A 54682-nucleotide genomic window follows, 5' to 3' on the forward strand; every position below is an offset into this window, starting at 1 on the left:
AAATCAGTTGCTCTACCAGCTGAGCTATAGGGGCACTGGGCGACCGTTTAAGCGACGTTTTCGCGCGGCGCAAGACCCAGATCGCCCCCTTTTTGCAGCAAAATGGTTTCGTCAGTCGACAATCGCGCCTATGTTGGCGCAAAGACTAGATAACATACCCAAAACAGGCACATTTTATGCAGATCGTCTTTCACATCGGCGCGAATTGCACGGATCAAGATCGGCTGCTTAAATCCCTCCTCAAGAATGCAGAAAGCTTTGCAAAACAGGGCGTTAAGGTTCCCGGCCCTGGGAAATATCGCCGTCTGATCCGCGAGACGATACAGGCCCTCAACGGGGCTCAACCTGCGGGCGATGCGCGTGAGATCATGCTCGATGCGATCTTGGACGACGAACAATGCAACCGTCTGGTCATGAGCCATTCGAAATTTATGTGCGTGCAGCGCCGCATTTTCGAAAACCGCGTCTTTTATGAACTGGCCGAACAAAAGCTTTTGGGACTGGCGAGCCTGTTTGCCGAAGATGAGCTTGAGATTTGTTTGGGGATTCGCAACCCCGCGACATTCCTGCCCGCCATCCACGATGGCAGCGGGATCGAACAATTCGATGATTTCATGCGCGGTATCAGCCCGGCGGAGGTCCGTTGGTCCGATCTGGTCGCGCGCATCCGCACGATCCTGCCCAACGCCGCCCTCACCGTGTGGTGCAACGAGGACACGCCGTTGATCTGGGCGCAACTGATCCGCGAACTGGCGGGCGTGGACCCATTAACCAAGATCACCGGCGGCTTTGATCTTCTCAGCACGATCATGTCGCCCGAGGGGATGAAACGGTTTGTGGCCTACCTCAAGGCCAATCCGCCCCAGACAGAACAGCAGAAACGTCGCATCATCGCAGCCTTTCTGGAACGCTATGCGCTGGATGATGAGGTCGAGGATGAAATCGATATTCCAGGTTGGACCGATGACACCGTGGCCTATTTGACGGCCCTTTACGAAGACGACATCGACCGCATCGCGCGGATGCCGGGGGTGAATTTCATTGCCCCCTAGATCACGTTCCTTCATGCAATGCGACGTCTTCAGCACCCGACCGACCGGGGGCAACGGGCTTGCGGTGGTGCTGGATGGGACGGATTTGACCGACGGTCAGATGCAGGCCTTTGCACGTTGGACGAATCTGGCGGAAACGACCTTTGTTTTGCCCCCCACGGACCCTGCAGCGGATTATGACATCCGCATTTTCACCGCATCACGCGAACTGCCGTTTGCGGGCCATCCGACCCTTGGCACCGCGACCTGTTGGTTGGCGGCGGGCAATACGCCAAAGGAGGCAGGCACCCTGCGTCAGAACTGCGGCGTGGGGCTGGTGGATGTGGACCTGACCGGCGACACACCGGCCTTTGTCGCCCCGCCTACCAAAATCATCCCCCTGCCCGATGGTCGTTTGGATCAGATCGCCCATGGTCTGGGCCTTGATCCTGCCCGCATCTTGGGCCACGCGCTGTTGAACAATGGCCCCGAATGGCACGCCATTGAAATGGCCAGTGCGGACGATATTCTGGCCCTGTCTCCCCGTGATTTCACCCCAATTTCGGGCATTGCCGTGGGCCTGATCGCGCCCCATCCGGCGGGTCCTGTTGCCTTTGAAGTGCGGATGTTTTCCATGTGGTCGGGATTGATTGAGGACCCGATCACAGGGTCCCTGAACGCGGCCCTTGCCCATTGGATGCAATCCCAAGGCCGCGCGAAACAGCCCTACACCGTGGCCCAAGGCACCCAGATCGGACGCGAGGGCCGTGTCCATGTCATTCCAGACAAAAACGCACCGGACGAAGGCCCGATGCGCATTGGTGGTCATACAAATATCCTGATCGAAGGGCACGTGACCCTTTAAGCTGCGCTGGGATTACATCCCACGACGGCAAAGGGAATTACATTCCCAGCGCTTCTTTATACATGTCCAAAATCGCCTCTTCTTCGGCGATGTCGTTGCTGTCGCGTTTGCGCAGCGCGACCAGCTTGCGCATGACTTTGGTGTCGTAACCACGGCCCTTTGCCTCGGCCATCACTTCTTTTTGCTGCTCCGCGATGTCCTTTTTCTCTGCATCCAGACGTTCGATGCGTTCGATAAATTGGCGCAGTTCGTCTGCGGTCACACGGTAGCTGCTGTCGGATCCAAGATCGGTGCTGTCGGACATTGAGAAGCCTCACTCATAGGGTCAAATCGGGTTTCCCCTTCCCTATCGCCACCACTTGGCTGGGGCAAGCGGTTGCGTGCGCGGCGGCGTCAGGTTACGGGACGGTCAAGCAACTGAAAGGCGCAGATATGGAACTTTTGATTGGCATCGGCGCGGTCATTTCCCTTCTCGGGATCGCGGGCATCATCGTCAGCATCGTGCAAGTGCGACGTGCCAAAAAGACCGCCACCGACGACGCCGACCTAAAGGCGCGCATCCAAAAGGTGCTGCCGCTGAACCTTGGCGCGTTTCTGGTGTCTGTCATCGGGTTGATGTGCGTGGTCGTGGGCGTGTTGCTGGCGCCCTAATTCAAGGCGTCAAATCCGGACGCCTGTTTGATCGCCTCATCCAGCACCTCAGGCACGGCCCAAAGGTCGTTGTCTTCGGCCCAGCCGCGCATGTCGCGCCGCAGGGCGATCAGCCCGTCCGTTTGGGCCGCCCGCATAGGCCCGCCTTTGCGGCGTGGAAAGCCCAAGCCATGCACGGCCAGAACGTCCACATCTGCAGGGCGTTGCACCGCCCCTTGGGCCACGCAGGCCCCGCCTTCAGACACCATGGCCGCCACGATCCGGCGCGCGATATCTGATGTGTCCGGCCCCGCGTCGCGGCCACCAAAGGGGCCCTTGCGAAACCCGTAGCTGACCATCGCGCCATCGACCTCTGCCTCGCTTATCCCATCTGCCACAAGGCTTTGTGCAGCCCCGTGCATGGCCTTTTGCAGACGTGCGACCGCCGCCTTGCCCATGGGGGCCACCGTGCGGAAGCTGCCGTCCTTGCGTTCAATCAAGGCGTCATCGGTGCGCCGTTCTGCGGTGAACATATGGCGCAGCGCCACCGATTGGGGATGCGCCAGACACCTCTCAAAGGCGTCCGCTTCGAATGCAAGGCCCGCGTCAAACGGCAGCAGTGCTGCCGCCTCGACGCAATCAATCACCCGTTGCGGCGCATGAAGCGGGTTTTGCGCCAAAGCGGCGCGCGCCGATGCCACAGCGTCAAAATGGGCCTTGGCATCCGCCATATGCCCCCGTTCCAGCCGCGTCGGGCGCGGCCCCTTGCCCTGCGCCACCAAGCCTTGCGCAAATCGAACAGCACCGGAGGCCAGATCGCCCTCAACCACACCATCCAACAGGCCGACCCGCCGCGCCACATCGGCCTCAATCGCGCTGGTCGACACCATCAACTGCATGGCCTTTTCGGCCCCGATCAGACGCGGCAGCCGTTGCGTGCCGCCCGCACCAGGAACCAGGCCCAAAGCCACTTCGGGCAGGCCCATGCGCGTTTTGGCAGCCGCCAGCCGGTAATGGCCGGCCAACATAACCTCAAACCCGCCACCCAAGGCCTGGCCTTGTGCGGCCACCACCACAGGTTTGGTCAGATCCTCAATCAGGGTGCACAGCTGCGGCAGACTGGGCTGGCCCATGTCGCCGCCAAATTCGGAAATATCTGCACCTGCGGAAAAAATCGCCCCCGCGCCCAGCAAGACGGCTGCGTTGATATGGTCTTCTTTAGCGATTTTCTGAAAGGCCGTCCAAAGGCCCGCACGCATGTCTTGCGACAACGCATTAACGGGCGGCGCATCCAAGGTGACCACTGCCACACCGTCCAAAACCCGAAACCGCACCCGCCGCGCCATGTCGTCACCCTTTGGTCGAACGCCGGAGGGCGGCGTTCATCTTAAGCGCTACAATGGCGTCCACGCGCCGAAAGGGAAAGGCAAAGTTGACGTGAGGGTCGTGGATCAGGCGCAAAACACCTCATAGAGGCGTTCCAAGATCGGCGTGACCCGCGGATCAGACAGTTTGTACCGGACCGACCGGCCGTGCCGTGTGGCCTCGACCAGACCATCGGCGCGCAGTCTGGCCAGCTGGCTGGACACATAGGCCTGCGACGCGCCCACGGCCTGTTCCGACTCGCCCACGCTGCGCTCGCCCTCAAGAAGGATGCACAACAGACGCAAACGCTGCGGGTTCGCCATGATCTTCAGCAGATCGGCGGCCTCTTGCGCGGCGGCATCCAGCGCCTCGGCGGCTTCGGCCGGTGTAAGGCCTTTTTTGGTAAACATGCTGTCCATATGCAGCCCCTAACGGGAAGGTGAAAGGTGTTCAAGATCAAGCACTGGACCCTTACGCCACATCCCCCTAAAACCCGTGGCATGGATATTCGCCCCCTCACCGACCGCTACACCGTGTCCCCGCAAATCAATCCCGAAGACGTGGCCACGATTGCGGCTGCGGGATATACGACACTGATCAACAACCGCCCCTGCGAAGAAATCCCGCCGTCCCATCAAGCCGATGTGATGGCCGAGGCCGCAAAAGCCGCAGGGTTGGACTACGTGGTTTTGCCCATCACCCATGCGACCTTGGGGCCTGATCTGGCCGCCGAACAAAAGGCCGTTTGCGATACGGCAACAGGTCCCGTCTTTGCCTATTGCGCATCGGGCACCCGCTGCACCTTGGTGTGGGCGCTGGGTCAGGCCGGGGAAAGACCGGTTGAGGACATCATAAGCGCGGCCGCCGCACAGGGCTATGACATCGCCATGATGCGCAGCCAGCTTCGCGCCTTGGCTGAAGGCTAAACCACCCCGTCTTGCACTGTTGCGTCGTCCGGCGGGACAGGGTCTGACGCGCCTCCAATGCCGGATGTGCCTTCAATGACGGCTGGGCCAGCCGTTTGCACCGGTGCCGCGCGGACACCCATGTCATCCTCCATTGCCAAGGTCGGTTGTTCCAGACGCACCGCACGTTTGCCCGCCGTTTGGCCCAGCCGCGCCATGGCCAACACGCCCCCATCGGGGCCTGTCAGCATCACCGACCCCACGGTCGTGCCTGCCATGGGGACCACTTGGCCCACCTCAAACGCCTCAATCTGTTCGATCGGCATCCGCATGTGGCACAGGACGGCGTCCAACTCAGCCTCCGCCTCACTCACCGAGGCGTGGAGTGCGCGCCGCCAGCCTTCCTGCCCCTCACCCGAGCCGTCGATCTCCACCTTGGGCAGGCGCATGGTAAAGATAATCTCCCCCGCGATATCATCACCGCCAAGGTGCAAGGCCACCCGCCAGCGCAGATAGCTGCCCTGCACCATGACCAGGCCGGCGGTGCGCAGATCATCAATCGGCGCCACGTCGTATTCCGCCGGATCAACCCGCCCCGCACCAAAGCCGACCTCGGCCATTTGGGCCAGCAACGTGTCCGCAAAGGGCACCATCAGGGCCGCATCCGTGCGGGTCACGCGGCGTTGGTCTGCGGCGACGGGCAGCAACATGCCCGTGGTCTGCATGTCCACCAAGGCTTGGCGCACCACCGGATCAATCAGCATCAATCCCGACAGACCCGCCGTGGCACCATCGCGCAGGCCCAGCACGACCCAACCGTCGGGGCCGTCTTCGATCATCGCCTCAACCTCACAGCGGTCCTCGGCGATGTCCTGCACTGTGGCCGACAAAGACAAAGCCCGATCCGCCGCCCGCGACAGCGCGCGTCGCATCAGCCGCAAGGGCGACGCAGGATCAGCGACAGCCACGGCGGGCGGTGCCTCAAGTCCCATTTTCTTGGCTAAAACAGGGTTCATCGCAATCATCTGTGGGGGTCCGGAACACAGCTCATGCGCCGTGCATAAATCCGACACCTTACAAACCCATTAACGATGCTACTGCGCGGCCATGGTTTGCGCCTGCGGCAAAGTCACCCGAAACGCGGCCCCGCCTTGGGCGGGCACATAGGTTACATCCCCCCCCAAAGTGCCCATAATCTGGCGGCAAATCGCAAGGCCCAGCCCCGCGCCCCCCGCCTTACCTTCATCTTCAAGCCTCGAGAATTTCTCAAAAATCATCGACTGGCTTTCCGCAGGAATCCCAGGACCGTTGTCGACGAAATCCACCACACAACGCCCGCCAAGCTGGCGCACAATGATCTTAAGCATCGGGGCCTCTGCCACGGCATATTTCGCCGCATTGCTGATCAGGTTGATGAACACCTGCGCCAGCCGTTCGGTATCGGTATAAACCTCAACCACCTCATTGGGCCGCCTGCGCGAAATCGTCAGCGCGTCCTGATCTACGCCGGATGCCATCACGGCGCGGTCCAGAATATCCTCAAGCGTGCCGCTGCCCATGTTCAACTGCACCTGCCCGCTTTCAAGCACACCAAGGTCCAGCAAGTCATCCAGCAGCCGCGTCAGACGGTTCGTTTCGTCATGAATGATGCCTGCAAAGCGTTTGCGGGCATCGTCCTCAACCTCCCGATCGCGCAAAATGTCGGAGAACGACCGGATCGACGTCATGGGCGTGCGCAATTCGTGACTGATCTGGCTGAGGAACGCGTCCTTTTGAATGGACACCGCTGTCAGCTTGTCGTTGGCCTCACGCAGGGCGCGGGCGGTGCGGTCCTGTTCGGCGGACTTCGCCTCAAGCCGGTTGGAATATTCCATGATCTGTGCGGTTTCATCGGCCACCGCGATCAGGTCATCAACGCTGACCATCTGCCCTTCGGTCAGCTGGCCGATCATAGCATGGGCCGTGGCGGCGCCCACGGACCCCGACAATTCGCGTTCCAGCTTGCCGATAAATTCCGGCGTCACATCGGGCAAAAAACCGGCCTTGCCTTGCGCCTGCGCTTCGGCCTGAAACAGCCCCTGCGCCTCGGCGCCGCCCAAGATGCGCTGCGCCATGACCAGCAGGTCTTCGGCCTGGGCAGCCGATTGCGACCACGTGCGCGCACCGCTGGAATAGTCGAACACATTGACAAATTGCGCCCCCTGAAGCCGTTCGAGAGGATTGGGGAAGGTCAGGATCGACACCACCACAAAGGCGCCGGTGTTCAAAAACATCGACCAGAAGGCCGCATGGACCAGCGGGTCCATCCCTTCGATCCCGAAAAGCGCTTGGGGCCGCAGCCAGCCAATCCCGAAGGGGCCGATTTCAAACACCGCACGGCTGAGGGCGGCGTCCACGCCGAAGCTGGGCAGAAACTGCGTCCAGCCCCAGACCAAAAACCCCACCGACAGACCCGCCCCCGCGCCCCAGCGGTTGGCCCCGCGCCAAACCACGCCACCTATCATGGCAGGCAACACCTGAATAACCCCTGCAAAAGATACCAAACCAATGGCCGCCAACGCGGTCCCGCCGCCCGACAGGCGGAAATAGATATAGCCAAGCGTCATGATCACCGCGATGGACACCCGCCGCGACACGACGACCACGTCGCGCACATCGCCAGACACCATCGCCCCCGGCGTGCGGGAATTGAGCCAGCTGGGCACCACAATGTGGTTGCTGACCATCGTGGCCAACGCCAGCGTCGCCACGATCACCATGGATGTCGCCGATGAAAAGCCCCCCAGAAACGCCAAGATCGCCAGCCCCTCACGGCCCTGCATCAAGGGCACAGTCACCACGAACAAATCGGGGTTGGCCCCCGCCGGCATCATATCAAGACCCACGACGGCAATGGGCACGACAAAAAGGCTCATCAGCAGCAGGTAGGCCGGAAAGGCCCAGCCTGCCGTGCTCAGATGCCGTTCGTCCGAGTTCTCGACGACCAGCACCTGAAACATCCGTGGCAGACACAAGAACGCCGCACCCGACACAAAGATCAGCCCGACCCAGCGGCTGGGCTCTGGCGCCCACGTGGCCTGTGGGGAGGCGTCGATCAGCGCCAGCGTCGGGCCAATGCCCCCCGCGACACCCCAGACGACGAAGACGCCCACGGCCAGCAAGGCCACCAGTTTGACCACCGATTCCACCGCAATGGCCAGCACGATCCCGTGGTGACGTTCGTTGGCGTCCAGATTGCGCGTGCCGAACAGCACCGTGAACACCGCCAACCCGATGGCCACCCACATGGCGGCCCCGTTGAAATCGCTGGCCTCCCACACCTCACCGGACCCGGCGGCGAAGACGCCGATGGATTGGGTGACAGATTGCAGCTGCAGGGCGATGTAGGGCGTGGTGCCGACGATGGCCAAAACCGTGACCATGCCGCCCAGCACCGTGGATTTACCAAACCGTGAGGAAATCAAATCCGCAATGGATGTCAGACGTTGAGACCGCCCGATCCGCACCAGTTTGCGCAACAGCCACCACCAGCCGATCATCACCAGCGTCGGCCCCAGATAGATCGTCAGAAATTCCAACCCTGACCGCGCGGCATAGCCCACCGCGCCATAGAACGTCCAAGCGGTGCAATAGATGCTCAGCGACAGCGTGTAGATTGACGACGACCGCAGCCAGCCCGATTGCCCCCGCGCGGCGCGACGTTCTGCATAGAACGCCACCAGAAACAGGAACACCACATACCCAAGCGAGACGAGGATCAGCAGATTGAACGAGATCATTCGCGCACCTGCCCTGTGCCGTCCTCCGCCTCACCCAGACGCAACACGCGATTGATGGCAAAGGCCAGCACCACAAGGACAAACCACAGCCCGAACAGATACAGCATGCCGCTGCTGGTCAGGCTTTGCCCCTCCGCGCCGCGTGGCCACATCAAAGGCAGCGCCATCATGATGGCGGCAAAGACCGGCAGGATACGGGCGCCGTCGCGGATGCGCCTTTGGCGGTAGCTGGATTTGTCCAGAAATTCGACCCGTTTACCGGGCAGCGCGACGGCCTGGGTCGGCTGGGGGTCTGTGTCCTGTGGGGTCACGTGGCCTGCGTGGCCAGCGCGCGCACGCTGTCCAGCACCTCGGCATTGGAAAAGGGTTTGGTCATGAACTGGGTCGCCCCAAGGCTTGTGGCCATTTCACGATCACGGGCCTGACCGCGTGCGGTCAACATCATGACCGGCACCTCGGCGGTTTCAGGGTCTGCCCGCAAGTCCCTCAGAATGTCATAGCCCGACCGTCCGGGCAGCATCACATCCAGTATAATCAGTTCAGGCACGCCTTGGCGCACCTTATCCATAGCGGTTTCCCCGTTGGAATGGGTGTGAACGGTCCATCCATCGCGCGACAGCAGATAGCTGATCGCCTCGATGATATTCGGTTCATCCTCAATCAAAAGGACACGTCTGCCCATTGCCCCTGATCCTCCCCCGCGTGTGGTGATCCGCAGCCCTCTCCCAAAGGCGCGGTCGACGAAGTATCGCCAAACTCACCCCCCAAGTCAAAGCCTGCCTTCAGCCTCCCCCAACAAGCTTGGATGGCGGCGGCTGTCACAGCGGTCAACCGGACACAAACGGCAGCCGGGGCCGACGGGCTCGGCCTCTTGCGTGCCCTTGGCCGGACGCACCAGCATGGTCGCGGCCACACGTGGCTCGCCCCCAAATGACACAGGGCCCACGGGCCCCGCGATGGCGAAACATTCAAAGGCCGTGCGCGCAGCGCCGGGCATCCGGACAACGCGCGCAATGGCGCGCCCCGGCTGGGTCAACGCCTGATAAAGCGGCCAGAGCGGACAACCCGCACCGGCCCGTGGCAGACGGAAATCCAAGACCGGCTTTTGAAACGTCACCACCCCCGCCGCATCGCAAACCGCCAGCCCCATGGGCGGAGGGCTGTCGTTGCCAGCGTCGGGCGGCAAATGGGCCAGACGGCGCAACACGACCTCAAGCGGGACACCAAAGCGCGCCGCCAGCCGTGCCGGATCATAGGCCAAGGCCCGTGCGGCCTGCATAAAAGGCCCCAGCGGCAAAAGAGCGGCATCTGCGCCCGCCTGCGTCACCCAACCCGTCAAAATACCACGCACTGGTTCTTCTAGGTCTGACAAATCCGGCAGGCTCTGTGCCTCGGCCTCGGCCACGTAGTGCCCCCAGCCCGCCATCACCGCATCTGCGACCTCAACCGCGGTGGGCTGCGCATCGCCTCCGGCCTCGATTTCCATATCCAGAAACCCCAACAAGGCTTGCGAACTTTCGGCCAGACGCGCGGAATCCGTGTCGATGTTGGCGTGAAACCGCGCCTGCCAATCATTGTCCAGATCAGGCGTTTCGGCCAGAATGGACGCGGTGGAGCGGATCGCCGTCGCCGTTGAGATCACCTCATGAAGGGAGCCCGCGATCTGGGTGTCATGGGCCAATCGATCGCTCAGCGCTTGGGTTCGCGCTTCAAGCTGGGCGATCCGTGTGGCCTGTGCCGCGATCAGCTGCGCCCAATCGGGAAAGCGCGCGACCAAGGCGTCGGCTGTGGCCCCGTCGGCGCTGGCCTGCGGAAAGGCCGCAGCGGCAGCACGCAGGGGGGCCAAAACGGCCTCGTTTCCGTCTTCAAGCAAAGCGGCTGCATCCACCTGCAACACCTGCGCCAAGACTGCCGTCAGTTGCGACCCGATTCTGCGGCGGTTGTGTTCAATGAGGTTCAGATAGGATGCGGAAATCCCCGCCTCGCGCGCCACATCCGCCTGCCGCAGCCCCAAATCCATCCGTCTGCTGCGCAGCCGCGCGCCTGTTGTTCCCTGCCCTGACATTCACTTTTCCTTAATGAAACGACCCGCTGCTGCAGTGCGGTGTAAACTTCTTTACAAATTTCCGCACCGCGCTGTCTACAAATTTACCAAAATACATTTGGAACCTTCCGCACCGTTGGAAAGTTGCGCCAGCCCCCCTTTACTGCGCTCACGCTACCAAAAGCGTACGCGCACCACGGGCCAGGGAGGCCCCGCGCACAATCTATAGGGAGGACTATATGTCTAAATCTAACTTCACACGCCGCGGTGTCATCAAAACCGGTGCCGTTGGTGGTGCAGCCCTCGCGCTGCCACAGTACCTGCGCGCCGACGGCGACGCTGGTTTCACCAACGCCCCAGGCGACTCTGAGGTTGTTCTGGGCTTCAACGTGCCACAGACCGGCCCCTACGCGGACGAAGGCGCGGACGAACTGCGCGCCTATGAGCTGGCTGTTGAGCACCTGAACGGTGGCGGCGACGGCGGCATGCTGAACACGTTCAGCTCCAAAGTTCTGGACGGTACAGGTATTCTGGGCCGTGAGGTCAAGTATGTGACCGGCGACACACAGACAAAATCTGACGCAGCGCGCGCCTCTGCCCGCTCCATGATCGAAAAAGACGGTGCCATCATGATCACTGGTGGTTCGTCCTCCGGTGTGGCTGTGGCTGTTCAGGCCCTGTGTCAGGAAGCCGGCGTCATCTTTATGGCTGGCCTCACACACTCCAACGACACAACCGGTAAGGACCGCAAGGCCAACGGTTTCCGTCACTTCTTCAACTCCTACATGACCGGTGCGGCCCTGGCGCCTGTGCTGGCTGCTCAGTATGGTACAGACCGTAAGGCCTATCACCTGACAGCTGACTACAACTGGGGTTACACCACAGAAGAAGCCATCGTGTCCTCCACCGAGGCCATGGGTTGGGAAACTGTCAACACAGTGAAAACACCACTGACACAGACAGACTTCTCCTCCTACATCGCACCTGTTCTGAACTCCGGTGCCGACGTTCTGGTTCTGAACCACTACGGCGGAAACATGGTCAACTCTCTGACCAACGCCGTTCAGTTCGGTCTGCGCGAAGCCCAGGCCAACGGCCATAACTTCGAAATCGTTGTTCCACTGTACTCGCGCCTGATGGCACGTGGTGCGGGCGAAAACGTGAAGGGCATCTTCGGTTCCACCAACTGGCACTGGTCCCTGCAGGACGAAGGCTCTCAGGCGTTCGTGCGCTCCTTCGGCACCAAGTACGGCTTCCCGCCCTCTCAGGCGGCGCACACGACCTACGTGCAGACGCTGCTTTATGCGGATGCGGTCACCCGTGCAGGCTCCTTCGCACCATGTGCGGTGGCAGAAGCCCTCGAAGGGTACGAGTTCGACGGTCTGGGCAACGGCAAAACGCTGTACCGCGCCGACGACCACCAGTGCTTCAAGGACGTTCTCGTCGTGAAGGGTAAAGAAAACCCAACATCCGAGTTCGACCTTCTCGAGATCGTGGAAGTCACACCTGTCGATCAGGTCATGTATTCCCCAGATCATCCCCAGATGGGCGGCGCAGAAGCCTCCTTGGGCGAGTGCAACAACGGCGCATAAGCGCATGTTACCCGGGCGCGGCGGTTCGCCGCCGCGCCCACCCGATCATCCCTACATTTCATCGCAATTGAACCGAGGCCACGTCCATGGACCAGATCATCGTTCAAATTCTAAACGGGCTTGATAAAGGCTCTGCCTATGCGCTGATCGCGCTTGGCCTCACTCTCATTTTCGGAACGCTTGGCGTTGTGAACTTCGCGCATGGTGCGCTGTTCATGATGGGTGCGTTTTGTGCCGTGATCCTGTCGCGCATCCTGTCTTCCTCCTACAAGGTGGTGGATGACACGCAGACGGATTTCTTGGGTAACCCGCTGCAAGTGGACGTCTTTTATGTGCAGGACTGGTTCGGTGAAGCCGCAGGCGCCACCATCATGGACTGGGCCGTGCCGCTGGCGATCCTGTTCTCAATTCCGGTGATGATCGCGATTGGCTTCGCGATGGAACGCGGGTTGATCAAGCATTTCTACAAACGACCCCACGCCGACCAGATCCTTGTGACCTTTGGTTTGGCCATCGTTTTGCAGGAAATCATCAAGTATTTCTTCGGCGCCAACCCGATCCAGACCCCTGCCCCCGAGGCTTTCAAAGGCTCGCTCGATTTTGGTGTCTGGCTTGGATACGAAGCCAACGCGATCATGTATCCCTACTGGCGTCTGGTCTATTTCTTCTTCTCAGCGCTAATCATCGCCGGTGTGTTTGCCTTCTTGCAGTTCACCACCTTCGGGATGGTCGTGCGCGCCGGTATGGCGGACCGTGAAACCGTGGGCCTGCTGGGCATCGACATCGACAAACGCTTCACCTTCATGTTCGGCCTTGCTGCCGCCGTGGCCGGTGTCGCCGGTGTCATGTACGCGCCGATTGTGGCCCCGAACTACCACATGGGCATGGACTTTCTGGTCCTGAGCTTCGTGGTGGTCGTTGTGGGCGGCATGGGTTCCCTGCCCGGTGCTGTCGCTGCGGGCTTCCTTCTGGGGATCCTTGAAAGCTTTGCGTCGATGCCCGCTGTGGTCGACGTGCTGCCCGGCATCAACCAGATCATCATCTACCTTGTCGCAATCGTCATTTTGCTGACCCGCCCCCGTGGCCTGATGGGTCGCAAAGGCGTGATGGAGGACTAATCCAATGACCGACCAAACCAACCCATCCGTCACCACAGCCGCCCCCACCGCGCGTCCGCGCGCGGCCTCGGGGGGGATGCTGGGCCTCACCAAGAAAGACAGCACCTTGATGCTGATCGTCTTTGCACTGGTGATGCTGGCGCCCTTCATCCTCAACCCCTTCCCCGAAGGGTCAGCGATGGCGCAGTTCAACGCGGGCTACCCCGATTTGATGCAGCGTTTCGTGATCTTCGGCATCTTCGCCATCGGGTTTAACATCCTCTTTGGCCTGACCGGCTACCTCAGCTTCGGCCACGCCGCTTTCTTGGGTGTGGGCAGCTATGCGGCGATCTGGTCGATGAAGCTGGTGACCCTCAACGTGATCCCCGGCATCGTTATGGCGATTGTCATCGCAGGGGCATTCTCGCTGGTGGTGGGCTTTATCTCGCTCCGCCGCTCGGGCATCTACTTTTCGATCCTGACACTGGCCTTTGCGCAGATGTCCTACGCGCTGGCCTATTCCGTGCTGACCCCGATTACCGGTGGTGAGACGGGCCTGCAGATCAAGAACACCGACAGCCCGCTTTTTGGTGGCCCAACCGATGGCAGCATCGGGCGTGCCAACCTCTTTGGCGCCGAAATGGGCAACTCTTACGAATTGGCTGTGGGCAGCTGGCTGTTCACCTTTAACCTTGGCTACTACATCGCAGGGGCCGCATTGTTGCTGGCCTTCTATCTGTCGATCCGCATTTTCCGCAGCCCCTTCGGGATCATGCTGCGTGCGGTGAAATCGAACCAGCAACGCATGAACTACACCGGCCTCACACCCAAGCGCTACACCCTGTCGGCCTTCGTGATCTCCGGCATGTATGCAGGTCTGGCGGGCGGTCTGATGGTCGCCATGGACACCCAAGTGGGACCGGAACGCATGTTCTGGACCGCCTCCGGTGAGGTCGTGATTATGACAATCCTCGGCGGGGCCGGCACCCTGATGGGTCCGATCCTTGGCGCGGGTTTCATCAAATACATGGAAAACATCGTCTCCAAGATCAACAAGGACATCCTGTACGAATGGTTCGCCGTCCTGCCGGACGGGGCCGAGGACATCATGGTGTCCATCGTCTACCCGTTCATCGGCAAAGGCTGGCACCTGACTTTGGGCATCTTGTTCATGCTGGTCGTGATCTTCCTGCCCGGTGGCCTCGTTGAAGGTGGCCAGCGCATCGCCAACAAATTCCGCCGCAACAAGACCGACGGATAAGGAGAAACATCATGGGAATCCTCACAGTAAAAGGCGTCAACAAGCGCTTCGGCGGTCTGCAGGCCTTGGGCGACGTGAACCTCGATGTGGCAGAAAACACCTGCCACGCCATCATCGGCCCCAACGGGGCAGGTAAATCCACCCTGCTGAACGTGCTGGTGGGCAAACTGATCCCCGATAGCGGATCGGTGGTCTTTGACGGACAATCCGTGCTGGGCCGTCAGCCCCACGAGATCAACCAGATGGGCATCAGCCGCGTGTTCCAGACACCGGAAATCTTCGCTGATCTGACGGTCATCGAAAACATGCTGATCCCGTGTTTTGCCAAACGCGACGGCGCCTTCCGGATGCACGCGATCCAGTCGACCCGACATGAGGGCGACATGATCGAAAAGGCGGAAAGCATGCTCGATGAGGTGGGCATGTTGGACAAACGGGAAATGACAGCGTCGTCCATGTCGCGCGGCGACAAACGGCGTCTGGAAATGGCCATGTGTCTGGTCCAAGACCCGCGCCTGTTGCTTTTGGATGAACCGACCGCCGGTATGGCCCGCGCGGATACGGAAAACACCATTGAGCTGCTCAAAACCATCCGCCGTGAGCGGGGCATCACCATGGCGATCATCGAACACGACATGAACGTCGTGTTCTCCTTGGCCGAACGCATCACCGTTCTGGCCCAAGGCACGCCGCTGGTGGAAGACATCCCCGACAACATCAAAGGCCACCCCAAAGTGCGCGAAGCCTACTTGGGCGAAGCACAGGTCTAACCGGGCAGAGTTTCGAAAGAAACTCTGTCCCCACAAAGCCTCCTTGAGGCTTTGGCCCCCGATCAAGGAACCGACATGACACACGTTGAAGAACTCCGCCCCGAAGGCAAATTCGACAAAAACCGCAACATGGCAGGCACCTCCGCCAAATTCCTCTCTGTCTGGGATATTGAGGCCTATTACGGCGAAAGCTACATCGTCCAAGGCGTCAGCTTTGACATCCATGAGGGCGAAATCCTTGCCCTTTTGGGGCGCAACGGGGCGGGCAAAACCTCGACCCTGCGCACGATCGCGCGGATGGATGACCCCGAACTCAAGCACGGTGAAATCTGGCTGGATCACCAGCCTTTGCACGACATGCGCGCCCATCAGGCCGCACAGGCGGGCATTCAACTGGTGCCCGAGGACCGTTCGATCATTCCTGGATTGACGGTTGAGGAAAACCTGAAACTCGCCCAGATCGCCCCACCCAAAGGCTGGTCCATCGACCGCGTTTATGACCTCTTCCCGCGTCTGCGCGAACGGCGCAATCAGGAAGGTGTGACGCTATCGGGGGGCGAACAGCAGATGTTGTCCATCGCCCGTGCGCTGTGCCGCGACATCAAGGTTCTGTTGCTTGATGAACCTTACGAGGGTCTGGCCCCTGTCATCGTGCAGGAAATCGCCAAAACTTTGGAACTGATCCGCGAACAGGGCATCACCACGGTGATCGTCGAACAAAACGCTGTGGCCGCGTTGAAGCTGGCCGACCGCGCTGTGATCCTCGACATTGGTAAGGTGGTCTACGACGGCTCCGCGCAAGAGGTCCTCGAAGACGAGGCCCTGCGCGCCAAATATCTGGCGATCTGATCCGGCCATAAGACTGCGCCATCATATCTGATCATGGGCGGCCCGCCATGGGCCGCCCCCTGCCCCAAGTCTAAGCACGAGGACCCCATGTCCAACACATACCCCCCCACCGCCGAACAAGCCAAACGCGCCCACGCGGATGCCGAAACCTATGCCGAAATGTACGCCCATTCGATCAGTGACCCCGATGGGTTCTGGGCCGAACAGGGCAAACGCGTTGACTGGATCAGGCCCTACACCAAGGTCAAGAACACCTCATTCCAACCGGGCAACATCGACATCAAATGGTTCGAAGACGGCACGCTGAACGTCTCCGCCAACTGTGTGGACCGCCATGTGGAAACACGTGGCGACCAGACGGCGATCATCTGGGAACCCGATGACCCCAAGGACGATGCGCTGCACATCACGTACCGTGAATTGCAGGGGCATGTGTGCCGCATGGCCAATGTGTTGCAGGAACTGGGTGTGACCAAGGGTGACCGCGTCGTCCTCTATATGCCCATGATCCCCGAGGCCGCCTATGCCATGCTGGCCTGCACACGCATCGGCGCGGTGCATTCCATTGTTTTCGCGGGTTTTTCCCCCGACGCCTTGGGCGCACGGATCAACGGCTGTGACGCCAAGGTGGTCATCACCGCCGACTACGCCCCACGCGGTGGGCGTGCCACGCCCCTCAAATCCAACACCGACGCCGCCCTGCTGCACTGCAAGGACAGCGTCAAATGTCTGGTCGTCAAACGCACCGGTGGGCAGACCACATGGACCGACCGCGATTACAGCTACAACGACATGGTGCTTGAGGCGGACGATTACCAAAAACCGGCCGAGATGAACGCCGAGGACCCACTGTTCATCCTCTATACCTCAGGCTCCACCGGTCAGCCCAAGGGCGTCGTGCACACCACGGGCGGCTATCTGGTCTATGCCTCCATGACCCATCAATACACCTTTGATTATCACGACGGGGACGTCTTCTGGTGTACGGCGGATGTGGGCTGGGTCACCGGCCACAGCTATATTGTCTACGGTCCGCTGGCCAACGGTGCGACCACGATCATGTTCGAAGGCGTGCCCACCTACCCCGACGCAGGCCGCTTCTGGGAAGTCTGCGCCAAACATCGCGTCAACCAGTTCTACACCGCCCCCACAGCCATCCGCGCGCTCATGGGCGCCGGTGATGATTATGTCAAAGGTCACGATCTGAGCGATCTGCGCCTGCTGGGATCCGTGGGGGAACCGATCAACCCCGAGGCGTGGACATGGTATTACAACGTCGTCGGCGGCGGCCGTTGCCCCATCGTCGATACCTTCTGGCAGACGGAAACCGGCGGTCACATGCTGACCCCCCTGCCCGGTGCCACGACCCTGAAACCCGGGGCTGCGCAAACGCCCTTCTTTGGCGTCAAACCAGTGGTGCTGGACCCGCAATCCGGCGAAGAAATCCACGGCAACGATGTCGAAGGTGTTCTTTGCATCGGCGACAGCTGGCCCGGCCAGATGCGCACTGTTTGGGGCGACCATGAACGGTTTGAGAAGACCTATTTCGGCGACTACGCGGGCTATTACTTCTCAGGCGATGGCTGCAAACGGGATGCGGACGGCGACTACTGGGTCACGGGCCGTGTGGACGACGTTATCAACGTCTCAGGTCACCGCATGGGCACGGCTGAGGTCGAATCCGCCCTCGTGGCCCACGCCAAAGTCGCGGAATCGGCTGTTGTGGGGTATCCGCACGACATCAAAGGCCAAGGCATCTATGCCTACGTCACCCTCATGAACGGGGAAGAACCAACGGATGAGCTGCGCAAGGAGCTTGAAACATGGGTCCGGACCGAAATCGGCCCCATCGCCAAGCCTGACTTGATCCAATGGGCACCCGGTCTGCCGAAAACACGGTCCGGCAAGATCATGCGCCGCATTTTGCGCAAGATCGCCGAGGACGATTTCGGCGCTTTGGGCGATACATCGACCCTCGCTGATCCATCCGTAGTGGATGATCTGATCGAAAACCGGATGAACCGGTCGGAGTGATCTGTGGGGCCGGACGAAGGTCTTTAACCAAAAGCCGCGCACCCCGTCGGGTCTGCGCGGCTTTTTTGTGAGGATATAAACCGTTTGTTAAATCCTTTGTGGTGCAAACGATCTGTGGGGGCTCCTTTGTTTTTGTAGGAGCATGATATGGACATTCAATCAACACCGCTTGTGGTGCCTGCACAGGTGGACACAGCCCCCCCGCCCCCAAAACCCGATGGCCGCGCCGTGGCAGATGCCGTAGCCACCAAAGACGCGCGTCAGCCCGACGTGCCCCTGCCGATCCCGGCAACACCGGCGCAAACCGGTTTGGTGAGTGCGGCCGCCCTTAAGGCGGATACGGCACCCGCCAAAGTCAACGCGTCAGACGTGTCGCAGGCGGAACGGACGCTGAAACCCTACGGCGTCAACATGCTGCCCGATGGCCCGGACAAGGCGCAGCAGCAGACCCCCAAAGCGGATAACGACAACCGGCCCGAATAACCCTACGTCATTTTCCCCGCTCCTCGTGCTTTTCTCCTCCGCGCCCATGGTGTAAGGACGTTAAAACTCCGCCCCTGTGCGGGTGATGCCAAAGACAAAGACAGGCAACAGGCCGAGGGAACAATGACCAAGAAAACGCCTCACGACTCCGACGTCACATTCATTCAGGCGCTGGCAGAATTGCTGCGCGAAAACGACCTGACAGAACTTCAGGTCAAACGCGACTATGGCGAAAACGACAGCCTGAATGTCCGCGTCAGCCGTCATCAGCCCCAACAGGTCGTGGCCCAAGTGGCCGCAGCACCTGCCGCTGCCCCAGCAGCCGCTGCAGCACCCGCCGCTGCTGCATCAGCACCTGCACCTGCCGCCGATGCGGACCCCGCAAGCCTGCCCGGCGCCGTGACTTCCCCCATGGTTGGTACGATCTATCTGGCCCCCGAACCGGGTGCTGCGAACTTCGTCAAGGTCGGCGATGCTGTGTCCGAAGGCGACACGCTGCTGATCATCGAAGCCATGAAAACCATGAACCATATCCCCGCGCCCAAGTCCGGCACGGTGAAGCGGCTCTTGATCGAAGATGGCGCACCGGTCGAATTCGGTGCCCCCTTGATGGTCATCGAGTAAGGTTCAGATATGTTTGACAAAATCCTCATCGCGAACCGTGGGGAAATCGCGCTGCGCGTGATCCGTGCGTGTCGCGAAATGGGCATCGGTTCTGTCGCGGTGCATTCCACGGCCGACGCGGATGCCATGCATGTGCGCATGGCCGACGAAAGCGTCTGCATCGGCCCGCCTGCCTCCCCGTCCAGCTACCTCAGCTTTCCGGCGATCATTTCCGCCTGTGAAATCACCGGCGCGCAGGCGATCCATCCCGGCTACGGCTTCCTCTCTGAGAATGCGCAATTCGTGCAGATCGTTGAAGACCACGGGCTGACATTCATCGGCCCCACCGCCGAACACATCCGCGTCATGGGCGATAAAATCACCGCCAAAGACACGATGAAGGAACTGGGCGTGCCCTGCGTTCCCGGCTCCGACGGGGGTGTGGATACGGTCGAAGACGCGCTGAAAATTGGCGAAGAATTCGGCTATCCCGTCATCATCAAGGCCACAGCCGGTGGCGGCGGTAAGGGCATGAAAGTCGCCAATTCCGCTGAGGAAATGAAATCCGCCTTCCAAACGGCCCGTGCCGAAGGCAAGGCCAACTTTGGAAACCCTGACGTCTACATCGAAAAATACCTCACCACACCGCGCCACATCGAAATTCAGGTGTTCGGCGATGGCAAAGGGAATGCGGTGCATCTGGGCGAACGGGATTGCTCCCTCCAGCGGCGTCACCAAAAGGTATTCGAAGAAGCCCCCGGCCCTGCCATCAGCGCCGAAGAACGCGCGGCCATCGGTAAGGTCTGCGCCGACGCCTGCGCGCGCATCAACTACATCGGCGCGGGGACAATCGAATTCCTTTATGAAAACGGTGAATTCTACTTCATTGAGATGAACACCCGCCTGCAGGTGGAACATCCCGTGACCGAAGCCATCTTCGGCCAGGACCTGGTGCGCGAACAGATCCGCGTGGCGGCTGGCCTGCCCATGTCCTTCACCCAAGACGACCTGCAGATCAACGGCCACGCGATTGAGGTTCGGATCAACGCGGAGAAGCTTCCGAACTTCTCCCCCTGTCCGGGAAAAATCACGCAGTTTCATGCCCCTGGCGGCCTTGGCGTGCGGATGGATTCCGCCCTTTATGACGGCTATTCCATTCCGCCCTATTACGACAGTTTGATCGGCAAACTGATCGTCCACGGCCGCGACCGGCCAGAGGCGCTGGCCCGTCTGGCCCGTGTCTTGGGCGAATTGATCGTCGACGGCGTCGACACCACAGTCCCCCTCTTCCACGCGCTGTTACAGGAGGAGGCCGTGTTGTCAGGTGATTACAACATCCACTGGCTGGAACACTGGCTTGAGGACAACTTGCAGGGCTAGGCCCGACCTAATCCACCGATGAAGGGCGCAGCACGCAGGTGCCGCGCCTTTTGTCTTTGGGGCGGTAATAATCTTTGATCCCCGTGCGCGCGTCTTCTGGGATAGCGTCCCGATCGTGCCATTCGATGTCGTAGGCCAACGCCTCGGCCATCATATCCATCGCTTTGAAACTGCACACGGCCTTCAACGCCCGTTCCTGCCCTTCATATTGCGGGATCGCGTTCAGCACGTTGGAGGTCCGTTCCGAAATCAACATCATGATCGGACCGGGCCGCAGCAGGAATTCACTGTCCACAATCACCAATTTCGGTTTCAGCTTTCGCACCATCTGAAACAGACGGAAGTGATCCATAACGTGGTACAAAATTCCGAAAACCGAAACGATATCATAGGTTTCGCCCCGATCAATTTCGGCCTGCATCCCGTCGAACAAATCGCCCACACGTAAATCCACCCGTGCGGCGAATTCAGCCTCAGGAAAATCCGCGAACTTCTGAACCATATCCGCGCGGCCTTCGATCCCAACGACGGATGCCGCCCCCGCCCCTGCGAAGGCATAGCTCCACCGGCCATCATGGGCGGCCAAATCCAGCACCTTCGCGCCCGCAATCTCATCCGCGTGGGGTGCGATCAGCGCGTCATAGCGCGCGTTCATCCGCGGCACGGACACATCCACGTCTTGGTAATAGGGAAGGTCTGAAATAAAATCGAAAAATGCCATATGCCTGCCCTGCCTTTTGAATAATTATTTTAAAAGGCAGCCGATGATGCAAGACCCTTGGGGCGAAAGGAACGCACATTGACGACGACCCTGACCGCCGAAATGCTGCTGTCTGCCTATGCGGGCGGGATTTTTCCCATGGCCGAACATCGCGGCGATGCGGAACTGTTCTGGGTCGATCCGCGTCTGCGGGGCGTCATCCCGCTGGATGGGTTCCACATCTCACGGTCTTTGGCCAAGACCATCCGCAGGGGGCGCTACACCATCACCTATGACCGCGATTTCGCCGGTGTGGTGCAAGGCTGCGCCGACCGCGAGGAAACATGGATCAACGACATGTTGACCGATCTTTATGGTCAGCTGCATCTGGCGCGCATGGCCCGTTCAATCGAAGTGTGGGAGGACGGCACCCTTGTCGGTGGCGTTTTCGGTATCACCTTGGGCGGTGCGTTTTTCGGGGAAAGCATGTTCAGCCGCAGCCCCAATGCATCAAAAGTGGCACTGGCCTATCTGGTGGACCGGCTGCGTATGGGGGGCTTTGCGCTGTTCGACACGCAATTTATCACGCCCCATTTGGCAAGTCTGGGGGCCATGGAAATCCCACGCTCCGCCTACCGCAAACATCTGACGGACGCTTTGGCGCTGGACGCCCATTTCGACCGGCAGGGCGCGGTGCCCGACGCCTATTCGCTGCTACAGCGCAACGCCCAGACATCATAGCGCGGGTGGTCCAGAGCGTTCAACGCAGGCGCCGAGGCGATCATCCAGCCGCGAAACACAGGGTCCGGCGCATTGTTGTACACGATCGTCAGCAATGTGTAGGCATCGCCTGACCGGTTGCCCGACGGATAGCGGCACTCTGACATGGTGATTTCCATCAGACCGAAGTCTTGCGTCTGGCCACTGCGGAAAGACACATCATCCGTCCGACCGGTGATTTTATCCAAGATCCGCAGCGTCCCACCAGGGGCCGAGGTGGCCTCTTGTGCGGCCACGGGGCTGGCCAGCAGGGCGGCCGCCAGCACAGCAATTTTCAGATTTCTCATGCGCCGTCACGTCCCACAAAAGTCATCAACAGTTGGATCAGGCTGACCGCACCTTGCGTGTCTTCGATCAACGCGCCGTCGGCGTACATGTCAAACGATCCACCCGGCACGATTTCCACGAATGTGCCGCCCAGCAAACCCTCAGATGCCACCACGGCGGCACTGTCGTCGGGGATGGGTACACCCTCTTCGATGGCAAAAACAGCCTCGGCCCGGTAGGTGTCCGTGTTCAGCGACAAGCCGCTGACCGTCCCGATGGACACACCCGCCATGCGGATGTCTGTGCCAACGCTCACACCCTCAGCGGATCGGAAATTCGCGCGCAGTTCTTGGCCCACAGGCCCGCCGCCGAAACCCGCCGCGCCGATCAGGTACCATAGAAAGCCCAAAGCCGCCGCAAGTACGGCGGCCCCGACGATGACCTCTGTGGTGTTCTCACGCATGGGTTATTCCGGGCTCCAAGCCTCATAATCGCTGCGCGGCGATGGGTCAGGTTTGCGAATGGACCCCTTAGGCGCGTAGGCCTGCGCGGTACCTGTCAGGTTCGGCAGGTGCGGCTTTTCCCACGGTTTGTTGGGCACGGTTTCCTCAGATGGGAGTTCATCCCACGTGTGGTGCAACCAGCCATGCCATTCAGGGCTGACGCGGCTGCCTTCGACTTCACCGTTGAAAATCACCCAACGACGGCTCTCATCAGCGTTGGTGTAATAGACGTTGCCGGCCTCATCTTCACCGACCTTTTTGCCCTTGCGCCATGTCCACAGCTGCGTGCCGATGGTCTGGTTATCCCACCAGACAAAAATCCGTTTGATAAAGTTCCCGACACCCATGTGATAAAGGCTCCCTGTGGCTTGTGGTGTACATGCCCGATTGCGCCCCAAAGGTCCAGAGGATCGACACCGCGCAGCAAACCAAAATTCCGGAATTTTGGTCAGCCCTGCGGGACGCGGGCTGTGACCTCGATCTCGATCTTCATGGCATCTTCTTGCAGCTGGGCCACCAACATGGTCGCCGCAGGCCGCGCTTTGGCAAATGCGGCGCTGGTGATGGGCCAGCATTTGGGCCACTCAGCCTTGTCGGGCAAGATATAGGTGACGCGCACGACATCATCCAAGGACGCCCCCGCCTCGGCCAAGGCGCGTGCGATGGTGTCGAAGGTGTTGCGGCATTGGTCTTCAACCGTCTCCGGCATTGTCATCGTCGCGTAATCATAGCCCGTGGTGCCCGCGACAAAGACCCAGCCGTCCGCCACGACCGCGCGGCTGTAGCCGATGTTCGCCTCAAACGGGCTGCCGGTTTGGATGTGCTTCACGCTCATGCTGTCCCCTCATGAAATGTCAGGCGGTTGCCGAAAGGATCGGTCAACGTCAGGTCCCGTTCGCCCCAAGTCTGGTCTTGTGGCGGGTCGGGGTTGAGCGCGCCATAGGGCCGCGCCATCAGGTCCCTGTAAAACCCGTCGAGGTTGGCGCAGGCAATCCGCACCCGTGTGCCCGGCGTGGTATCCCCGTGGTGTTCGCTTAGATGCAGGTCAATGCCATCACGCCGCAGCCCGATGTAAAGCGGCATTTGGGGCCCGAACCGATGTTCAAACACCACCGAAAAGCCGAGCCAGTCCACATAGAACGCCCGCGCCTGTCTTTCATCAAAACTGCGTAAAATGGGGGTGGCGGGGCCAAGCATGTCCCCGCCCCGGCCTCAGCCAGCGGAGGCTGGCTCAGCCTCTTTTTTGCTTTCGTCGTGGATCATCAGCGGGCTGGCATCGGGGCCAACCGCTTCTTCGTTCACGACCACTTCGGTCACCGTGTCCATGCCGGGCAAGTCAAACATCGTGTCCAGCAGGATGTCTTCCATGATAGAGCGCAGACCACGTGCACCTGTCTTGCGTTCGATCGCGCGCTTGGCAATCGCTCTCAGCGCGTCATCGGTGAAGGTCAGGGTCACGGTCTCCAATTCAAACAGACGTTGGTACTGCTTGACCAAGGCATTCTTGGGCTTGCTGAGGATCGTGACAAGCGCGTCCTCGTCCAGATCTTCGAGCGTCGCGATCACAGGCAAACGGCCCACAAATTCCGGGATTAGGCCGAACTTCAACAGGTCTTCCGGTTCCAGATCGGTGAAAATCTCACCCACGCCGCGGTCATCAGGGCCGCGCACTTCGGCGCCAAAGCCCATGCCGGCACCTTTGCCACGTTGGGCAATGATCTTATCAAGACCCGCAAAGGCCCCGCCACAGATGAACAGGATGTTCGTGGTGTCGACCTGCAGGAATTCCTGCTGCGGATGCTTGCGCCCACCCTGCGGGGGCACGGAGGCGACAGTGCCCTCCATGATTTTCAGCAGTGCCTGCTGGACGCCTTCGCCCGACACATCGCGGGTGATCGACGGGTTGTCGGACTTGCGCGTGATCTTGTCGACCTCGTCGATATAGACGATGCCGCGCTGCGCGCGTTCCACGTTGTATTCGGAGGCCTGCAACAATTTCAGAATGATGTTTTCTACATCTTCGCCCACGTAACCGGCTTCGGTCAGGGTTGTCGCATCGGCCATGGTAAACGGCACGTCCAAAATGCGTGCCAAAGTCTGGGCCAACAGCGTCTTGCCGCAGCCCGTGGGGCCGATCAGCATGATGTTGGATTTCGCCAGTTCAATATCGGATTTCTCCGCATGGTTCAGACGTTTGTAGTGGTTGTGCACGGCCACCGACAGCACCCGTTTCGCATGGGCCTGACCGATGACATAGTCGTCCAGCACGCCGCAAATCTCCAACGGGGTTGGCACCCCATCGGAGGCTTTCAGCCCTGCGGACTTCGTCTCTTCGCGGATGATATCCATGCACAATTCAACGCATTCATCGCAGATGAACACCGTTGGACCCGCAATCAGTTTGCGCACCTCATGCTGTGATTTCCCGCAAAAGCTGCAGTAGAGGGTGTTTTTGCTGTCGCCGCCTGACGTGGTCGCCATGTCGTCATTCCCTTGGTCGACCCGTCTAAATATTGGGTCTCATAAATGTGTTTCGGGCTGGTTGGGGACTACCCTAAGCCAGCCCGAAATGGTCCACAACGTCAAAAACGCTGCTTGGCCCTATGCGTCGTCTTCAAGTTTGCCGCGGCTCTCGACGATCTCATCGATGTGGCCCCAGTCCTTGGCTTCTTCCGGTGTCATCCATTTGTCGCGATCCAAGGCCTTTTCGACCTCTTTCTTCGACTGGCCGGTGTGCTTCATGTAAAGTTTATACATCCGCTCACGGGTTTGTTCGATGTGGTTGGCGCGGATCAGGATGTCCGACGCCATACCCTGTGCGCCGCCGGAGGGCTGGTGCACCATCACTTCGGAATTGGGCAGCGCAAACCGCATCCCCTTTTCACCACCCACCGCAATCACCGACCCCATGGAGGCCGCCATGCCGCAGATCAGCGTGCTGACCTTGGGGCGGATGTATTGCATGGTGTCATAGATGCTCATCCCCGAGTGAACAGCGCCGCCTGGGCTGTTGATATACATGGAGATTTCCTTTTTCGGGTTCTCCGCCTCAAGGTGCAAAAGCTGGGCCACGATCAGCTGGCTCATGCCATCATGGATCGGGCCGTTGACGAAAATAATGCGTTCTTTCAGCAGGCGGCTGAAAATATCATAGGCCCGTTCACCGCGGGACGTCTGTTCGACGACCATCGGGACAAGGTTCATGTAGGTCTCAATAGGGTCATTCATAGCTTCTGCCTCAGGAATTCAGGACGCGTTCCGCGTCGTCTACACCGTATATGTTACCCAAACCTTAGTGGGGCCAGCGGGGGGCTTCAAGGGCACCATTTTGCCGCCCCCCACCGGGGCCGGTCCCTATATAAGGGGGTGGCTTGATCCGGTTTCAACCACCGCTAGCTTTGCATCATGACATTTACCCCCACCAGAGAGGCCGCGCTGGCGCGCCTGACCGCATTCACCCCAAAGATGGGCCGCGACTATGCGTCCCAGCGCAACTATGACCGGCCCGGCCATGACGATGTGTCGCGCCTGTCGCCCTATCTGCGGCACCGGATGATCACCGAGGATGAGGTGCTGCGCGCCTGTCTGGACGCCCATTCCCCATCGGCTGCGCAAAAGTTTATCCAAGAGGTCTACTGGCGCACCTATTGGAAAGGCTGGCTGGAACATCGCCCGTCGGTCTGGACCCAGTACCGCGCGGGGCTGTCACAGGCGCTCAATGACGTGCAGACCCAATCGGGCCTGCGCACAGAATGGGAGGCCGCCTGCACAGGCGACACCGGCATCGACTGTTTCGACCATTGGGCACGGGAATTGGTGGACACAGGTTATCTGCACAATCACGCGCGTATGTGGTTCGCTTCAATCTGGATTTTCACCCTGCGACTGCCATGGGAATTGGGCGCGGATTTCTTTTTGCGCCACCTGCTGGATGGCGATCCAGCGTCCAACACGTTGGGCTGGCGCTGGGTCGGCGGGATGCAGACCGTGGGCAAAACCTATCTGGCGCGGCCAGACAACATCGCCAAATACACCGAAGGTCGGTTCCGGCCCCGTGATCTGGCGGCCTTTGCAGCCCCCCTTGACGGCTATCCCAACCCAGACCGTACGCCCCTGCCCCAGTCGGGTGCGCTGCCCAAGGGCAAGGTCGCGGTGCTGGTGACAGAGGATGATCTGACGCCTGCGTGGTTGATGGATCAGCTCGATGTGGCGGAGGTCGCTTATTTCGACGGAACCCGCCTGCGCAGCCCGCTGCATGTGGGCGAAAAGCTGGCCTCGTTTATGGCGGGCGCTGCGGAGGATCTGGCGGCGCGGATCGGCCCTTTGACAGCTTTGGACACCGCCGAAGACGTGGCGGAGTGGGCGAAAGGCCACGATAACGTGGTCATGTCCTACGCCCCGGTCGGTGGCACAGCGGATGCCCTGCCCGCGTCGATCACCAAGGTGATCCGACCCTACGACGCTGTGGCATGGCCCCATGCCACAGCAGGTTTTTTCAAGTTCAAGGACAAGATTCCAAAGTTCTTGCGTAGCTACGACGACCAGCTCCAACTGCTCTAAAATTTCGAAATTTTAGAGCTTCGCCGCAAGCGAAAAGGCGCCCTGTGGGGCGCCTTTTGCATCAGTTCAGAAGGTTCGGGACAATCGTCACGATACTGGGGAAGAACGCCAATATCGCAAGGCCCACCACCTGGATCAGCACGAAGGGTGCCACCCCGCGGTAGATGTCGCCTGTCGTGACCTCCTTGGGGGCCACCCCGCGCAGATAGAACAGCGCAAAGCCAAAGGGCGGCGTCAGGAAGGACGTCTGCAGGTTCACTGCGATCATGATCGTCACCCATTTGGGATCAAACGTGCCGCCATAGATGACGGGGCCAACGATGGGCACCACGATGTAGATGATCTCAAGGAAGTCCAACACAAAGCCCAGCACAAAGAGAACCAGCATCACGATCAGGAACACGGTCCATTCCTGATCGAACGAGCGCAGGAACTGCTGAATGTAGTGTTCCCCGCCAAAGGAGATCACGACCAAGTTCAAAAGTTGCGACCCGATCAGGATGGTGAACACCATCGACGTAACCTTCGCCGTCTCACGCACCACCGGTGTCAGAACCCCGCCCAGCCACAGCACAGCGCAGGCATAGGCCAGACCGAACATGGAGAACAGGAACATCGAGAAGGCGAAGAAGAACGCAAGGTAGTCTTCGAACGCGACCTCTTCCTGTCCGATCCGCATATCGAAGTTCACGCCCACAACAAGCATCAACATCACAGCAGCGGTCGCCAGCAGGATGATCTTGCCGGACTTTTCCTGATCCGCCAGCTTGCGGTAAGCCGCCAGCATGATCGCGCCACCCGCGCCCAAGGCCGCAGCCGGCGTCGGGTTGGTGATGCCGCCCAAGATCGATCCCAGCACCGCCACGATCAGAACCAACGGCGGGAAGACCACGCGCAGCAGATCGTTTTTGGCCAGACGCGCCAGCGCAAAGCGCATGGACCACGCCACAAGCAGCAAAGGCACAATGATGATCAATGTGGTCACACCGGGCGATGTCAGCGGCGAAATCAGGACGATATCTGCCAGCAGCATCAGCGCCACAGCCGCCCCGCCGACAATCAATGGCATCGGGTTGGCCGACGGAGACACGCCGCGTGCAATGACCAGAACCAAGCCGATCAACAAGGCCAGAATGGCGATGCCGGTGCCGATCACGGGCGCCTCTGCGACCCGCTGGGCCACGGCCTCTGCGCGTTCCTCATCGCTGAGCGCACGGGCCTGTTCCACGCCGCCTGCCGCGTCAATCGCGGCCTGTTCAGCCAAGGCCGCATTCCACGCCTCATCGCCGTGCAGTTCCTGCATGGAGACCGCGCATTCCGCAGACACGTTTGTGCGCAAGCTGGCCGTCTGGCCTGCATCGGTGAAGCTGTCGACGATGACAGACTGGCTGCCCACCACGCCAAGGTTCATCAAGAACACCAGCGCGATGATCAGACCACCTGGCACGGCGAGGAACCATGTCAGCCCTTCGTTGCGGGTGATGACTTCGGAATTGGTGGATCCCATTTCAACAGCCGGGGCCTTCGCTGGGTTCAGCAGCGCAAAGCCAAAGGCGTAGGCCGCATAAAGGAAGGCCAGCATGATGCCCGGAAGCAAAGCCGCTTGGAACAATGTCCCCACGGACACCACCGCAGGTTCCCCCAGATAGGTCAGCGCGTCAGAACACCCCGCAAGCTGGGCGCGTTCCTCTTGAGCGGCGGAATACAGATCCCCCGCCAGCGTTCCCAACAACACGATCACGATGGACGGCGGGATGATCTGCCCCAAGGTGCCGGACGCCGCGATGACGCCGGTGGCCAGTTCCTTGGAATAGCCCGCGCGCAACATGGTGGGCAGCGACAGCAGGCCCATGGTCACAACAGTCGCACCCACGATGCCTGTGGAGGCCGCCAAGAACGCGCCCACAACCACAACCGACACGGCCAGACCGCCTGGCAAACCGCCGAACACGCGGCTCATGGTTGTCAGCAGATCGTCCGCGATCTTGGAGCGTTCCAGCGTGATGCCCATCAGCACGAACATCAGAACCGCCAGCAAAGTCTCAATCGACTGGCCCGCCAACACGCGTTCGTTCATGCGGTTCACGACAAAGGACACATTGCGGTCCAGCGCTGTTTCCCAGCCGCCCACAAAGACATGCTCTGCGATGCGCGGCAGATCGGGGTAGCGGAAGACCGATATGGTGTCCGGCCTGATCCCTTCGGCAATCAGGGCGGCATATTCCGCCGTGCCCGTATCGATCGCCTGGTGGATCAAGTAGCCGCCTGAATCCAGCGCCGCGATGATCCCGAAGGAAATGATCGCCGATCCGCCGATGGCAAAGGCCACCGGAAAGCCCGACAAGATACCTGCGAAAAGACACAGGAAAACGATGATGAGGCCAATTTCTACGCCATCAAGTCCAAAAAGCATCTGTCACAAGTCCCTTATTTGTCCGTCACGTTTTCGAACCGCTTAGCCGGTTCCCATTTTTGCTGAAAACGTTCCATTAGTGCGTCCCTTCAAAGGCTTCTTCGCCTTCACCGAGCGTGTCTTTATCGAGGTATTTTCCCGCGCTTTCTTCGCCTTCGACCAGTTCCAGATACGACCGGTAGAAGAAGGCGACCGCTTGCAGCAGCACCAATGCGGTGAACAGCACCAGCAGGACCTTGAACAAGAAGTAGGCGTTGAACCCGTTGGGGCTGAAACCGATGGTTTCCACGTTCCAACGCAGCGCGCGGGCCTTGGTGATCAACCGGTCCAAACTGTCAGAGGCCGACGGGTTCGGCACCACCAGATGGCGCCACAAGAAGTACCAGCCGTACATCCACGTCAGGATCGCGGCAGGGACCATAAAGATGATCGACCCGACCATATCGATGATCCGCTTGGTGCGGTGACCCACGGCGGAATAGATCAGATCGACGCGCACGTGCCCGCCCTGAACAAACGTGTAGGTGACGCACAGACTCACGATCATCGCGTTATAAAGCTTCAGGCTTTCGGCCCACCACGACACATCGAACGTCATCGCCATGCCAAACCCGAAACTGATCTCGGACACCGCAAAAACACGTTGCATAAAGATGATGATGATCTGGATGGCCACCATAATCAGACCGGCCCAGGCGAATGTGCGCCCGACGGAATTGGCGATGGCCTCAAACACCCTGACACAGCCCCACATGAAGGGGCGGTAGGCGAAGGCCACGGCTGTGACGATCAAAAACAGGGTAAAGACCGCAAAGAACAGTTCAACCGAACCGCCAAAGTAGATGAACCGCATCAACGCTTCTTTGTCTTCGGTGGTGTTCCCCCAGCTAAGCCAATCCAGCCAGACATTGGGGTGGGTGATGGCAAAGACGATGTTGTAGATCGCCTCAAGTATATTGGCGAGGACCCAGACAATGCTGTCCCAGATGGCGCCCAATGTGGTCTCGGCCGGGGCAATCGGGTCCGCTCCTTCAGGGGCGTTGCCCTGCCAGCGTTCTACCAATTGCGTAAAGCCGTTTTCATAGCTGGACCAGAAACCCGCGTTCTCTGCGTCTTCTTCCATGCCCTGTCCCCCGAAATGTCTTGAATATCAGTGCCCGCCGCACGCGGCGGGTCTTGCGATATCGGGCCCCGCTGAACAGCAGGGCCCAACATGGTGTCATCCAAAGCCAAACGGCCCGGACACGCGGCCTTAGCCGCCCATCACACGGTCACGCTGTGTGCGGTACGCACCTTCGGACTGGGAAATCCAAGAGGAGGATTCCGCCATGGATGTGTTGTAGGAGCTGCGGATTTTGTCATACAGCTCATCGCCGTTGTACTGGTCCATCGTCTCAGTCGCAGCAACGCCCATCGCATCCCAGACAGAGTCAGGGAATTCCAGAACCTTCACGCCGCCAGCCTGCAGACGCTGCAGCGCTGCACCGTTGGAGTTCATGAACTGTGCGAGGTTCCACTGGTGGGTTTCACCGGCGGCAATCTCGATGATCTTCTGGTGGGCTGGGGACAGCTCATTGAAGACGTCGAGGTTGGTCGCCAAGGACAGGCCTGCGCCTGGCTCGTGCATACCAGCGGTGTAGTAGAACTTGGTGATTTCCTGGAAACCAGCCTTTTCGTCAGCCCATGGGCCGATCCACTCGGTGCCGTCGATCGCGCCGGAGGCCAGCGCCTGGTACACTTCAGCACCTGGAAGGTTCTGAACGGATGCGCCCATGCGACCCAGTGCCTGACCACCAAGGCCCGGCATGCGGAATTTCAAACCCTGGAAGTCTTCTGGGCCTGTGATCTCTTTGGAGAACCAGCCACCAGCCTGTGGGCCTGTGTTACCTGCAAGGAAGGACTTCAGACCGAAGATCTCACCCAGTTCGGAGTGCAGGTCGTTACCGCCGCCGTGGTAGTACCAGTTCATCAGTTCCTGTGGGGACATGCCGAAAGGTACGGATGTGAAGAAGGCATAACCTGGGTGCTGACCCACAAAGTAGTAGTCAGCGGCGTGGTACATGTCGGCCTGACCGGAGGTCACAGCGTCGAAGCTTTCGAACGCGCCAACCAGTTCGCCTGCGGCTTTCAGGTCAACGGTCAGTGTGCCGTCGGACATTGCGGTGATGGTGTCGGCTGCGCGCTGTGCGGCGTCATGCACACCAGCAAGGCCGCGGCCCCAAGATGTGACCATGGTCAGCGTGCGGTGACCGGCGGCGTAAGCGGGGGCTGCCAGTGTTGTTGCGGCTGCGGCGGTTCCGCCCAGCGCAGAGTTCTTCAAGAAAGAACGACGATCCATGTGTAATTTCCTCCCATGGAATGGCCTGCCCTGCCCCTCCCAGAGGCGGACAGATCGTTTCAAGTAGAAAGACGTTAACGAACTCATCTTGCGTGCGGAATACCCATTGCCCCGTAGAAATGCCCAAATTGTCAGCGGCTCTTACCAATTCAGGCCGTTTGTTAGCGCCAACAGTGCGGCGGGCTGCGAATCAAACCCTAGTGAATCACCTGATTCCCCGTTAACGATTCGCCCATGGGACCCCTCATGGAAAATCTGCGCGCGGGCCTGCGCCTGAACTACGGACAAAAGCTCTTTTTGCTGGCAACGGTGCCTTTGGTGCTGTCGGTGGCGCTGATCACGTGGATTGTGGCGAACCAATCCCGCGCGCTGGCGGATCGCGAAATTCGCGCGCTGGAGACCCAGCTGATCGACGCCAAACGCGAAGAACTGCAGAATTATCTGTCCATCGCCAAGACCGCTTTCGTGAACATCTATGGCCGCGCGTCCCCCGATGATGAAGCCGCCAAGCTTGAGGTCACCCGCATCCTGTCCGCGATGCTCTATGGTCAGGACGGGTATTTCTTTGTCTTCGACTATGACGGCACCAACCTTGTGGCCCCGCGTCAGACCAATCTGATCGGACAGAACTGGTCTGGTCTGGACGATATCGACGGGGTGCCCATCACCGATGAAATTATCCGTCTCGCGCGTACGGGCGGCGGATATCACGAATTTCAGTGGCCCAAACCCACAACGCGGGAGACCGCCCCCATGGTGGTCTACGTCAACGGGCTGCAAGACTGGCGGTGGGCCATCGGCACAGGCATCTTCGTCGATGACGTGCGCGAAACCGTGGCCGCCGCACGCGCCGATGTGGAAAGCCGCATCCAGCAGACGACCTTCTATATCCTGCTGATCACCATCGCGGCGCTGATCGCGGTGTTCCTGTCAGGGATCGTGTTGAACATCCGCGAACGCAGGCTGGCTGACGCCAAGCTGAAAGAACTGACCGAGAGGATCATCGACACCCAAGAGGAAGAACGCGGACGGGTGGCGCGGGAACTTCATGACGGGATCAGCCAGATCCTTGTCTCCGTACGCTATGCACTCGAACTCGCCCGCAGACGGATCACTTCGGGCGATGCCCGTGCAGGCACCAGCCTTGATAAAGGCATCGACGCTTTGGGCGGCGCCATCGGAGAGGTCCGCCGCATCAGCCGTGATTTGCGACCCGGTGTGCTGGATGATCTTGGTCTGGCCCCTGCCCTGCAATCACTGATCGATGATTTCAGCGCCCGCACGGGCATTGCGGTCGACTTTGAAACCGTGGTTTTTCGGGGCCGGCTGGACGAAGACGCCCGCATCGCGCTCTACCGTGTGGCGCAAGAGGCCTTCACCAACATCGAACGCCACGCCGCCGCGACGCATGTGTCCATGTCCCTTAAGGGGACCGCCAAGGGCGGCATCATGCGCATCACCGACAACGGGCGCGGCCTGACCCGCCGCAATTCGGGCGGTCTTGGCCTGCGCAACATGTCCGAACGTATGGAGCAACTGGGCGGCACCTTCCGCGTGATGGCATCCCAGAATGGCACCACCATTGAAGCCCGCGTGCCGTTGTCGCATATGCTGCCCCCCAACCGCACCACACGCAAACTGGAAGACACCGCATGACGTCCATCCGTGTCCTGATCGTCGATGACCACCCGATGGTGGCCGAAGGCATCGAAGCCATCCTTGAAACCTATGACGATCTGGATGTGATCGGCGTGCTGACCAACGGTCAGGCTGCCATCGATCAGGTCGAGGACATGCAGCCTGACGTGATCTTGCTGGATTTGAACATGCCCGGTGTGAACGGATTGTCGGCCACGGAAATCATCCTCGAAAAGCGGCCTGAAACCCGCATTCTGATCCTGAGCATGCATGACAGCCCCGAATATATCTCAACCGCGCTGAACCACGGTGCGAAGGGCTATGTGTTGAAGGACGTGCCCACCGATGAAATCAGAACGGCCATCACGACCGTCATGCAGGGCGAGGAATACCTGTGCACCGGCGCGCGCGGATCACTGAAACCGCGCATTTCGGATGGGCGCGAACCACTGACATCGCGCGAACAGCAGATTTTGCTGGAACTGGCGCAGGGCAAATCCAACAAGGAGGTCGGCGCGGCGCTGGATATCTCCGTGCGCACGGTTGAGACCCACCGCAAGAACATCAAACGCAAGCTGGGCATTTCCAGCACCGCAGGCCTGACCCGCTACGCCATGGAACACGGGGTTTTGCAGGGCACAGGCCGATAAGGCCTGTGCGGGCGAGCGCCTGCGTAGGCGAGACCCTGTCGCGCGGGGTACTTGTGGCCAATCGGCCCTCCGGGGGGAGTTTTTTGGGCCAGATGAAACAGGGGACCTGCGCGAGACGTCATCCCGCGTGGAATCATCAGGATGACTTGAAAACAGCGCGATTTTGTTGCCCTGAGGGTCGCGCAGATACCCCAGATAGAACCGTGCGCCGTAGGTGGGCCGGAACCCCGGCGCGCCCTCGTCCGTGCCACCAGCGGCGAGGCCTGCCGCGTGCAGCGCGCGCACTTGGGTCTGGTTGACCGCCTCAAACGCCACCATCGCGCCATTGCCAGCACCGGCAGGCGCGCCGTTGAACGTGGGTTTGACGTAAAAATCAGGTTGCGTGGACGGTTGGCCGTCAGGGACCGGCACGACGAAACTCAAACCCTCCGGCCCCTCGGACAGACGGTAGCCCAGGGGGGGGCAAAACAGCAGTGTAAAAGGTTTTAGTGCGGGCCAGATCATCGGCCCCGATGGTGACATAGGCAATCATAGCGTCACTAGGGACCAGCACCAGGCCCAAGGCAAGGCCGCTTTTGTCTCACGATGTGTAGGTGCTGTCCGCGCCTCTCTCCGTCCCCAACAGACCGAAGCGGGCGGAGACGTCACAGCTGGTTGCGGTTTCACATTTTGATCGTGACAGCGGGGGCCGCCTGAGGCCACGTTTAACAAAGTTACAAAAAATTACCCTGAAACGACATTTTCGCAATTTGAGCGGTTGACGCCCCAAATCGCCTTGGGCATAACTCCCTCACGCTAAAGGAGCCTTCGGATGAATATCGTCCTAGTAATTGTAGGAAAGACGCGCATGGGCCGGTAACGGTTGACCCTGATAAGGTTCCCATGCGCCCCCGAAATTCTCGGGGGCTTTTTTATGCGACATGCAAACACGACACGCGACATATCGAGGATAGAACAATGTCAGCTCAAATGACCGGTGCAAAAATGGTAGTTCAAGCTCTGATTGATCAGGGTGTGGACACAGTCTTTGGCTATCCCGGTGGCGCGGTCCTACCGATTTACGACGAGATTTTTCAACAAAACTCGATCAAGCACATTCTGGTGCGTCACGAACAAGGTGCGGTTCATGCCGCCGAAGGTTATGCGCGGTCCACCGGTAAGCCCGGCGTGGCGCTGGTGACATCCGGCCCCGGGGCCACAAATGCGGTGACCGGCCTGACCGATGCGCTGATGGACAGCATCCCGATCATCGTCTTCACCGGTCAGGTGCCTACGTTCATGATCGGGTCCGACGCGTTTCAGGAAGCCGACACCGTCGGCATCACGCGCCCCTGCACCAAGCACAACTGGCTGGTCAAGGAAACCGACGCGCTGGCCCCCACCATTCATGAAGCCTTTCACGTGGCCACGTCTGGTCGCCCCGGCCCCGTGCTGATCGACATCCCCAAAGATGTGCAGTTCGCATCGGGCACCTATGCCAAACCCAACCCGGGCAAATCGCACTACCAGCCCACTGTTAAAGGCAACATCGAAGGCATCACCGATCTGGTGTCCGCGATGGAAAAGGCCAAACGCCCGATTTTCTACACCGGCGGCGGTGTCATCAATTCCGGCCCTGCGGCCAGCCAGCTGTTGCGCGAATTGGTTGAGGCCACGGGCTTTCCCATCACCTCAACCCTGATGGGTTTGGGGGCCTACCCTGCGTCGGGTGAACATTGGATCGGGATGCTTGGGATGCACGGCCTGTATGAGGCGAACATGGCGATGCACGATTGCGATCTGATGATCAACATCGGGGCGCGTTTTGATGACCGGATCACAGGGCGGCTGGATGCGTTCAGCCCCAAGTCGAAGAAAGCGCACATCGATATTGATCCGTCGTCGATCAATAAGGTGATCCGGACGGACATTCCGGTCATTGGCGATGTCGCCCATGTGTTGGAAGACATCCTGAAGGTTTGGAAATCCCGTGGCCGCAAGACCAATGCGGAAGAGGTCACGAAATGGAACCACCAGATTGCTGACTGGAAAAAGATCAATTGTCTGGCCTTCACCCAAGAGGGCAAGGTGATCAAACCGCAGCATGCGTTGACACGGCTTGAGGCCCTGACAAAGGATCGCAAAGACCGCTACATCTGCACCGAAGTGGGCCAGCACCAGATGTGGGCCGCGCAGTATCTGGGATTTGAAAACCCCAACCAGTGGATGACATCGGGTGGTCTCGGCACCATGGGCTACGGCTTCCCTGCGTCCATCGGCGTGCAGATGGCGCACCCTGACGCGCTGGTCATCAACGTGGCCGGTGAGGCATCGTGGCTGATGAACATGCAGGAGATGGGCACCGCAGTTCAATACAACCTGCCCGTCAAACAGTTCATCCTGAACAACGAACGTCTGGGCATGGTGCGCCAGTGGCAGGAATTGCTGCACGGTGAACGCTATTCCTCCAGCTGGTCGGAAAGCCTGCCGGACTTTGTGAAACTGGCCGAAGCCTTTGGCGCCAAGGGCATCATCTGTTCCGATCCTGCCGATCTGGACGAAGCTATCATGGAAATGATCGCCCATCCCGGCCCTGTCATCTTTGATTGTCTGGTGGAAAAGCACGAAAACTGCTTCCCCATGATCCCGTCGGGCAAAGCCCACAACGAGATGCTGTTGGGTGAGGCCGAAACACAAGGTGTCATCGACGCCAAGGGGTCGGTCCTCGTTTAATCATGACACTGGTTTGTGAGAACATCGGTCTTCACATGCCAAAACGGGCGCGCCCTGTTGGGGGCCGCCCGTCTGTCGGATATGAAAAAGGCGACCCCAATGGGGCCGCCTTGAATGCAAACGCGAGGGCATCTTACCCGAGCTGGCTTTCGATCCACTGCTCGGCTTCGCCACGCTCGGATGCGTTGATGACGCCGTCACCGTCCAGATCAAACACGGCTTCGTTGGCAGAGATGATCTCGTCCACGGTCACTTCGCCGTTGTCGTTCATGTCTGTCATTGGGTTCAGAATTGCGCGGTTCACGCTGAAGTCTTCGAATGCAACGTTGGCGACAGCGGATGTGCCAACAACTGCGACTGCGGCGGATGCGATCAGGGTGTTCATAAGCTTGGTCATGGTAGTCTCCGTTAAGGTATGTGACCCGACTAGGTTCTATCGGGCTTCGGAAACACAACGTCCCGCCCCCGTAAAGAGTTCCGCGAAAACGCAAAAAACCTCAATAAAACAGAACAGTTTTAGGAAAATTGGGGAAACGACTGTTGGTCGGCGCGAAACGCGGGTGTTGTCCGGAGGCCCGGCGTCCGGCACAAAAAAAAGGCAGCCCCAAAGGGACTGCCTTTCGCGATATGTTGGGGGACTTTAGTTGGAGTTCATCAACATTTCATCCGCCATGCCGCGCTCATTTGCGTCGACGACGCCGTCGCCGTTCAGGTCAAACACGTCTTCATTGGCGCGAATGATTTCGTCGTCTGTGATGTCACCATCGTCGTTCAGGTCGTTGGTCACGTCACGACGTGCAGCGTTCAGGTCAAAATCGATTTCCATCATCGCGTCAGGCGCTGCGGCCTCTCCCGCCATCATCATCATGCCGTTGTCATCCAAGGAAATGATGCTGCTGCCCATCAGGGCTTGTTCGGCCAGACCGCGCTCATTGGCGTCGATTGCGCCACTGCCGTCCAGATCGAACACTTCCATGTTGCCGTCGATGATTTCGTCGTTGTCAACTTCTGTATCGCCATCGGTGTCGAGGCTCAGATCGATGCGGGCGCTGTTCACGTCGAATTCATGGCCGGCCGCAAAAGCAGCAGGCGACGCAGCGATAAAAAGGGCTGTGGCGGCAGCGAGAGTTTTGGTCGTAAAAGTCATGGTAGTCTCCAGTTTTGGTGCCTCGAAAGTGACAGACAAAATGTCCGTTGAGGCTATGGACAGACAACACGGGCCTGCAAACTTAAGTTCCGCGTCCATTTTCGCAAAGGGCGAAATGACATGCTAAGCCCCCCAAAACAAAACGGAAATTTAATTTTTCACATGGTCGGTTCGGTCAGGATAGGCGCGGGCTTGCTTGTCATAGCCGCCCTTGCCGCCTGCACCGGCGGCACCATTGCGGCCTTTATGCCCGGTGAAACTGTCACCGTCCAAGGCGTGCCTTTTACCGTCTCAGACACAGGGCGCGGCGTGACCGTGCGCAACTTTGAAACCGGCTTACCGATCCTGCCCTTTTGCTGTCATATGCCGCCATCGCCGCCCAGCGCGTCACTGGCTGCCCCGTCACCACAATCACCAAGGACACCGGCGTGAACACCTATCGCGCTGCCCTTGATTGCCCCCCATCCTGAAGGAGCCACCCCCATGTCTGCACTCAAACTCAAAAAAGGCGCGTCATCGCATTCTGCGTACAACCTGCGCCCCAACTTCTCGGATCACGAAGAACGCCACACACTTGCGGTGCTTGTTGAAAACGAACCGGGCGTTCTGGCGCGGGTGATCGGCCTGTTCTCTGGTCGCGGCTACAACATCGAAAGCCTCACCGTGGCTGAGGTGGACCACACCGGCCACCTTAGCCGGATTACTGTTGTGACCACAGGCACGCCGCAGACGATCAATCAGATCACCGCCCAGCTGGGACGCATCATTTCTGTGCGCGACGTCCATGATCTGACCGCCGAAGGGCGTTCGGTGGAACGGGAACTGGCCCTGTTCAAGGTCGCGGGCAAAGGCGAAGACCGCGTTGAAGCCCTGCGTCTGGCCGACGTGTTCCGCGCCAATGTGGTCGACAGCACGCTGGACAGTTTCACCTTTGAGATCACCGGCACATCCGAGAAAATCGACGCCTTTGCCGACCTCATGCGTCCTATCGGTCTGCAAGAAATGGCCCGCACCGGCGTCGCAGCCCTGTCGCGCGGTGAAATCTGACGCCACGCATAAAAACCCCTCGGCCTTTGTAGGGCCAAGGGGCAGTGCTACCCGATACTTGGGGAACATCGGGCAACTTCGGGCCGACGGAGCGATCAGCCGTCCCGAAAGGGAGGGATCGTAGCCTTATTCTGCGACCGGCATCAGCCCCGCATCTTGGGCGGCCATCACTTCGGCGGCATCCAACAGGCCATCGCCGGTGGTGTCCATGGCGGTGAAATCCTCAGCCGTAAGGTCAGGCATCGCGACGCCCAACTCTGGAAAGCTGTAGAACCCGTCCCCGTTCACGTCGATCTCTGGGTCGATCTCTTGGGCGTAGGCGGTCAGGGCAATGAGGGTCAGACCCCCAGCGAGTGCGGCTGTCATCGTTTTCATATGTGATCTCCTTTGGGACATGGATCGTGATCGTTTGTGCAAGGGTGTCTGTCTTGCCCCACCGTGATAGACAGCCCCGAACCCGCCCCGCCACCAAGCGGCGGCGCAGGGCCGGTTTTCGGCGGCCCTTGGTCAAAACCGGCCCGCCCCATGGGCGGCGGCCCGCCTTTGCAACAGCCTCGGCGGCCAACTGGCAAAACCCGGCCCAGCCCAAGCCCCGTCATGGGCCGCTTGCCGCCCAAAGCCGCCCCGTTATGCCCCTTCTCCCCGCATCTTCCCCATGTCGCCTTGCGGCAATCCCATGTCGCCAAAACGCTGGACGCGCGCCCTATCCCCTTCTTAGAATTATCCCACCGCTTGCGCGAAAGGACACCCTATGGCCAAAGACCACGACACCGCCGCCCTTGAGGCCGTTCGCAAACCGGTTGAAGCGGCAAACGGCCTGCCCAACGCCCATTACACAGACCCGGAAGTCTTCCAGTCCGAGGCCCGCGCGACCCTTCATGCCACATGGGCAGGTCTGGCCGTAGGCGCCGATGTGCCTGAAGCAGGCGACGCCAAACCGCTGGACTTCACCGGCATCCCCCTGCTGCTCCTGCGCGACAAAGACGGCGACGTCCGCGTGTTCCAGAACATCTGCCGCCACCGCGGCATGATCCTCGTGGACGCCCCGCGCAAAATCGAAGGCGCGATCCGCTGCCCCTATCATTCCTGGTGCTACTCGACGAAAGGGGCCCTCGTCTCCACCCCCCATGTGGGCGGGGCCGGTCACAACACACATGATGCGATCGACAAAAACACCTTGGGCCTGATTGAGGTCCGCAGCCACGTCTGGCGCGATATCGTCTTTATCAACCTGTCCGGCGACGCCGCCCCGTTCGAGGAAGTCCACGCCAATCTGATCCACCGCTGGCGCGACCACGATCAGCCGCTCTATCACGGCGGAGCCGACAGCCGCTTTACCCTCGATGTGTCCTGCAACTGGAAACTCGCCGTCGAAAACTACTGCGAAAGCTATCATCTGCCTTGGGTCCACCCCGGCCTGAACAGTTATTCCCGTCTGGAAGACCACTACAACATCGAAAGCTACGGCCAGTATTCAGGCCAAGGCACATTGGTCTACCGACAACTTCAAGATGACGCCGGCCAGACCTTCCCTGACTTCGCGGATCTGTCCGATTTCTGGGAGGAAGGCGCGGAATATATCGCGCTTTATCCCAACGTCCTGTTGGGGGCGCAGCGCGACCACGCCTTTGCCATCGTTCTTGACCCCGTGGCCCACAACCGTACGGCAGAACATATCCACCTGTATTATGCAGACGCCAACACCGATGACGGCCTGCGGACCGCCAACGCCGCCCAATGGAAAACCGTCTTCGAAGAAGACATTTCCGTCGTCGAAGGCATGCAACGCGGCCGGTCCGCGCCCGGATTTGACGGGGGCCGCTTTTCGCCCGCCATGGACAGCCCCACCCATTGTTTCCACGATTGGGTGGCAGGGCGGCTTCAAGCTGCAGAATGACGGACCTAAACGCGCAGCTTCTGGCTGGCCACAACGCGGGCGACACATCCGCGCTTGTGGTGCTTTATACCGAAGCCGCAGATCAGGCCCCTGACATCGACACCGCCTGCTTCTTTCTGACCCACGCCTATATCTTCGCGCTGGAAACAGCCCACCCCGACACTGCGACCCTCCACGCGCGCCTCAAATGCCACGGTCGCGTCTGATCGCCCTCATCTTTGTCTCAAAAATATCCCGGGTGAGCGCGCAGCGCGAGGGCAGAGCCCTCCTTGCCGCGACGGAACCGCGCTTCCCCTTGTCGCGGTGGGTCACAGTGGTTAACGCTATCACCTCGCCCAAGAGCCAACGAAAGACACTGCCCCATGCCCCGCGATATCATCATCGACACCGACCCCGGCCAGGACGACGCCATCGCGATCCTGCTGGCTCTGGCCTCGCCTGAATTGAACGTGTTGGGTATCACAGCCGTGGCTGGCAATGTGCCGCTGCCCCTGACCCAGAAAAACGCGCGCATTGTGTGTGAATTGGCCGGCAAACCGGACACGCTGGTCTTTGCGGGCTGTGACGCGCCGATGACACGCAAGCTGGTCACCGCCGAACATGTCCACGGCAAAAGCGGCCTTGATGGCCCGCAACTGGCCGATCCCACGATGCCCCTGCAAGATCAGCACGCGGTGGACTGGATCATCGACACCTGCCGCGCGGCAGCCCCAGCCAGCATCACCTTGTGCCCCCTTGGCCCGCTGACCAACATCGCCACGGCCCTTACCCGCGCACCCGAAATCAAACACGCCATTGCTGAGATTGTCTTGATGGGCGGCGGTTATTTTGAAGGCGGCAACATCACCCCAACCGCCGAATTCAACATCTACGTGGACCCAGAGGCGGCCCATATCGTCTTTTCCGCCGGACTGCCGCTGACGGTCATGCCTTTGGACATGACCCACAAGGCGCTGACGACCAAACCCCGCATCGACGCCTTTCGCGCCATGGGCACCAAGGTGGGCGATATGACCGCCGCCTGGACCGACTTTTTTGAACGGTTCGATATGGAAAAATATGGCTCCGAAGGTGCGCCTTTGCATGATCCGACGGTCATCGCCTATCTGATCCAGCCTGAGCTGTTCACCGGCCGCCACATCAATGTGGAGATCGAAACCCAGTCTGACCTGACCTTGGGCATGACCGTGGCCGACTGGTGGCGCGTCACCGACCGCGCCCCCAATTGCACCTTCATCGGCGATCTGGACGCTGACGGTTTTTATAAATTGCTTGCAAGTCGTCTGGCCACCTACAGCTGACGGGGGCGTCCCCGCTCTGATTGATCTTGTCCCAGACACCTCCGCCGAAGGGCCGCTTCGGGCATCGACGCTTTTTTTCCCTGTGACAAGACCCGCGCAAATAAAAGGCCCTTCCCCGTCCGGAAAGGGCCTCTGGTGGCGTGCCTCACGTCACTCACGCGATCAGGTGCGGGGCGTTACATAGACCCGACGACAATCACCATGATGATGGAATACAACGCCACGCCGCCGCCGATCAGCCACAGATGCCAGTTCTTCAGGACCGATGCCTTGGCCATCTGCCCCGCCTGATACATCAGGTCCGGCCACGTGTAGCTGACGAAATCACCTTGTGTGAACACAACTTTAATGCGGCCCTCGTCGTCCACGACGGGCAAGCGGCGAAAGCGATCGTTGGACATGATGCGCAACCAGTCGAGAACATCATCGGTGTCTTTCGCCACCCGCGGGTTTGCTGTCATGATCTGGGACAACGGCGTCTTTGCCGCATCCATCTTCTCGTTGACCAATTTGCGCATCACGTCCCTCTCGGTCACGATGCCCTCGACCTTCTCGTCCGCGTCCACGACCACAACGGACCCGTATCCCTTGTCCGTCATCGCCTTGACGGCCTCCGCCACTGTGGCATCGGCCTGAAACGTCAACGGCCTCGGCTTGCTGTTGTATTCGGGACGGTCTTTCAACATCATTGCGCGTCGGTCTGAATCGGCCATGGATAGGGCCCTTTGAATTGCGGTCGGTCCACCGATATGCGGGTGGGCCAATCTGTCTCACTTTCGACCTAAGGCGGCAGCCTGCCACGTCCAGCCCCTGCTCTGGTCTTTCGAGGATCAGGCAGGCACAAGGGGGCATGAGCACCGCAATGCACCTTGCCACCCCTGATGACGCCCCACGGGTGTTGCCGCTGATCACAGCTTTTCACGCCGAATACGGGCTCGACACAACGGACGAGACGCGCGCCGCTGCCTTGGCCCCGCTTCTTGCAGGATCGCCCCTGGGGGCGGTCTGGCTCTTTGGCCCCGCCCGCGCGCCCACGGGCTATGTGATCATCATCTTTGGCTGGTCCATGGAATTGGGCGGCATGGATGCCTTTGTCGATGAACTTTATATCCGGCCCGCCGTGCGCAAACGTGGTCTGGCCTCCGAAGTGCTGCATACGGTTTCTGCCAGTCTGGCGGAGGTCGGCGTCAAGGCGCTGCATCTGGAAGTCGACCGGAGCGATGAGGCGACGATGCGGCTCTACACCCGCGCGCATTTCACGCTACGTGACCGATATTCCTTGATGACCCGCGTGCTTTGATACGCCCGCACAGCCCCTGAGCCGAGGTTCCAGATGCCCCTGTCCCTGCCCTTTGAGACCACGTACCTTGATCTGCCGGACCGTTTCTACACCCGTCAACCCGCCACACCGGTCAGCGACCCGCAGTTGATCGTCTTCAATCATGCGCTGGCCGCCGATCTGGGCCTTGATACAAGCGATATGACCGATGCTGAGGCCGCCGCGATCTTTTCCGGCAACGCGCTGCCAGACAGCGCCACGCCCTTCGCGCAAGTCTACGCGGGGCATCAATTCGGGGGCTTCTCGCCCCAATTGGGCGACGGGCGCGCGCTGCATCTGGGGGAACTCGACAGTCCGCTTGGCCGCATTGATATCCAACTCAAAGGGTCCGGTCCCACGCCCTATTCGCGCAGTGGTGACGGGCGTGCGTGGGTGGGCCCTGTCTTGCGCGAATATCTGATGAGCTGCGCCATGCAGGCCCTTGATATCCCGACAACAAAAGCTCTCGCCGCCGTGACGACCGGCGACCGCATCCTGCGCGAACAAGGCCCGCTGCCCGGCGCGATTGTGACCCGTGTCGCGGCCTCCCACATCCGTGTGGGCACGTTTCAGTTTTTCGCCGCACGCGGCGACGTAGAAGCCCTCGAAAAGCTGACCGACTACACGATCGCGCGCCACTATCCGGACGCGGGTGGCCCCTTGGGTCTGCTGGAACAGGTCATGGCCAAACAGGCGCGTCTTGTGGCGCTTTGGATGGCCCACGGGTTCATCCACGGTGTGATGAACACCGACAACGTCCAAATCGCCGGTGAGACAATCGACTACGGCCCCTGCGCCTTTATGGACACCTACCACCCCGATACGGTCTTCAGCTCCATCGACCATCAGGGCCGCTATGCCTATTCCAATCAGGCCCCCATAACCCATTGGAATTTGGCGCAATTTGCCACAGCCCTCATACCGGTTATGCCCGATCAGGATCGGGCGATCGAAGACTTCACAGCCGTCATCAATCGCTTTCCGGCGCTGTTCCAATCAGAATGGACCCGCGCCTTTGCCCCCAAATTGGGCCTGCCCGCGACGGATGAGGCGGCGGTGCTTGCCCAAGATCTGCTGGACCACATGGCGACGGCGAAGGCCGATTTCACCAACACCTTTGCGGATGTGCACAAGACGGAAACGACCTTCCCCGACTGGCACAAGAAATGGCGCGCAGCGGCCCCAGACGACGCGCTTTGGCTACGCCACAACCCCCAGGTCATCCCCCGCACCCACAAAATCGAAGAGGCCATTCAGGCTGCCACCACCGGCGACTACACGCCCTTCCACGCGATGCTGGCCGCCGTGACTGACCCGTTCACCAAAAACGACGCCTATATGCAGCCCCCGGAGCCACAGGAAAAAGTCTTGCACACCTTCTGCGGCACCTAAAACGCATCGCGCCGTCGCCCCAAAATTCCGGAAGTTTGGGGTCCGCCACGAAAAAGGCCGGACGCAACGCCCGGCCTTTTCAATACCTTATCGGGCGAAGCTCACTCGATCACAGTGACTTCAACCATGCGGTCCGCGTCACCCACGACGGCGCCATTTGGCCCCGTGCCCAGCTTGATCGCGTCGACCACATCCATGCCCTCCGTGACTTCACCGATGATCGTATACTGACCATCCAGAAACGGCCCGTCCTGGAACATGATAAAGAACTGGCTATTGGCGGAATTGGGGTTCTGCGACCGCGCCATGCCGACTTTGCCACGGGTGAAAGGCATCTCGGTGGTGGCCTCGAGCGGGATGTTGCCCAGATCGGACCCGCCGGTGCCTGCACGGCGCATATCAAACGCCGCATCGGTGCTGTCACCAAAGGCCACATCGCCCGTTTGCGCCATGAAGCCGTCGATCACGCGGTGAAACACCACGCCATCATAGGCCCCGTCTGCCGCCAAAGCGGTGATCTGTGCCGCATGAAGCGGCGCCACATCTTCGAACAGATCGATGGAGATCACGCCCTCGGCCTCACCGGCGACGGTGATTTCGATCCCGCCTGCCTGTGCCATTCCTGCACAGAGCGTGGCAGCAACAACCGCGCGCTTAAACATCTGCGGCCACCTTCATGGAAATCATCCGGTCGGGGTTCATCGGCGGCTCACCACGGGTGATCGCGTCCACGTGCTCCATGCCGGAGGTGACTTGGCCGTAGACCGTGTACTGGCCGTTCAGGAAGTCATTGTCTTTGAAGTTGATGAAGAACTGGCTGTTGGCCGAGTTCGGGTTGGCCGACCGGGCTGCGCCAATGGACCCGCGCGCATGGGGGATGCGGGAGAATTCTGCAGGCAAATCAGGCATGTCGGACCCGCCGGTGCCTGCGCGACCGATGTTAAAATCCTTTTCCATGTTGCCATTGGCCACATCGCCGGTTTGCGCCATGAAGCCATCGATCACACGGTGGAACGCCACATTGTCATAGGCACCGGCGCGCACCAGTTCTTTCATGCGCTCCACATGGGCCGGGGCCACGTCGGGCAGCAGTTCAATCGTCACTGTCCCGTCTTTGAGTTCCATCAGGATTGTGTTTTCGGGGTCTTTGATCTCGGCCATGCCGGTCTCCTTTTTATCTGCGTTGGCGCGAACCTATGCGCGCGGCACGGGGATTCCAACCCGGCAATCTGCCATCCGGTTGACGCCCCGCACCCGATTGGCGATGAACGCGCCACAACATAGGAGAGACCCATGGGCTGGAACACACTCGACGATATGGATTTGGACGGCAAAATCGTGCTGACCCGCGTGGACATCAACGTGCCTGTGGAGGACGGAAAAGTCACCGATGCCACCCGTATCGAACGGATCAAACCGACGATCACCGACATCCTGGCCAAGGGGGGCAAGCCTGTGATGCTCGCGCATTTTGGCCGCCCCAAGGGTGAATACGTGCCCGAGATGTCGTTGCGTGTGACCGTGCCCACGTTGGAGGCCACGCTGGGCCGCCCCGTCACCTTCATCGAACGCCCCGACCGCGCCACGATTGACGCCGCCCCGGCGGACGCTGTGATCCTCATCGAAAACACGCGTTTTTCGGCTATGGAAGAGGCGAATGATCCCAAAATGGCGCAGTTTCTGGCGTCTTTGGGCGATGTGTTCTGCAACGATGCCTTCTCAGCCGCGCACCGCGCCCATGCCTCGACCACCGGCGTGGCCGAATTGCTGCCCAATTGCGCAGGCCGCCTGATGGCCGAAGGATTGCAGGCCTTGGAAAAGGCGCTTGGCAGCCCCGAACGGCCTGTGGTGGCTGTGGTGGGGGGGGCGAAAGTCTCCACCAAGCTGGATCTTCTCGGCAACCTGATCGACAAGGTCGATGTGATCGTCATCGGCGGGGGGATGGCCAACACGTTTTTGGCGGCCCAAGGCCTTGATGTGGGTAAATCGCTGTGTGAACACGATCTCGCCGACACCGCCCGCGACATCGCGGACAAAGCCGCCAAAGCAGGGTGTGAGCTGTTGTTGCCCCGTGATGTCGTTGTCTCAGCCGAGTTTAAGGCCGGTGCCGCCGCACAGACGGTTATGGCCGAAGATGTCCCCGCCGACATGATGATCCTTGATGCAGGGCCCGACAGCGTGGCGCACATCGTGCAGGTCTTTGCCCGTGCCAAAACCGTAATCTGGAACGGCCCACTGGGCGCGTTTGAGATTGAGCCCTTCCACAAAGCCACCTACGCCGCAGCCCAAGACGCGGCAGCCAAAACCAAAGCCGGTGACCTGATCACCGTGGCCGGTGGCGGCGACACGGTGGCCGCGCTGAACCAAGCGGGTGTGGCCGACGATTTCACCTATATTTCCTCCGCCGGTGGCGCGTTTCTGGAATGGATGGAGGGCAAGACGCTACCCGGCGTCGCGGCTTTGGGTGGTTAACACGGCAGCCCATCGCTGAATTGTTAGCGTTAAACCAATGCGTTAGCGCAAACGGTTAGCGTAACCAGAATTGCGGCAGCCCCATCGGGTTCCTAAGACCAATGTCAGATCACCCCATGTCGGGGCGGCAGGACAAAGGATTTGGACCATGTTGGATATGACGGCAACGCAAACGGCGATGGGCGATAAAATCCGGACGGGACGCGGATTTATCGCGGCCCTCGACCAATCCGGCGGCTCCACCCCCAAGGCGCTGGCGCTTTATGGTGTGCCTGAGGATGCCTACAGCGGTGAAGGCGAAATGTTCGACCTGATCCACGATATGCGCGCCCGTATCATCAACGCCCCCACCTTCACCGGTGACAAAGTGATCGGGGCCATCTTGTTTGAAATGACCATGGACCGGCAGGTGAACGGCAAACCCACCGCCACCACCCTGTGGGACGATTTTGGCGTTGTTCCCTTCCTCAAGATCGACAAGGGCCTTGAGGCTGCGTCCAACGGCGTGAAACTGATGAAACCCATGCCGCATTTGTCTGACCTTCTGCCCCGCGCGCGCAATGGCGGCATCTTCGGCACCAAAATGCGCGCCGTGATTGATGAAGCCAACCAGACGGGCATCGACGCCATCGTGGACCAGCAATTCCAGATCGGGGCCGAGGTGTTGTCCCAAGGTCTTGTGCCGATCCTTGAGCCCGAGATCACGATCACCATGGCCGACAAGGCCCGTGCAGAGGACATGTTGATGTCTTCGATCCTAAAACATCTGGACGCGCAGGACGATGAGGTGATGTTGAAGCTGACCTTGCCCGAAACACCCGGCCAATATCAGCCGCTGGTGGATCACCCCAAGGTCATGAAGGTCGTGGCCCTTTCCGGTGGATATGACCGCACTGAAGCCAACGCACGACTTGCCAAGAACACAGGCATTGTCGCCAGTTTCAGCCGCGCCCTGACAGAAGGTCTGTCCGCCACGCAATCGGATGCTGAATTCAACACGACCATTGCGGCCACCATCGACAGCATTCACGCAGCCTCGGTGACGTAGCGCAAATCCTCGTATGAGGATTTGGCCCTAACAGACTTTCCAAGAAAGTCTGTGGCCGACCGACCGATTTTCATGCGGGTCGCACAAAGGGGATTCCCTTGGCGAATCAAATATGCGACTCTGTTTCAAAGCGGTGCGTCAGACACCGCATGTGAGGCAGACCGCATGAGATCCAAACGCGCCCCCATGGGGGTCCTACTCTATTTCGCAGGCACGTTGATGCTGGCCGTCTATTTCACCTTTGCTGCGGTGCAGGGGGATTATGGCGTGTTCAAACGTGCAGAGATTGATGCAGAAGGACGTACTTTGGCGCAAGAGCTGGCCCTTTTGCAGGCGGAAGTGGCGCGGATGGAAAACCTCACCCGGCGGCTGTCAGACACCTACCTTGATCTGGATCTGTTGGACGAACAGGCCCGCGATGTGCTGGGCATGGTCCGCGCGGATGAGATTGTTATCCGCTAAGAACGGGATGAAATGTCACCGCGCCTGAGGGCGCATCGGTGAAGGGCAGAACCTGCAAGGCATCCGCCCCCTTGCCGTCATAAGTGACCCCTGCCACCTTTTCGAACCCGAAGCGGCTGTAGTATTTGGGATCGCCCAGCAACACCGCTCCGTCACGGCCATAGGCCTGTGCCACGCCCAAGGCATGCCCCATCAAATCCGCGCCAATGCCTTTGCCCTGATGTTCCGGTACCACCGCAAGTGGCCCTACACACAGGTATTTCAACCCGCCCACCTTGGCCGGTGACAAGGCCACCTGCCCGATGATTTTGCCGCCAGCCTCTGCCACCAAAGACAACACCAGCGCGCCATCGTCACGCAGACGGTCCACGATCAGCTTGTCGTCGGGATCGGCAAAGGATTTGCCCTCAAACGCGCGGGCCACCACATCGCGGATCGCCGCTGAGTCGCTCTCTTTTTCCTGTCGGATTTTGTATTTCATACCTCATCCTCCCCCGCCTATGCACCAGACGCAAGGCGGGTTTTCGATGGGTAAATGCCCTTGCGTCACATTGCCGGTCGATTTTCTGGAACAAACCATTTAGAAGATAGTTTAACGCTAAACTATATTTTTTCGCGCGTTAAGAAACACACTGGGAGGACCCATGGCCGCCAAGAAAAGCTCAAAGAAATCAAACGTCTCCGCTGAGGAGCTGTTGGGTTACTACAAAGACATGCTGCTGATCCGTCGATTCGAGGAAAAGGCCGGACAGCTGTACGGGATGGGTCTTATCGGCGGTTTTTGCCACCTTTACATCGGACAAGAGGCCGTTGTTGTCGGTCTTGAGGCAGCCGCCAAAGAGGGCGACAAACGCATCACCTCCTACCGCGATCACGGCCATATGTTGGCCTGTGGCATGGACCCCAACGGTGTGATGGCCGAGCTGACGGGCCGCGAAGGCGGATATTCCAAGGGCAAAGGCGGGTCGATGCATATGTTCTCGAAAGAGAAGCATTTTTACGGCGGTCACGGCATTGTCGCAGCCCAAGTGCCCTTGGGCGCGGGTCTGGCGTTTTCGGACAAATACAAAGGTAACGACAACGTCACTTTCACCTATTTCGGGGACGGTGCCGCCAACCAAGGTCAGGTTTATGAAACCTACAACATGGCCGAACTTTGGGACCTGCCAGTGATTTTTGTCATTGAAAACAACCAATACGCCATGGGCACCTCCGTTCAGCGGTCCACCAAATCGCCATCCTTGTGGGAACGCGGTGCGGCTTACGGGATCGAGGGCGAGGCCGTGGACGGTATGGACGTCATGGCCGTCAAAGAGGCCGGTGATCGTGCCGTGGCCTACTGCCGCGCGGGCAAAGGTCCTTATATTCTCGAAGTAAAAACATACCGCTATCGGGGCCACTCCATGTCGGACCCAGCGAAATATCGGACCCGCGAAGAGGTCCAGAAAATGCGTGACGAACGCGACCCTATCGAACAGGTTCGCGATCTGTTGCTGACGGGCAAACACGCCACCGAGGACGACCTGAAGGCCATCGACAAGGACATCAAAGTTCGCGTCAACGAGAGCGCCGAATTCGCCAAGGAAAGCCCAGAACCTGACCTGTCCGAACTGTGGACAGACATTTACGCCACCGAAATCCCGCAGGAGACAGCATAATGGCAACCGAACTTTTGATGCCCGCCCTCTCCCCCACGATGGAAGAAGGCACGCTGGCCAAATGGCTTGTGAAAGAAGGCGATGAGGTCAAATCCGGCGATATCATTGCCGAGATCGAGACCGACAAAGCCACCATGGAATTTGAGGCCGTCGACGAAGGCATCGTCGGCAAGATCCTGATCGAAGAAGGCACCGAAGGCGTGAAGGTCAACACCCCCATCGCCATCATCGGCGACGAGGGCGAGGACATGTCCGCCGCCCCTGCCGCAGCCTCCGCCCCCGTACCCGAAGACAAGGCGCAATCCTCCGAGGATCAGCCTGCCGCCGGTATGGATCATCCCGCCCCCGCACAGGTTGACCGGTCCCCCGACTGGCCCGAGGGCACGGAAATGAAGACCATGACCGTCCGTGAGGCCCTGAACGAGGCGATGGCCGAGGAAATGGAGCGCGACGAGAACGTCTTTTTGATGGGCGAAGAGGTCGCGGAATACCAAGGCGCCTATAAAATCTCTCAAGGGTTGTTGGACAAATTCGGCGATAAACGCGTCATCGACACGCCCATCACCGAACACGGGTTCACCGGCATCGCCGTCGGCGCTGCATTCGGTGGACTGAAGCCAATCGTGGAATTCATGACGTTTAACTTCGCCATGCAGGCCATCGACCAGATCATCAACTCGGCGGCCAAGACGCTTTATATGTCTGGCGGCCAGATGGGGGCACCGATGGTGTTCCGTGGCCCCAATGGTGCCGCCGCCCGCGTAGGCGCCCAGCACTCTCAGGATTACGCCGCGTGGTATGCGTCTGTGCCGGGTCTGAAGGTGGTCATGCCCTACTCCGCCGCAGACGCGAAGGGCCTGATGAAGACCGCCATCCGCGACCCCAACCCTGTTATTTTCCTGGAAAATGAAATCCTCTACGGGCGCTCCTTTGAGGTTCCGGTGATGGATGATTTCACCATTCCGTTCGGGAAGGCCAAAATCGCCCGCGCGGGCAGCGATGTCACTATCGTGTCCTTCGGCATCGGCATGACCTACGCGCTTGAAGCGGCTGAAAAGCTGGCCGAAGACGGGGTCGAGGCGGAGGTCATCGACCTGCGTACCCTGCGCCCCATCGATTATGAAACGGTGCTGACCTCGGTTCAGAAAACCAACCGGTGTATCACAGTCGAAGAAGGCTGGCCCGTGGGCTCCATGGGCAACCACATTGGTGCGACCATCATGCAAGAGGCGTTTGATTACCTCGACGCACCGGTGATCAATTGCACCGGTAAGGACGTGCCTATGCCCTATGCGGCCAATCTTGAAAAACACGCGCTCATCACCACTGCTGAGGTGATTGAGGCCGTGAACAAAGTCACCTACCGGTAAGGAGAGACACCCATGGCAACAGAAATTCTCATGCCCGCGCTCTCCCCCACGATGGAGGAAGGCACGCTGGCCAAATGGCTTGTGAAAGAGGGCGACACCGTGCAATCGGGCGACCTTTTGGCTGAAATTGAAACCGACAAAGCGACCATGGAATTTGAAGCCGTGGACGAAGGTGTGATCGGCAAAATTCTCGTCGCAGAAGGCACCGAAGGCGTGAAGGTCAACAGCCCCATCGCGATCATCGGCGAAGAGGGGGAGGACATGTCCGCCCCTGCCACCACCGCCCCGAAAGAGGCCCCCGCCTCGTCCAATGTGGCCCCTGCGGAGGCATCCGACGCCACAGCTCCGGCCAAAGGGTATGGCAAAGGCGACGCGCCGCAAAAGACCGCGCCTGCATCCGACGGCAGCCGCCTGTTCGCCACGCCGCTGGCGCGCCGCATCGCCAAGGACAAGGGCTTGGACCTGAGCCAGATCAAAGGCTCCGGCCCGCACGGGCGGATCATCAAGGCCGACGTCGAAAACGCCAAACCGCAAGAGGCATCGGCACCTGCCGCCAGTGCCACAGCCCCCGCCAGCGCACCTGCTGCCGCTGGTACCGGCCCGTCCACCGATCAGGTCATCAAGATGTATGAGGGTCGCGACTTCGAAGAGGTCAAACTCGACGGTATGCGCAAAACCATCGCGTCCCGTCTGGTTGAGGCCAAACAAACCGTGCCGCATTTCTATCTGCGTCGTGACATCGAGTTGGACGCCTTGCTGAAATTCCGCAGCCAGATCAACAAGACACTGGAACCCCGTGGCATCAAGCTCAGCGTCAATGACTTCATCATCAAGGCCTGCGCGCTGGCGCTGCAACAGGTGCCTGACGCCAATGCCGTCTGGGCCGGTGACCGTGTGTTGTCGATGAAAGCCTCCGACGTGGCCGTGGCTGTGGCGATCGAGGGCGGACTATTTACGCCGGTTCTGCAAGACGCCGATACCAAATCGCTGTCGGCACTGAGCACCCAGATGAAAGACCTCGCCTCCCGTGCGCGGGATCGCAAACTGGCGCCCCATGAATACCAAGGCGGCAGCTTCGCGATTTCCAACCTCGGCATGTTCGGCATCGACAATTTTGATGCCATCATCAATCCACCCCACGCCGCGATCTTGGCCGTGGGCGCGGGGGCCAAGAAACCCGTCGTGGGCGAAGACGGCGAAATCAAAGTCGCCACCGTCATGTCCACAACGCTCAGCGTCGATCACCGCGTCATCGACGGGGCACTTGGTGCCGATCTGCTCAACGCAATCAAAGCCAATCTCGAAGACCCCATGGGCATGCTGGCCTAGATGTTACTGTAGCCAACAGAACCGAAAAGGGGCCGCCGGTATCGCACCGTGCGGCCCCTTTTCATGTGGCGCACAACATATCCGCGCGCCTGTTGTCTTTGTCTCATAAATATCCCGGGGGTCTGGGGGCTGGCCCCCAGTGGGTCGGATTGGCAAAGCCAATTCGATCACAACCCTACCCGTGCGTGCGCAGCAACTGGTCCATGGTCCGCGATGGCTGGGCACAGCCCGCCTCACCAACCACCTTCGCAGGAACACCGGCCACCGTTTTCATCGGTTCCACCGCTTCCAACACCACCGACCCTGCGGCGATCCGGCTGCAATGGCCGATCGTGATGTTGCCCAGCACTTTGGCACCCGCCCCGATCAAAACGCCATCCCCGATTTTGGGGTGCCGGTCCTCTTCTTCTTTGCCGGTTCCGCCCAAGGTCACGGAATGCAGCATTGACACATTGTCGCCCACCACAGCCGTCTCTCCGATCACGATGGAGTGGGCATGATCAATCATCAAACCCTTGCCGATGGTCGCACCGGGGTGAATATCGACACCGAAAATCTCTGACACGCGCATCTGCACATAATACGCCAGATCGCGGCGCCCCTGACGGAACAACCACGCGCCCAAACGGTGCGCCTGCACCGCCTGAAAGCCCTTGAAGAACAACAGCGGCTGCAAAAACCGCAGGCATGCAGGGTCACGGTCAAAAATCGCGACAATATCCGCCCGCGCCGCATCCGCCAGTGACGGCTCTGACGCATAGGCATGGTCAGCAATTTCACGCAGCATCTGGTCGGACATCTCGGACGACGCCAGCTTCATGGAAATCCGGTATGCCAATGCATTTTCCAACGACGCATGGTGCAAAACGGAGGTGTGCACAAAGCCGCCAATCAGCGGCTCATCCCGGATCGCCGTCTCTGCCTCATCACAGATACGTTGCCAAACAGGATCAACTTTCGCGATTTTTGTCTGGGTCTGGGCCATGGTGCAC

General features: G+C 59.9%; 58 protein-coding genes and 1 pseudogene. 31 read left to right on the top strand and 28 right to left on the bottom strand.

Annotated elements, in window-relative coordinates; all coding sequences use genetic code 11:
* The first annotated feature begins 176 nt into the window (after positions 1-176).
* Positions 177-1052, top strand: coding sequence for a hypothetical protein (locus tag ACTG36_RS05980; RefSeq protein WP_375282202.1), 876 nt, complete (start codon positions 177-179; stop codon positions 1050-1052).
* Positions 1053-1065: 13 nt separating this feature from the next.
* The gene (locus ACTG36_RS05985) at positions 1066-1896 is read left to right on the top strand and encodes a PhzF family phenazine biosynthesis protein (RefSeq protein WP_375282201.1); all 831 of its coding nucleotides are present in this window, start codon (positions 1066-1068) and stop codon (positions 1894-1896) included.
* A gap of 37 nt (positions 1897-1933) precedes the next feature.
* On the opposite strand, the gene ACTG36_RS05990 is transcribed toward ACTG36_RS05985, so the two are convergent.
* Positions 1934-2200: a DUF2312 domain-containing protein gene (locus ACTG36_RS05990; protein WP_375282200.1), complete on the bottom strand. Its 267-nt coding sequence runs from the start codon at positions 2198-2200 to the stop codon at positions 1934-1936.
* Positions 2201-2328: 128 nt separating this feature from the next.
* Here ACTG36_RS05990 and ACTG36_RS05995 point away from each other — a divergent pair, with 128 nt between their 5' ends.
* Positions 2329-2547: a hypothetical protein gene (locus ACTG36_RS05995; RefSeq protein WP_375282199.1), complete on the top strand. Its 219-nt coding sequence runs from the start codon at positions 2329-2331 to the stop codon at positions 2545-2547.
* On the opposite strand, the gene ACTG36_RS06000 is transcribed toward ACTG36_RS05995, so the two are convergent.
* The gene (locus tag ACTG36_RS06000; RefSeq protein WP_375282198.1) at positions 2544-3872 is read right to left on the bottom strand and encodes an enoyl-CoA hydratase/isomerase family protein; all 1329 of its coding nucleotides are present in this window, start codon (positions 3870-3872) and stop codon (positions 2544-2546) included. The two genes, ACTG36_RS05995 and ACTG36_RS06000, sit on opposite strands and share 4 nt — an antisense overlap.
* A 105-nt stretch (positions 3873-3977) precedes the next feature.
* A complete protein-coding gene (locus ACTG36_RS06005) occupies positions 3978-4301 on the bottom strand; it encodes an ArsR/SmtB family transcription factor (protein ID WP_439141705.1) in 324 nt (107 codons plus the stop codon).
* Positions 4302-4337: 36 nt separating this feature from the next.
* Here ACTG36_RS06005 and ACTG36_RS06010 point away from each other — a divergent pair, with 36 nt between their 5' ends.
* Positions 4338-4817 (top strand): TIGR01244 family sulfur transferase, encoded by a 480-nt coding sequence (locus tag ACTG36_RS06010; protein WP_375282196.1) that lies wholly within the window; start codon positions 4338-4340, stop codon positions 4815-4817.
* On the opposite strand, the gene ACTG36_RS06015 is transcribed toward ACTG36_RS06010, so the two are convergent.
* The 5 genes from ACTG36_RS06015 to ACTG36_RS06035 all read right to left on the bottom strand — a co-directional run bounded on the left by ACTG36_RS06015 (position 4814) and on the right by ACTG36_RS06035 (position 10640).
* A complete protein-coding gene (locus ACTG36_RS06015) occupies positions 4814-5812 on the bottom strand; it encodes a FliM/FliN family flagellar motor switch protein (protein WP_375282195.1) in 999 nt (332 codons plus the stop codon). The two genes, ACTG36_RS06010 and ACTG36_RS06015, sit on opposite strands and share 4 nt — an antisense overlap.
* Positions 5813-5890: 78 nt before the next feature.
* On the bottom strand, positions 5891-8575 hold the full coding sequence (locus ACTG36_RS06020) for an ATP-binding protein (protein WP_375282194.1): 2685 nt from the start codon (positions 8573-8575) through the stop codon (positions 5891-5893).
* Complete coding sequence (locus ACTG36_RS06025) at positions 8572-8886, bottom strand: hypothetical protein (RefSeq protein ID WP_439141708.1); 315 nt, start codon at positions 8884-8886, stop codon at positions 8572-8574. The genes ACTG36_RS06020 and ACTG36_RS06025 overlap by 4 nt, the downstream gene beginning before the upstream one ends.
* Positions 8883-9257 (bottom strand): response regulator transcription factor, encoded by a 375-nt coding sequence (locus ACTG36_RS06030; RefSeq protein ID WP_375282150.1) that lies wholly within the window; start codon positions 9255-9257, stop codon positions 8883-8885. The genes ACTG36_RS06025 and ACTG36_RS06030 overlap by 4 nt, the downstream gene beginning before the upstream one ends.
* A gap of 87 nt (positions 9258-9344) precedes the next feature.
* Positions 9345-10640, bottom strand: a complete 1296-nt coding sequence (locus ACTG36_RS06035; protein WP_375282151.1) for a short-chain fatty acyl-CoA regulator family protein — start codon at positions 10638-10640, stop codon at positions 9345-9347.
* Positions 10641-10858: 218 nt separating this feature from the next.
* On the opposite strand from ACTG36_RS06035, the gene ACTG36_RS06040 reads away from it, so the two are divergent.
* The 9 genes from ACTG36_RS06040 to accC all read left to right on the top strand — a co-directional run bounded on the left by ACTG36_RS06040 (position 10859) and on the right by accC (position 20688).
* Positions 10859-12211, top strand: a complete 1353-nt coding sequence (locus tag ACTG36_RS06040; RefSeq protein ID WP_375282152.1) for a substrate-binding protein — start codon at positions 10859-10861, stop codon at positions 12209-12211.
* Between the two features lie 86 nt (positions 12212-12297).
* Complete coding sequence (locus ACTG36_RS06045; protein ID WP_439141711.1) at positions 12298-13329, top strand: branched-chain amino acid ABC transporter permease; 1032 nt, start codon at positions 12298-12300, stop codon at positions 13327-13329.
* 76 nt (positions 13330-13405) lie between these two features.
* Positions 13406-14569 carry a branched-chain amino acid ABC transporter permease gene (locus ACTG36_RS06050; protein WP_375282157.1) on the top strand — a complete coding sequence of 388 codons (1164 nt, stop codon included), beginning with the start codon at positions 13406-13408 and terminating at the stop codon, positions 14567-14569.
* Positions 14570-14580: 11 nt separating this feature from the next.
* Complete coding sequence (locus ACTG36_RS06055; protein WP_375282154.1) at positions 14581-15339, top strand: ABC transporter ATP-binding protein; 759 nt, start codon at positions 14581-14583, stop codon at positions 15337-15339.
* Between the two features lie 75 nt (positions 15340-15414).
* Positions 15415-16188: an ABC transporter ATP-binding protein gene (locus ACTG36_RS06060; RefSeq protein ID WP_296417414.1), complete on the top strand. Its 774-nt coding sequence runs from the start codon at positions 15415-15417 to the stop codon at positions 16186-16188.
* 87 nt (positions 16189-16275) lie between these two features.
* Entirely contained in the window at positions 16276-18222 is a 1947-nt protein-coding gene (gene acs, locus ACTG36_RS06065; protein ID WP_375282155.1) for an acetate--CoA ligase, read from the top strand.
* A 147-nt stretch (positions 18223-18369) separates the two neighbouring features.
* A complete protein-coding gene (locus ACTG36_RS06070) occupies positions 18370-18705 on the top strand; it encodes a hypothetical protein (RefSeq protein ID WP_375282156.1) in 336 nt (111 codons plus the stop codon).
* A 123-nt stretch (positions 18706-18828) separates the two neighbouring features.
* Positions 18829-19329: an acetyl-CoA carboxylase biotin carboxyl carrier protein gene (gene accB, locus ACTG36_RS06075; protein WP_439141714.1), complete on the top strand. Its 501-nt coding sequence runs from the start codon at positions 18829-18831 to the stop codon at positions 19327-19329.
* A 9-nt stretch (positions 19330-19338) separates the two neighbouring features.
* Positions 19339-20688, top strand: a complete 1350-nt coding sequence (gene accC / locus ACTG36_RS06080) for an acetyl-CoA carboxylase biotin carboxylase subunit (RefSeq protein WP_375281195.1) — start codon at positions 19339-19341, stop codon at positions 20686-20688.
* A 7-nt stretch (positions 20689-20695) separates the two neighbouring features.
* Here the strand turns inward: accC and ACTG36_RS06085 are convergent, their stop codons facing one another.
* Positions 20696-21409: a class I SAM-dependent methyltransferase gene (locus tag ACTG36_RS06085; RefSeq protein ID WP_439141716.1), complete on the bottom strand. Its 714-nt coding sequence runs from the start codon at positions 21407-21409 to the stop codon at positions 20696-20698.
* Between the two features lie 102 nt (positions 21410-21511).
* On the opposite strand from ACTG36_RS06085, the gene aat reads away from it, so the two are divergent.
* Complete coding sequence (gene aat / locus ACTG36_RS06090; protein ID WP_375281198.1) at positions 21512-22129, top strand: leucyl/phenylalanyl-tRNA--protein transferase; 618 nt, start codon at positions 21512-21514, stop codon at positions 22127-22129.
* On the opposite strand, the gene ACTG36_RS06095 is transcribed toward aat, so the two are convergent.
* From ACTG36_RS06095 to ACTG36_RS06125, 7 genes are all read right to left on the bottom strand, one after another.
* Positions 22093-22455: a DUF2155 domain-containing protein gene (locus ACTG36_RS06095; protein ID WP_375281193.1), complete on the bottom strand. Its 363-nt coding sequence runs from the start codon at positions 22453-22455 to the stop codon at positions 22093-22095. The genes aat and ACTG36_RS06095 overlap by 37 nt on opposite strands.
* Positions 22452-22898, bottom strand: a complete 447-nt coding sequence (gene mlaD, locus ACTG36_RS06100) for an outer membrane lipid asymmetry maintenance protein MlaD (RefSeq protein ID WP_375281192.1) — start codon at positions 22896-22898, stop codon at positions 22452-22454. Before mlaD ends, ACTG36_RS06095 begins: the two co-directional genes overlap by 4 nt.
* Before the next feature lie 3 nt (positions 22899-22901).
* The gene (locus ACTG36_RS06105; RefSeq protein WP_375281191.1) at positions 22902-23285 is read right to left on the bottom strand and encodes an NADH:ubiquinone oxidoreductase subunit NDUFA12; all 384 of its coding nucleotides are present in this window, start codon (positions 23283-23285) and stop codon (positions 22902-22904) included.
* A gap of 101 nt (positions 23286-23386) precedes the next feature.
* Positions 23387-23773: a RidA family protein gene (locus tag ACTG36_RS06110; protein WP_375281190.1), complete on the bottom strand. Its 387-nt coding sequence runs from the start codon at positions 23771-23773 to the stop codon at positions 23387-23389.
* Positions 23770-24135, bottom strand: coding sequence for a glyoxalase superfamily protein (locus ACTG36_RS06115; RefSeq protein WP_375281189.1), 366 nt, complete (start codon positions 24133-24135; stop codon positions 23770-23772). The genes ACTG36_RS06110 and ACTG36_RS06115 overlap by 4 nt, the downstream gene beginning before the upstream one ends.
* Positions 24136-24150: 15 nt before the next feature.
* On the bottom strand, positions 24151-25419 hold the full coding sequence (clpX, locus tag ACTG36_RS06120; protein ID WP_375281188.1) for an ATP-dependent Clp protease ATP-binding subunit ClpX: 1269 nt from the start codon (positions 25417-25419) through the stop codon (positions 24151-24153).
* A gap of 120 nt (positions 25420-25539) precedes the next feature.
* Positions 25540-26166: an ATP-dependent Clp protease proteolytic subunit gene (locus tag ACTG36_RS06125; RefSeq protein ID WP_375281187.1), complete on the bottom strand. Its 627-nt coding sequence runs from the start codon at positions 26164-26166 to the stop codon at positions 25540-25542.
* A 177-nt stretch (positions 26167-26343) separates the two neighbouring features.
* On the opposite strand from ACTG36_RS06125, the gene ACTG36_RS06130 reads away from it, so the two are divergent.
* Positions 26344-27498: an FAD-binding domain-containing protein gene (locus tag ACTG36_RS06130; protein WP_375281186.1), complete on the top strand. Its 1155-nt coding sequence runs from the start codon at positions 26344-26346 to the stop codon at positions 27496-27498.
* A 61-nt stretch (positions 27499-27559) separates the two neighbouring features.
* On the opposite strand, the gene ACTG36_RS06135 is transcribed toward ACTG36_RS06130, so the two are convergent.
* From ACTG36_RS06135 to ACTG36_RS06145, 3 genes are all read right to left on the bottom strand, one after another.
* Positions 27560-29911, bottom strand: a complete 2352-nt coding sequence (locus tag ACTG36_RS06135; RefSeq protein WP_375281185.1) for a TRAP transporter large permease — start codon at positions 29909-29911, stop codon at positions 27560-27562.
* Positions 29912-29987: 76 nt separating this feature from the next.
* Entirely contained in the window at positions 29988-31034 is a 1047-nt protein-coding gene (locus tag ACTG36_RS06140; RefSeq protein ID WP_375281184.1) for a TRAP transporter small permease subunit, read from the bottom strand.
* Between the two features lie 129 nt (positions 31035-31163).
* Entirely contained in the window at positions 31164-32249 is a 1086-nt protein-coding gene (locus tag ACTG36_RS06145) for a TRAP transporter substrate-binding protein (RefSeq protein ID WP_375281183.1), read from the bottom strand.
* A 246-nt stretch (positions 32250-32495) separates the two neighbouring features.
* Between ACTG36_RS06145 and ACTG36_RS06150 the strand changes: the two genes are divergently transcribed.
* Complete coding sequence (locus tag ACTG36_RS06150) at positions 32496-33905, top strand: cache domain-containing protein (protein WP_375281182.1); 1410 nt, start codon at positions 32496-32498, stop codon at positions 33903-33905.
* A complete protein-coding gene (locus tag ACTG36_RS06155; protein ID WP_375281181.1) occupies positions 33902-34537 on the top strand; it encodes a response regulator transcription factor in 636 nt (211 codons plus the stop codon). Before ACTG36_RS06150 ends, ACTG36_RS06155 begins: the two co-directional genes overlap by 4 nt.
* Positions 34538-34654: 117 nt before the next feature.
* Here ACTG36_RS06155 and ACTG36_RS06160 read toward each other — a convergent pair.
* Positions 34655-35069, bottom strand: a pseudogene (locus ACTG36_RS06160) (VOC family protein); the annotation flags it as partial.
* A gap of 425 nt (positions 35070-35494) precedes the next feature.
* Here ACTG36_RS06160 and ACTG36_RS06165 point away from each other — a divergent pair.
* Positions 35495-37249, top strand: a complete 1755-nt coding sequence (locus tag ACTG36_RS06165) for an acetolactate synthase 3 large subunit (protein ID WP_375281180.1) — start codon at positions 35495-35497, stop codon at positions 37247-37249.
* A gap of 133 nt (positions 37250-37382) precedes the next feature.
* Here ACTG36_RS06165 and ACTG36_RS06170 read toward each other — a convergent pair whose 3' ends face one another.
* Together ACTG36_RS06170 and ACTG36_RS06175 are read right to left on the bottom strand one after the other, a co-directional pair.
* Positions 37383-37646, bottom strand: coding sequence for a hypothetical protein (locus ACTG36_RS06170; protein ID WP_375281179.1), 264 nt, complete (start codon positions 37644-37646; stop codon positions 37383-37385).
* Between the two features lie 243 nt (positions 37647-37889).
* Entirely contained in the window at positions 37890-38396 is a 507-nt protein-coding gene (locus ACTG36_RS06175) for a hypothetical protein (protein WP_375281178.1), read from the bottom strand.
* A gap of 192 nt (positions 38397-38588) precedes the next feature.
* Between ACTG36_RS06175 and ACTG36_RS06180 the strand changes: the two genes are divergently transcribed.
* Both ACTG36_RS06180 and ilvN read left to right on the top strand, forming a co-directional pair.
* Complete coding sequence (locus ACTG36_RS06180; RefSeq protein WP_439141723.1) at positions 38589-38828, top strand: hypothetical protein; 240 nt, start codon at positions 38589-38591, stop codon at positions 38826-38828.
* A gap of 51 nt (positions 38829-38879) precedes the next feature.
* Complete coding sequence (ilvN, locus tag ACTG36_RS06185; protein ID WP_375281176.1) at positions 38880-39443, top strand: acetolactate synthase small subunit; 564 nt, start codon at positions 38880-38882, stop codon at positions 39441-39443.
* A 126-nt stretch (positions 39444-39569) separates the two neighbouring features.
* Here ilvN and ACTG36_RS06190 read toward each other — a convergent pair whose 3' ends face one another.
* The gene (locus ACTG36_RS06190; protein WP_375281175.1) at positions 39570-39818 is read right to left on the bottom strand and encodes a hypothetical protein; all 249 of its coding nucleotides are present in this window, start codon (positions 39816-39818) and stop codon (positions 39570-39572) included.
* Between the two features lie 376 nt (positions 39819-40194).
* Here ACTG36_RS06190 and ACTG36_RS06195 point away from each other — a divergent pair, with 376 nt between their 5' ends.
* The 3 genes from ACTG36_RS06195 (at position 40195) to ACTG36_RS06205 (ending at position 42641) form a co-directional block, all read left to right on the top strand.
* Complete coding sequence (locus ACTG36_RS06195) at positions 40195-41340, top strand: aromatic ring-hydroxylating oxygenase subunit alpha (RefSeq protein ID WP_375281174.1); 1146 nt, start codon at positions 40195-40197, stop codon at positions 41338-41340.
* Complete coding sequence (locus tag ACTG36_RS06200; RefSeq protein ID WP_375281173.1) at positions 41337-41546, top strand: hypothetical protein; 210 nt, start codon at positions 41337-41339, stop codon at positions 41544-41546. Before ACTG36_RS06195 ends, ACTG36_RS06200 begins: the two co-directional genes overlap by 4 nt.
* Before the next feature lie 156 nt (positions 41547-41702).
* The gene (locus tag ACTG36_RS06205; protein WP_375281172.1) at positions 41703-42641 is read left to right on the top strand and encodes a nucleoside hydrolase; all 939 of its coding nucleotides are present in this window, start codon (positions 41703-41705) and stop codon (positions 42639-42641) included.
* A 176-nt stretch (positions 42642-42817) separates the two neighbouring features.
* On the opposite strand, the gene ACTG36_RS06210 is transcribed toward ACTG36_RS06205, so the two are convergent.
* Positions 42818-43354: a CBS domain-containing protein gene (locus ACTG36_RS06210; protein WP_375281171.1), complete on the bottom strand. Its 537-nt coding sequence runs from the start codon at positions 43352-43354 to the stop codon at positions 42818-42820.
* A gap of 137 nt (positions 43355-43491) precedes the next feature.
* On the opposite strand from ACTG36_RS06210, the gene ACTG36_RS06215 reads away from it, so the two are divergent.
* On the top strand, positions 43492-43941 hold the full coding sequence (locus tag ACTG36_RS06215; RefSeq protein WP_375281170.1) for a GNAT family N-acetyltransferase: 450 nt from the start codon (positions 43492-43494) through the stop codon (positions 43939-43941).
* 33 nt (positions 43942-43974) lie between these two features.
* Positions 43975-45351, top strand: a complete 1377-nt coding sequence (locus tag ACTG36_RS06220) for a protein adenylyltransferase SelO (protein WP_439141727.1) — start codon at positions 43975-43977, stop codon at positions 45349-45351.
* Positions 45352-45452: 101 nt separating this feature from the next.
* On the opposite strand, the gene ACTG36_RS06225 is transcribed toward ACTG36_RS06220, so the two are convergent.
* Positions 45453-46013, bottom strand: coding sequence for a peptidylprolyl isomerase (locus tag ACTG36_RS06225; protein WP_439141729.1), 561 nt, complete (start codon positions 46011-46013; stop codon positions 45453-45455).
* Positions 46006-46512, bottom strand: a complete 507-nt coding sequence (locus ACTG36_RS06230; RefSeq protein WP_375281167.1) for a peptidylprolyl isomerase — start codon at positions 46510-46512, stop codon at positions 46006-46008. The genes ACTG36_RS06225 and ACTG36_RS06230 overlap by 8 nt, the downstream gene beginning before the upstream one ends.
* 132 nt (positions 46513-46644) lie before the next feature.
* Here ACTG36_RS06230 and ACTG36_RS06235 point away from each other — a divergent pair, with 132 nt between their 5' ends.
* The 3 genes from ACTG36_RS06235 to ACTG36_RS06245 all read left to right on the top strand — a co-directional run bounded on the left by ACTG36_RS06235 (position 46645) and on the right by ACTG36_RS06245 (position 49333).
* Complete coding sequence (locus ACTG36_RS06235) at positions 46645-47823, top strand: phosphoglycerate kinase (RefSeq protein WP_439141731.1); 1179 nt, start codon at positions 46645-46647, stop codon at positions 47821-47823.
* A gap of 148 nt (positions 47824-47971) precedes the next feature.
* On the top strand, positions 47972-48871 hold the full coding sequence (locus ACTG36_RS06240) for a fructose bisphosphate aldolase (protein ID WP_375281165.1): 900 nt from the start codon (positions 47972-47974) through the stop codon (positions 48869-48871).
* A 165-nt stretch (positions 48872-49036) separates the two neighbouring features.
* Positions 49037-49333, top strand: coding sequence for an FtsB family cell division protein (locus ACTG36_RS06245; protein ID WP_375281164.1), 297 nt, complete (start codon positions 49037-49039; stop codon positions 49331-49333).
* Here ACTG36_RS06245 and ACTG36_RS06250 read toward each other — a convergent pair.
* The gene (locus ACTG36_RS06250; protein ID WP_375281163.1) at positions 49323-49814 is read right to left on the bottom strand and encodes a GNAT family N-acetyltransferase; all 492 of its coding nucleotides are present in this window, start codon (positions 49812-49814) and stop codon (positions 49323-49325) included. The two genes, ACTG36_RS06245 and ACTG36_RS06250, sit on opposite strands and share 11 nt — an antisense overlap.
* Before the next feature lie 163 nt (positions 49815-49977).
* Here ACTG36_RS06250 and pdhA point away from each other — a divergent pair, with 163 nt between their 5' ends.
* The 3 genes from pdhA to ACTG36_RS06265 are packed head-to-tail and all read left to right on the top strand — an operon-like array spanning position 49978 to position 53690.
* A complete protein-coding gene (pdhA, locus tag ACTG36_RS06255) occupies positions 49978-50991 on the top strand; it encodes a pyruvate dehydrogenase (acetyl-transferring) E1 component subunit alpha (protein ID WP_439141734.1) in 1014 nt (337 codons plus the stop codon).
* A complete protein-coding gene (locus tag ACTG36_RS06260) occupies positions 50991-52361 on the top strand; it encodes a pyruvate dehydrogenase complex E1 component subunit beta (RefSeq protein ID WP_375281161.1) in 1371 nt (456 codons plus the stop codon). Before pdhA ends, ACTG36_RS06260 begins: the two co-directional genes overlap by 1 nt.
* Positions 52362-52373: 12 nt before the next feature.
* Positions 52374-53690: a pyruvate dehydrogenase complex dihydrolipoamide acetyltransferase gene (locus ACTG36_RS06265; RefSeq protein ID WP_375281160.1), complete on the top strand. Its 1317-nt coding sequence runs from the start codon at positions 52374-52376 to the stop codon at positions 53688-53690.
* Positions 53691-53865: 175 nt separating this feature from the next.
* On the opposite strand, the gene cysE is transcribed toward ACTG36_RS06265, so the two are convergent.
* Positions 53866-54675: a serine O-acetyltransferase gene (cysE, locus tag ACTG36_RS06270; RefSeq protein WP_375281159.1), complete on the bottom strand. Its 810-nt coding sequence runs from the start codon at positions 54673-54675 to the stop codon at positions 53866-53868.
* Positions 54676-54682: the final 7 nt, after the last annotated feature.

This window comes from Pseudooctadecabacter sp. (genome assembly GCF_965657175.1).
GTDB lineage: Bacteria > Pseudomonadota > Alphaproteobacteria > Rhodobacterales > Rhodobacteraceae > Octadecabacter.

Excerpts from the sequence above, each read along its gene's own strand:
- ACTG36_RS06220 (WP_439141727.1), top strand. The coding sequence starts at position 43,975 with ATGCCCCTGTCCCTGCCCTTTGAGACCACGTACCTTGATCTGCCGGAC.
- ACTG36_RS06070 (WP_375282156.1), top strand. The coding sequence starts at position 18,370 with ATGGACATTCAATCAACACCGCTTGTGGTGCCTGCACAGGTGGACACA.
- cysE (WP_375281159.1), bottom strand. The coding sequence starts at position 54,675 with ATGGCCCAGACCCAGACAAAAATCGCGAAAGTTGATCCTGTTTGGCAA.
- ACTG36_RS06130 (WP_375281186.1), top strand. The coding sequence starts at position 26,344 with ATGACATTTACCCCCACCAGAGAGGCCGCGCTGGCGCGCCTGACCGCA.
- ACTG36_RS06000 (WP_375282198.1), bottom strand. The coding sequence starts at position 3,872 with ATGGCGCGGCGGGTGCGGTTTCGGGTTTTGGACGGTGTGGCAGTGGTC.
- ACTG36_RS06265 (WP_375281160.1), top strand. The coding sequence starts at position 52,374 with ATGGCAACAGAAATTCTCATGCCCGCGCTCTCCCCCACGATGGAGGAA.
- ACTG36_RS06035 (WP_375282151.1), bottom strand. The coding sequence starts at position 10,640 with ATGTCAGGGCAGGGAACAACAGGCGCGCGGCTGCGCAGCAGACGGATG.
- ACTG36_RS06060 (WP_296417414.1), top strand. The coding sequence starts at position 15,415 with ATGACACACGTTGAAGAACTCCGCCCCGAAGGCAAATTCGACAAAAAC.
- ACTG36_RS06215 (WP_375281170.1), top strand. The coding sequence starts at position 43,492 with ATGAGCACCGCAATGCACCTTGCCACCCCTGATGACGCCCCACGGGTG.
- ACTG36_RS06095 (WP_375281193.1), bottom strand. The coding sequence starts at position 22,455 with ATGAGAAATCTGAAAATTGCTGTGCTGGCGGCCGCCCTGCTGGCCAGC.
- ACTG36_RS06210 (WP_375281171.1), bottom strand. The coding sequence starts at position 43,354 with ATGGCCGATTCAGACCGACGCGCAATGATGTTGAAAGACCGTCCCGAA.
- accC (WP_375281195.1), top strand. The coding sequence starts at position 19,339 with ATGTTTGACAAAATCCTCATCGCGAACCGTGGGGAAATCGCGCTGCGC.
- ACTG36_RS06140 (WP_375281184.1), bottom strand. The coding sequence starts at position 31,034 with ATGGAAGAAGACGCAGAGAACGCGGGTTTCTGGTCCAGCTATGAAAAC.
- ACTG36_RS06145 (WP_375281183.1), bottom strand. The coding sequence starts at position 32,249 with ATGGATCGTCGTTCTTTCTTGAAGAACTCTGCGCTGGGCGGAACCGCC.
- ACTG36_RS05990 (WP_375282200.1), bottom strand. The coding sequence starts at position 2,200 with ATGTCCGACAGCACCGATCTTGGATCCGACAGCAGCTACCGTGTGACC.
- ACTG36_RS05985 (WP_375282201.1), top strand. The coding sequence starts at position 1,066 with ATGCAATGCGACGTCTTCAGCACCCGACCGACCGGGGGCAACGGGCTT.
- ACTG36_RS06155 (WP_375281181.1), top strand. The coding sequence starts at position 33,902 with ATGACGTCCATCCGTGTCCTGATCGTCGATGACCACCCGATGGTGGCC.
- ACTG36_RS06195 (WP_375281174.1), top strand. The coding sequence starts at position 40,195 with ATGGCCAAAGACCACGACACCGCCGCCCTTGAGGCCGTTCGCAAACCG.
- ACTG36_RS06125 (WP_375281187.1), bottom strand. The coding sequence starts at position 26,166 with ATGAATGACCCTATTGAGACCTACATGAACCTTGTCCCGATGGTCGTC.
- ACTG36_RS06030 (WP_375282150.1), bottom strand. The coding sequence starts at position 9,257 with ATGGGCAGACGTGTCCTTTTGATTGAGGATGAACCGAATATCATCGAG.
- ACTG36_RS06205 (WP_375281172.1), top strand. The coding sequence starts at position 41,703 with ATGCCCCGCGATATCATCATCGACACCGACCCCGGCCAGGACGACGCC.
- accB (WP_439141714.1), top strand. The coding sequence starts at position 18,829 with ATGACCAAGAAAACGCCTCACGACTCCGACGTCACATTCATTCAGGCG.
- clpX (WP_375281188.1), bottom strand. The coding sequence starts at position 25,419 with ATGGCGACCACGTCAGGCGGCGACAGCAAAAACACCCTCTACTGCAGC.
- ACTG36_RS06115 (WP_375281189.1), bottom strand. The coding sequence starts at position 24,135 with ATGCTTGGCCCCGCCACCCCCATTTTACGCAGTTTTGATGAAAGACAG.
- pdhA (WP_439141734.1), top strand. The coding sequence starts at position 49,978 with ATGGCCGCCAAGAAAAGCTCAAAGAAATCAAACGTCTCCGCTGAGGAG.
- ACTG36_RS06190 (WP_375281175.1), bottom strand. The coding sequence starts at position 39,818 with ATGAAAACGATGACAGCCGCACTCGCTGGGGGTCTGACCCTCATTGCC.
- ACTG36_RS06250 (WP_375281163.1), bottom strand. The coding sequence starts at position 49,814 with ATGAAATACAAAATCCGACAGGAAAAAGAGAGCGACTCAGCGGCGATC.
- ACTG36_RS06040 (WP_375282152.1), top strand. The coding sequence starts at position 10,859 with ATGTCTAAATCTAACTTCACACGCCGCGGTGTCATCAAAACCGGTGCC.
- ACTG36_RS06245 (WP_375281164.1), top strand. The coding sequence starts at position 49,037 with ATGAGATCCAAACGCGCCCCCATGGGGGTCCTACTCTATTTCGCAGGC.
- ACTG36_RS05995 (WP_375282199.1), top strand. The coding sequence starts at position 2,329 with ATGGAACTTTTGATTGGCATCGGCGCGGTCATTTCCCTTCTCGGGATC.
- ACTG36_RS06045 (WP_439141711.1), top strand. The coding sequence starts at position 12,298 with ATGGACCAGATCATCGTTCAAATTCTAAACGGGCTTGATAAAGGCTCT.
- ACTG36_RS06085 (WP_439141716.1), bottom strand. The coding sequence starts at position 21,409 with ATGGCATTTTTCGATTTTATTTCAGACCTTCCCTATTACCAAGACGTG.
- acs (WP_375282155.1), top strand. The coding sequence starts at position 16,276 with ATGTCCAACACATACCCCCCCACCGCCGAACAAGCCAAACGCGCCCAC.
- ACTG36_RS06150 (WP_375281182.1), top strand. The coding sequence starts at position 32,496 with ATGGAAAATCTGCGCGCGGGCCTGCGCCTGAACTACGGACAAAAGCTC.
- aat (WP_375281198.1), top strand. The coding sequence starts at position 21,512 with ATGCTGCTGTCTGCCTATGCGGGCGGGATTTTTCCCATGGCCGAACAT.
- ACTG36_RS06200 (WP_375281173.1), top strand. The coding sequence starts at position 41,337 with ATGACGGACCTAAACGCGCAGCTTCTGGCTGGCCACAACGCGGGCGAC.
- ACTG36_RS06225 (WP_439141729.1), bottom strand. The coding sequence starts at position 46,013 with ATGTTTAAGCGCGCGGTTGTTGCTGCCACGCTCTGTGCAGGAATGGCA.
- ilvN (WP_375281176.1), top strand. The coding sequence starts at position 38,880 with ATGTCTGCACTCAAACTCAAAAAAGGCGCGTCATCGCATTCTGCGTAC.
- ACTG36_RS06050 (WP_375282157.1), top strand. The coding sequence starts at position 13,406 with ATGCTGGGCCTCACCAAGAAAGACAGCACCTTGATGCTGATCGTCTTT.
- ACTG36_RS06170 (WP_375281179.1), bottom strand. The coding sequence starts at position 37,646 with ATGACCAAGCTTATGAACACCCTGATCGCATCCGCCGCAGTCGCAGTT.
- ACTG36_RS06165 (WP_375281180.1), top strand. The coding sequence starts at position 35,495 with ATGTCAGCTCAAATGACCGGTGCAAAAATGGTAGTTCAAGCTCTGATT.
- ACTG36_RS06020 (WP_375282194.1), bottom strand. The coding sequence starts at position 8,575 with ATGATCTCGTTCAATCTGCTGATCCTCGTCTCGCTTGGGTATGTGGTG.
- ACTG36_RS06175 (WP_375281178.1), bottom strand. The coding sequence starts at position 38,396 with ATGACTTTTACGACCAAAACTCTCGCTGCCGCCACAGCCCTTTTTATC.
- ACTG36_RS06015 (WP_375282195.1), bottom strand. The coding sequence starts at position 5,812 with ATGAACCCTGTTTTAGCCAAGAAAATGGGACTTGAGGCACCGCCCGCC.
- ACTG36_RS06055 (WP_375282154.1), top strand. The coding sequence starts at position 14,581 with ATGGGAATCCTCACAGTAAAAGGCGTCAACAAGCGCTTCGGCGGTCTG.
- ACTG36_RS06240 (WP_375281165.1), top strand. The coding sequence starts at position 47,972 with ATGTTGGATATGACGGCAACGCAAACGGCGATGGGCGATAAAATCCGG.
- ACTG36_RS06235 (WP_439141731.1), top strand. The coding sequence starts at position 46,645 with ATGGGCTGGAACACACTCGACGATATGGATTTGGACGGCAAAATCGTG.
- ACTG36_RS05980 (WP_375282202.1), top strand. The coding sequence starts at position 177 with ATGCAGATCGTCTTTCACATCGGCGCGAATTGCACGGATCAAGATCGG.
- ACTG36_RS06260 (WP_375281161.1), top strand. The coding sequence starts at position 50,991 with ATGGCAACCGAACTTTTGATGCCCGCCCTCTCCCCCACGATGGAAGAA.
- ACTG36_RS06135 (WP_375281185.1), bottom strand. The coding sequence starts at position 29,911 with ATGCTTTTTGGACTTGATGGCGTAGAAATTGGCCTCATCATCGTTTTC.
- ACTG36_RS06005 (WP_439141705.1), bottom strand. The coding sequence starts at position 4,301 with ATGTTTACCAAAAAAGGCCTTACACCGGCCGAAGCCGCCGAGGCGCTG.
- ACTG36_RS06105 (WP_375281191.1), bottom strand. The coding sequence starts at position 23,285 with ATGGGTGTCGGGAACTTTATCAAACGGATTTTTGTCTGGTGGGATAAC.
- ACTG36_RS06110 (WP_375281190.1), bottom strand. The coding sequence starts at position 23,773 with ATGAGCGTGAAGCACATCCAAACCGGCAGCCCGTTTGAGGCGAACATC.
- ACTG36_RS06230 (WP_375281167.1), bottom strand. The coding sequence starts at position 46,512 with ATGGCCGAGATCAAAGACCCCGAAAACACAATCCTGATGGAACTCAAA.
- mlaD (WP_375281192.1), bottom strand. The coding sequence starts at position 22,898 with ATGCGTGAGAACACCACAGAGGTCATCGTCGGGGCCGCCGTACTTGCG.